Genomic DNA, 47,803 nt, shown 5'->3' with positions numbered 1-47,803 from the left:
GCGGGCGCGCATACGCCCCGACTGATCGATGACATGAGTCACGACGCCATGACTCTGGACGCCCTCGGCCACATCGTCGAACTTGAGGCCATAGGCTTCCGCGACCTGGCGTGTGGTGTCGGCAGGCTCGTTTTCGCCCCGATAAAGAAACCGCCAACTGGCGGGGTCGAAGTCGAAATTTGTGCCATAGGCCCGCATGTTGTCGCGCGTGCCAGCGATGTCCTCGCTATCGGTAGCAATCGTGATAAATTCGACGTCTTCATGCAGGCCGGCGTCGTTGACTTGCTCCTGTACCTCGGCAATCAGGTTCATATGCACCGGGCAGGCTTCCCTGCAGCGCGTGTAGATGAAATTGAGCACCACGACGCTCTCTTCCAGGTCGGAGGAAGAGACGATATTGCCGTCAACATCGGTCAAGGAGAATGCCGGAGCCGGCTGGTCGACAAACTGGACATAGCGCTCCCGTTCCTGCAATGTCTCCTCGGCCTCGTCGAGGGAGTGAGCGAAGGAAAGCGAGCCGGTCCCGAAGCCGCTGGCGACGACCACGGTGGCGGTCAAGATCGTGTTACGACGATTCCGCATGACACTCTCCTTTTCCCGTGAAGCACCTTGCCGCCAGCAAGGCAATCGACAAGGCATGGCTCGATTTCCACCCGGCAGCGAGGCTGCTTGCTGAAAAAGGTATCCTTGAAGCCCACTTCAAGGTCAAGCCCTCATTTTGGAACCTCGGGGCCGGGAGGGAGCTCCCGACATGGGCCGCCAGCCGGGGCCTTGCCCCTTGGGCTGCCCTGAGGTTGTAGAGTGCTCGTGGGCACGTGGATCAGTGATGCGACGGCGTCATGCTGGCCATATCGACCATTCCGGTCATGGATTGCAGATGCCAGAGTTGCCAGGCGGCAAATGAAATGATCAGCAATGCCGCCATCGTGCGGGTCGCCGGATGACGAATCCATAGCGAGACGCGACGGGCTGCCACGCCGGTCGCCAGGACGGCGGGCAGGGTGCCGAGCCCGAAGGCTCCCATCATCGTCGCGGCGCGCAACGGCTCGGCCACGGCCAGACTCCAGGCCAGCATCGAATAGATCAGCCCGCAGGGCATCCAGCCCCAGATCGAGCCCAGCGCGAAGGCCTGGGGCACCTTCACGACTGGCATCAAGCGTCGGCCAAAGGGCTCGACACGACGCCAGAGAGCGCGCCCCAGGGCCTCGACATGAACCAAACCCTTCCACCAGTTGGCGATATACAGCGCCATCAGAACCAGCATGACAGCCGCCAGGATACGCAGCGCCAGGGCGATACCATCCAGGACATGATTGAGCACGGAACCGAGCAACGCCACGAGGGCGCCGGCGATCATGTAGCTTGTGATACGACCCAAGTTGTAGCCGAGCAACAGGCCGGCCAGGCGTCCCGGCTGCCGCATGCTGGGGGGCACGGCAAAGGTCAGGGCACTCATGATCCCGCCACACATACCAATGCAGTGCGCCCCCCCCAGCAGGCCGAAAATGAAGGCCGCCGCCAACGGCGGCAGGCTCAGGTCGGTGGGATCCATTCAAAGCGCTCCTTTGGGGCTATCCGCCGTATCATGGGAGGGGCTGGTGGTGAAGGCTGCCGGAGGCGAACCGTACAGCGCTTCGAGCTCGATCTGTTCGGGCGGATAGCAAAGCCCCTGATCGGAACAGCCCTGAAAGGTCACCGTGATGGTCAGCGGCTCGGTAGCGGCGTCGCTCGCCTCGATGGGCGCACTGAATACCACCCGGTCATAGAACACATGGATCTCCCCCAGAGATGCATGCACCATGAGCTCGCCGGGAGGCAAGGCCAGTTCAGCGAAACTGACCCCCGGGTCGCGGCTGTCAAGGGCGAACTGATGCCGGTGGAGGTAATAGTCTTCGGCATTGATAAAGCCGACATATACGCGTTCATCGTCTCGCCAGGCGCTGGCCCGGAAGGCTTCTTTAGCCGGCAGGAATCTCCCCTGAACCGGGTCACTGAAGGGATTGCTCTTGTCACGGCCCACGGGAAACTCCCCGCGGGCCGATACCGGCGTGGCGACGAACAGCAGCACCAGCAGAAAAGCGAAGGCCGTTTTCATGAGGCCACCGCCGTTTTCGCCTCATTCACCGGCTGACGCCTCGCCCAGACGACCAGGGCAAGGCCCGCGATGAGCATCGGCAGGGTCAACAGCTGCCCCATGGTCAGCCAGCCGAAGGCGATGAACCCCAGATGGGGGTCGGGCAGGCGCACGAACTCCACGGTGAAGCGGAAGGCGCCATAGCACGTCAGGAACAGCCCGGAGATCATGCCCCGCTGGCGTGGTCGGCTCGACAGCCACCACAGCACGGCAAACAGCACCACCCCTTCCAGGGCGAACTCGTAGAGCGCCGAGGGATGACGCGGCTCCGGCCCCAGCCCCATCATGGGGGGGAATACCATGGCCCAGGGGACATCGCTGATACGCCCCGGCAGCTCGTGATTGATGAAATTGCCGAGGCGCCCCGCGCCCAGGCCGATCGGCACCAGCGGGGCGATGAAATCGGTCAGCTGAAAGAAGGCCAGGCGGTGCTTGCGGGCAAACAGCCATGCTGCCATCAACACACCGGCCAGCCCGCCATGGAAACTCATGCCTCCATCCCAAACCCGAAATAGCCACAAGGGGTTGGCCAGGAGTTGCTCGAGCCCATAGAACAGCACATAGCCAAGGCGGCCACCCAAGATGATCCCCACGGCAGCGTAAAAAATCAGATCGCCGATATCATCGTGATTCAGGCCCAGGCGGTGGGCACGACGACGCCCTAGCCACCAGGCGGCGGTCAGCCCGACTACGTACATCAGGCCATACCAGTGAATCTGTACTGGCCCCAGGGAGATGGCCACGGGATCGATCTGAGGATATTGCAGCATGAGTCTTCCTTATGTTCTAGCAACCAATGCATGTCGCCGAGCTAGCATTTGCGATAGACCTCGCTTACACAACGCCATGATCGATGGTGACGTCGACCGGCGAATCGGACTCACCGAGCGTCACCGGTCCTGCCCCGCCGACCAGGTCGCCTGGCTTCGTTCGACGAAGGAGACGCGACCTCGATGGCCGAGGTTGCCAGCGCCATCACCAGTCATGCATGCCGAGTCCAGACTAGCCTCGCCAGGATCGGCAGGAGCGTGACACCGCTGATCAGAATCAAGACGACTGTCAGACCTCTGGAATCGGCGGTAATCAGTACGTCGCCGAACATGACGATCAGGTACGCCGTCGGAACTACCCCGGCCAGCGTGGCAATCAAGAAGCGCCAGAAGGCGAGCGGTGTGAGGCCCGCCGCGTAACTGACGGCATCGAACGAAATAAATGGCACCAATCGCGATGCGAAAACGACGAGCATCAACCCCGTCTGAGAGCGCCCCTTTCCCAGCCAGTCCAACATGGGACGTATACGCGACCAGCGATGGATCACCTCAAAGCCGAGCAGGCGGGCAATGCCGAAGGCGAGCAGAGCGCCGGCCTCGGCACCGATGACCACATACGCCGTCCCCCAGACAGGGCCGTAGGTCGCACCGGCCACCATGGCGATCGGTCCACTGGGTATCGGGCTCATGACGATGGCCGCTATCATCATGGCAATAATGGCCAGCGGCCCCCAGAAACCCAGTTGACCAACCCACTCGCGCAAGGCCCTCTTATCAGAGAATATCGATAAGGCACCGGTCTCCATCAGGGCCCAGTAGAGAGCTGCCAAGCCAATCAGCACAGCAGTTCCCACTACGAGCCTGGGATTTACACCAAGCTTGCTTGCCATATTCGTCTCATGTGGTGTGCCGAATCCTTTCATTAGGCCAACGGGATTTAGCCTCATGCCTACACTTTTCTTTTATTTCTCGTGTCTCTTGTTAAAAAAGAGATATTTGACGAGCGCAGCAACGCCAAGTATCAGTGCAATAACCAGCAGGATGGCTGTCAGCCCCATCCCCGCCATAGGCCACATGCATGCTTCGCTTCCCATCATCTCGGTCTCCCGTTGACTTTCGCTGCTTAGGCTTGGTGGGCTCGACCCACCTGGGGTTCACCACGTGTCATGGATGCAGCGTCGTCGATATCCGGCGTAAAGCGGCGCAGCCGCAACGAGTTGGTCAGCACGAAGACGCTGGAGAAGCTCATGGCGGCAGCCGCCAGCATGGGGTTGAGCAATACGCCGACGAATGGATAGAGCGCGCCTGCCGCCACAGGGATCAGGGCCAGGTTGTAGCCATAGGCCCAGACGAAATTACCGATGATGGTCCGATGGGTACGCTTGGAAAGTGCCGTGGCATTGACGATGCCTCGCAGGTCGCCACGCATCAGCACCACATCGCCGGCCTCGATCGCGATATCGGTACCGGTGCCGATCGCAATGCCCACATCGGCCTGGGCCAGCGCCGGTGCATCGTTGATCCCGTCCCCCACGAAGGCGACACGTCTGCCCTCCGACTGGAGGCGCCGTATCTCCGCCGCCTTCTGGTCCGGCAGCACCTCGGCGAGCACCCGCTGAATACCGGCCTGCCGGGCAACGGCTTCAGCCGTGGCGCGATTGTCGCCGGTGAGCATGGCCACTTCCAGCCCCAGCGCCTTGAGTGCCGCGATGGCCTCGGCCGAGCCCTCCTTGAGCGGGTCGGCCACCGCGATGATCGCCGCGAGCCGACCGTCCACCGAGGCATAGAGGGGGCTCTTGGCGTCCTCGGCAAGCGCCTTGGCGCGCTCTTCCGCCTTGCCGAGCCCGATCCCGAGCCGGTTCATATAGCGATCGGCACCCACGTGAAGCCGATGACCGGCGACGTCGGCCTCGATACCATAGCCAGGCTCGGCGCCGAAATGGCTCACGGCTGGCAATTCAAGCCCGCGCGCCCTGGCACCGCGCACGATGGCCTCGGCAATGGGGTGTTCGCTCTGCGCTTCCACCGCCGCTACCAGTCGCAGCACCTCATTCTCGTGACCGTCGATCGCTTCGAAGTCGGTCAGCTCGGGGCGCCCCCGGGTCAGCGTGCCGGTCTTGTCCAGCACGACGGTATCCATCTTGGCTAGTGTCTCGAGCGCCGCGCCCTTGCGAAACAGCACCCCCATTTCCGCACCCTTGCCGGTGCCGACCATGATCGCGGTCGGCGTGGCCAAGCCCATGGCGCAGGGGCAGGCGATCAACAGCACGCTGACGGTCGTGACAAAGGCGAAGGACAGGGCCGGGGCCGGCCCGACGGCGAACCACACCCCGAAGGTGATCAGGGCAATGGCGATCACCACGGGCACGAAGACGCCGGCGATCTTGTCGGCCAACTGCTGGATCGGGGGCTTCTCGGCCTGGGCCGCTTCCACCATCCTGATGATTTGCGACAGCAGCGTGTCGGCGCCGACCCGCGTGGCACGGAAGGTGAGCGCACCGTTCTTGTTGATGGTACCGCCGACGACCTCGGCCTCCTTCTGCTTGGCGACCGGCACCGGCTCACCGCTGATCATCGACTCGTCGACATAGGAATGACCGTCTTCAACGACGCCGTCCACGGGGATTCGCTCGCCCGGGCGGGCCAGGAGGTGATCGCCGGGTACGACGGCTTCGATTGGCACCTCGACCGCTTCGCCGTCACGGATGACGCGGGCGGTTTTCGCCTGCAACTGCAGGAGCTTCTTGATCGCCTCGGAGGTACGGCCCTTGGCAAGGTGCTCGAAGTAGCGTCCCAACAGGATCAGCGTCACGATCACCGCCGCCGCCTCGAAATAGCTTTCGGCGGTCCCGGTGGGAAAAAATCCGGGCATCAGCAGGGCGGCGACCGAATAGAAATAGGCGGCGCTCGAACCGATCATGACCAGGCTGTTCATGCCCGGATTGGCATGTCGGAGTTCGGCATAGCCGGCGCGGTAGAAGCGCGCCCCGGCGTAGAACAGGACGGGAGTGGTGAGCAGCCACTCGATCCCCATCCAGCCACGGTGTGGCATCAGGCTCGAGAAGAGCGCCTCCAGCGCCGGAATCATCTTGCCCATGGCGATGATGACCACCGGGATCGTGAACACCGCGGCGAGCACGACCCGGTTGCGAAGCTGTGCTCCCTCCCGGTCCTCGCTGTCCGCCTGCTGTGGCGCATCGCCAGCCTGCGGCTCATAGCCCGCCTCCCGGATGGCATGATGGATACGCGACAACGACACGGCCCCCGGCAGGTAACGTACGAAGGCCTTCTGTGTGGCGAGATTGACACTCACCTCCACCATGCCGGGCAGCTTGCCGAGCGCTCGCTCGATCCGCGAGACGCAGGATCCGCAGCTCATGCCGGTAACGGGAATGTCGCTGCTTTCCACCACCGGCTGATAGCCCGCCGCTTCGATGGCGTCGAGCAGGCCGGCAGTAGGAGTGCCTCCCTCCACCTCGATGGCCGCCTTCTGCATGGCAAGATTTACCTGGGCGTGGATGACCCCCGGCAGCTTGCCGAGCGCACGCTCCACCCGTCCGACGCAGGACGCACAGGACATGCCACGAATCTCGATGTCGACGTTTTCCGCCATGATTGCCTTCCCCTCTCCCTTACCCACCCGACAAGACACGCGAGTTATGGGTATCAGTATTGCGTTGTCAGTGGTTTCGCTCCCGCTCATCGGCTTTATCGGCGATGGCCTCGACGATCGGGCAACCTTCCTGCATCGGCCCCTCTCCTGTGCACTCGATGAGAGTTCTCGACAGCACGGCCTCGACTCGGGAGAGATGCTTGATCTGCTCGCGGATCTTGTGCAGTTTCTCTTCGGCGATGCGCTTGGCCTGCGCTCGGTCGCCGTTGGCATCCTGGAGGATCAGCAGCTCGCGAATCTCGTCGAGCGTGAAGCCCCACTGCTTGGCATGAACGATGAATTGCAGCCTGGCCACCGCGTCGACGGGATAGCGCCGATAGTTGGCGTCCGTGCGCTGCGGGGCGGGCATGAGTTTCTCTTTCTCGTAGTACCGAATCGCCTGGCTGGCGACCCCGCTGAGTTCGGCAAGCTCGCCGATACTGATGGTTTGCATGGCTTCACCTCACGACACTGTGAATCGGACCTTCAGGCAGACCTATGGGGTCGGGCTGCCGGGTTCAGGAACAGTGGCCCTGGTCAGTCCCGCTGGCGCACGACGCAGGCAGGTCGTCTTGACAGCCCAATCCTTGGAGAAGCGCACTCTGGGGTCCCCAATGGCGACAGCGAAACGATGATGTACTGCGCACGATAACCTTTAAGCCAACTTTAAGGTCAAGTGCCTTCGGGATACCATTTATTCTAAAAAATTATACTTTTATTCAGCTATTCATGGTTGACCTTGAAGTGGACATAACCTCTAGAATCGTTCACTGAACCGAATGCGAAGCAGGCAGCCGGCCGCAGGCCGGTTCGCGCCTCGTGCGTTGACACCCCCCAGGAAGCGTAACGCCTTGGAATCTCTCTCTTCTATCGGCTTGATCGGTGCTTTCGCCGGCGGGTTGATCTCCTTCTTCTCTCCCTGCACGCTGCCGCTGCTGCCGGCCTACCTGTCGGTGGTCACGGGCGGTAGTGCCGGCAAGGCCGATAGGCGGCTTGAGGCGTTGATCCTCAGTGCCTTCTTCATCTTCGGCTTCAGCATCGTGTTCATCGTGCTGGGGCTCGGCGCCAGCGGTATCGGTCAACTGCTGCGCGGCTATCGCCAGGAGCTCAACTGGATCACCGGCTCCGTGGTGATCGTGCTGGGCCTGTTCATGACCGGCGTGTTCCGGTTGTCGCTTTTCCAGCGCACCCTTCAGTTCACACCGAACGTCCAGGGCGGCTCCCCGCTGTCGGCGACGGTGTTCGGGGTATCCTTCGCCATCGGCTGGACCCCCTGTATCGGCCCCATCCTGGGCGCCATCCTGATGGCCACCTCCAGTGCCGCCAGTGCCCAGGCCGGCATGATCTATCTCAGCGCCTATTCAGTGGGCCTGGCGCTGCCTTTTCTCGCCAGCACCCTGCTGATCAATCGATTCGCCCTGCATCGGCAAAGTCTGGGGAGGTGGAGCGCCTATGCTCGCCCGGTCGCCGGCACGATCGTGATCCTCATGGGCGTCGCTATCGTCTCGGGTACCATGACGCGCCTCTCCAGCATCATGGTCGATCTCTTCCCGTCCCTGGCGACGCTGGGATAGTCGATACTGAATCTCACCACGCCATCCAACGAACAGGTGACGATACCTGATGTCCTTTTACGAGAAGCATATCTTGCCCCATCTCCTCCACCTGGCGTGTGGCAACAAGGTGGTCGATCGTCAGCGGGCGGCAGTGGTGCCGGAAGCGCGAGGTCGTGTCCTGGAGGTGGGCATGGGGTCCGGTATCAACATTCCTCACTATGATCCAGACAAGGTCGAGCTGGTCTGGGGGCTCGAGCCTTCCGAAGGCATGCGACGCAAGGCCCGCCACAACGTCGCCGGCGCACCGTTCGAGGTGCGCTGGCTGGACTTTCCGGGCGAGGAAATTCCGCTCGAGGACAATAGTGCGGATACCGTGGTGCTCACCTATACCCTCTGTACGATTCCGGACTGGAACCGGGCGCTCGAGCAGATGCGCCGTGTCCTCAAGCCGGGAGGGCAGCTGTTGTTCTGTGAACATGGCACGGCGCCGGATGAGAGTGTGCGCAAGTGGCAAGACCGCGCTAACCCCCTGTGGCGCAAGATGGCAGGCGGGTGCAACCTCAACCGGCCGATACCCGAACTCATCGAGCATGGCGGCTTCGGTATTCACCGGATGGAGACAGGCTATCTGCCGAAGGTCCCAAGATGGGCCGGTTTCAACTACTGGGGGGCAGCCGTTTCCCGGTGACCCGGTATGCGGTCAAGGAGCCGGATGGACTTCGTGAACACGCCCTGATCCTCAGGGTCTCCACGCCAGAAGCAGGGGCATCGCCCATGGACGACGTCGCCAGCCAGTTCATCGCCGCCAACGAGACCGCCCTCCGACTGGCGGTGGCGCTGCTGCTGGGGGCGCTGATCGGCATCGAGCGGGGCTGGGTGGCACGGGAGCAGAAGTCCGGCGAACGCATCGCCGGCATCCGTACCCATGCCCTGGTGGGACTGCTCGGCGGCATCGCCGCGCTGCTCGCCGAACGGCTCATCGCCTGGGCCTTCCCGCTGCTGTTCCTGGCCGTGGCGGCCATCGGCCTGGTGGCCTGGCGGGCCCGGGTGAGCGAACATCGCGACTACAGCATCACCGGCCTGATCGGACTGCTGCTCACCTTCTGCTTCGGCGCCATCGCGGTGGCCATCGACCTGGCCCTGGCTACCGCCTGTGCCGTGATCACCGCGGTGATTCTCGACAACAAGCGCGAGATCCACGGCCTGCTGGGCAAGCTGCAGGCCCACGAGCTCGATGCCGGCCTCAAGCTGCTGCTGATCACCGTAGTGATGCTGCCGTTGCTGCCCAACCAGGGGATGGGGCCGGGCGAGGCCCTCAACCCCTACCAGATCTGGTGGATGGTGGTGCTGATCGCCGCGATCTCCTTCGTCGGTTACTTCGCCATCCGTGTCGGTGGCCCCGAGAAGGGCATCCTCTTCACCGGCCTGTTCGCCGGGCTCAGCTCCTCCACCGCCCTGACCCTGCACTTCGCCCGCCAGTCGCGCCACAGCCAGGAGGTCCAGGCGATGCTGGCCGCCGGCATCCTGCTCGCCTGCGGCACCATGTTCCCGCGCATCCTGATCTACGCCGCGGTGGTCAGCCCCGGCCTGCTGCCTCGACTACTCCTGCCGGTCACGGTGATGGGCGTGCTGCTCTATGCCCCGGCCCTCCACCTCTGGCGCACCCAGCATCGGGCGCTCAAGCTCGACCGACCGGCGCTGATCCAGAACCCGCTGGAACTGCGCACGGCGCTGCTGTTCGGTGCCCTGCTGGCGCTGATCATGCTGCTCGGTGAATGGCTCAGGGAGTGGCTGGGCGAGGCCGGCATCTACCTGCTGGCCGCCACCTCCGGGCTGGCCGATGTCGACGCCATCACCCTATCGCTGACCCGCATGTCACTGGGGCGCATCGACGCCTCCACCGCGGTGCTGGGGATCGTCATCGCCGCCGCGGTGAACAACCTGGTGAAGGCCGGCCTCGCGGCCGGCTTCGGCACTCGCCGGCTCGGCCAGCGGGTCGCCCTGCCGATGCTCGCCTCCTTGCTGGCAGGGCTGGCGCTGGCCTGGCTGGTCTGAGCCGGCGAGCGAGCTCAGTCCCGCCGGCGTTCGACCTCGGCCAGACGCCGCTCGAGGAAGCGCCGCTCCGCCGCCTGGGTCACCAGGCGCAGGGCCTCGCGGTACTGCGCGGCGGCCTCGCCGTATCGGCCCAGCCGACGCAGCAGGTCGGCCCGGGTGGCCGGCAGCAGGTGATAGCCGGGCAGGTGGATCTCCTCGAGCAGGTCCAGGCCCGTCTCCAGACCGTCCGCCATGGCGATGGCCACGGCACGGTTGAGCGCCACCACCGGAGTGGGCTGGAGGCCGTGGAGCAGGCTGTAGAGCGCCGCGATGCGCCGCCAGTCGGTCCGGGCCGCCGTGGGCGCCTGGGCATGCAGGGCGGCGATCGCCGCCTGGATCGTGTAAGGCCCGGCCAGCAGGGAGCGCGCCCCCGGCGACCGGCCGCGCAGGGCCAGCTCGACCTGGGCGACACCCTCGGCGATCGCCTCCCGGTCCCAGCGCGTACGGTCCTGCTCCTCGAGCAGCACGATGTCGCCGGCGGTATCGGTCCGCGTCTCGCGACGGGCGTCATGCAGCAGCATCAGCGCCAGCAGGCCCCGGGCCTCGCGCTCGGCGGGCAGCAGGCCGACCAGCAGGCGGCCGAGACGAATCGCCTCATGGCACAGCTCGACGCGTATCAGCCGATCGCCGTAGCTGGCGACATAGCCCTCGTTGAAGATCAGGTAGATCACCGCCAGCACCGCTTCCAGACGCTCGGCCAGGTCGTCGTCGTCCGGCACCTCGAAGGGAATGCCGGCATCGCGGATCTTGGCCTTGGCGCGCACCAGCCGCTGGGCCAGGGTGGGCACCGGCACCATGAAGGCCCGGGCGATCTCCTCGGTGGTGAGCCCGCCCAGGGTGCGCAGCGTCAGTGCCACCTGGGCGGACCGGGACAGGGCCGGATGGCAGCAGGTGAAGATCAGCCGTAGGCTGTCCAGCGGCTCGGGCTCGTCGGCACCCGACGCGGACTCGAGCAGCAGCGCCAGATGGGTCGCGAGCTCGCCCTGCTTGCGCTCGCGCATCTGCCGGTGGCGCAGCTGGTCGACGGCCTTGTGCCGGGCGGTGGCCGCCAGCCAGGAGACCGGGGTCGGTGGCACGCCCTCGGCCGGCCACTGCGCCATGGCGGCCTCGAAGGCCGCCTGCAGGGCATCCTCGGCCAGCGCGAAATCGCCGAAGCGGCGAATCAGGCCGGCGAGCAGGCGACCATACTCACGCCGATAGAGGGCGGCCAGGTCGAGCTGCGTCCCCATCACATGCGATAGGCCGGGTCCACCGGCCGCACCTCGACCGCGCCCCCCACCCGCAGCGGCGGGATGCGCCGGGCCAGGGCCAGGGCCTCGTCCAGGTCGCGGCACTCCACCACATGGAAGCCCCCCAACTGCTCGCGGGCCTCGGCGAAGGGGCCGTCGAGGGTCACCACCTTGCCGTCCTGCTCGCGCAGGGTGGTGGAGGTGGCCACCGACTGCAGCCGTGCTCCGCCCCGGTAGTGGCCGCTGGTGACCATCTCCTGGATCAGCCCATGGTAGTCATCCATCACCTCGTCGCGCGACGCCTCGGGCAACGCCTCCCACAGGGCCTCGTCGATACAGCACATCAGCATGTATTGCATGTCGAAATCTCCTCGGTTGCCAAGCAGCCTAGGCGCTGCCTGCACAAGGGTCGAGCGACGGTGGTGAGAATCGACAGCGCATCGAGGGCGCGGGTGATGTCGATGGCCGCCCCGCTCGCTCGACCCATGGGGGCACACCCCCTTTTTGCCAGCCACCCCTGAGGAGACACCGCATGCGCTTCATGATCATCGTCAAGGCCAGCCAGGACACGGAAGCCGGTGCCATGCCCGAGGAAAGCATGGTCGCCGCCATGGCCGACTACCACGAGGAGCTGGCCCGGGCCGGCGCCCTGCTCGACGCCTCCGGGCTCCACCCCAGCGCCAGGGGCTGGCGCATTCGCTACCGGGGCGACCAGCGGCTCGTCACCGACGGCCCCTTCGCCGAGGCGAAGGAGCTGATCGCCGGCTATACCCTGATCCAGGTCGCCTCGCGGGAAGAGGCCCTGGCATGGACGCAGCGCTTCCCCAACCCCGCCGGCCCCGGCGGCGATGCCGAGATCGAGGTGCGCCAGCTGTTCGAGCTGGAGGACTTCGCGCCCGGGGAGGCGATCCAGCGCTTCCGCCAGTTGGGCACGGTCTAGCCCGAACGGCCAACCACCGCATCACTCGCGGGTGGTCCCGAGCAGCCGCACGCCGAGCCACCGGGCGAGCCCGGTGGCACCGTCCTGCATCACGGCATGATGGTTCCAGGCGAACAGCGGCCCCGCGACGGGGGCCACCAGGGCCATCCAGCGCCGGACGGGACGCACCCGCCACTCGTATCGCACCCGGGTGACTCGCCCCTCCTCGGTCAACTGCCAGCGGCCGCTACCCTGCACGTCGCCACTGGCGATTCCCTCGATCGATCGGCCCGGCCGGACGCGGGTGACGCGGATCTCGAAGCGCAGGCGATAGCCCAGGCGGCTCTTCCAGGTGTAGCGATACCGCCGGCCGATGCCGTTGGCATCACCCGGCGCCAGTTCCTCCACCGAGCAGAGGCTCTCCCACCAGGCCGGCCAGCATAGCGACGAGCTGATGGCCCGATACACCTCGTCGATCGGCGCCTCGAACCGCCAGGTGGTGACGAACCGGAACTCCGCCATGTTCGGGGTCCTTGCCTGCGCTCAAGACAGGTGCTCAGGGCGAGAAGAAGCTCTCCGGCAAGTCGGGATCGATGACGATCTCCTCCAGCCACACCCTCTCGATCACGCTCCCCAGCCGGTCCGAACTGATGACCTTGAGCGGGAACAGGGTCTCCTCGTCGAGCCACAGCTCGTAGCGGGCCACCTCGCCCACCCGGTGCCCCTCCTCGCCCTGCACGACCAGATGATGGCTGCGGCGACCATCGACCACGGCGCCACCCAGATGATGCAGCTCCCCCTGCTGCTGCAGTCGCTGCACGTTGCGCAGCAGGGTGCCCACGTCCGACTCGTCCACCCGGTGTCCCCGGGCGCTGCGTACCAAGGGGTTGAGAGGGCTGAGGGACAGACCGACACGCCGCTCGGGGGAGCCGAAGGGCCAGAGCCGGACTCGCCGGGTCTCGGGGCTGTAGATCAGCACGGCCCCGCTGTAGGGCGTGACCATGTCCATGCGGATGAAGCCGGGGCGACGGTAGGCGTAGCGGATGATCTCCTCGCCACGCCGACCCTCGCTGCGCACGGTCAGTTGGTAGGCATTCACCCGCTCGAAGCGCGACAGGGCCGCCGACAAGGGATCGGGCTCCAGGCCGAGCGCGACCACCATCAACAGTTCCGGCAACATGCATCTCTCCCCCATGGCCAGGCGGCGACCTGCCTGCCCTCAGCTTAGCAGCGTGGAGCCCGTGAACAGGCACAGTGTGACCGACAAGCTCCTGGCCATAGTGCTGCCCATCAGCGCCTTCGTGACCCTCGGCTTCGAGCACTCCATCGCCAACTGGTTCTTTTGCCCCAGGAGCTGGTCCTGGATGGGCAAGGGGTGGTGTCACTTGCCGGCTCGCTCGGCAATCTGCTGGTGGTCAGCCTGTGCAATATCGTCGGCGGCAGGGTCACAGCAACCGTGCCGCCAGCTCGACCAGGCTGGCCTCGACCGACGCCCCGGGCGTGCGCGCCTCGTCGCCTTGACGATACTTGCCGGTCTGGACCAGTGCGCCGCGCATGCCGATGTCCATGGCCGCAGCCACATCGGCCTCGGCATCGTCGCCGACCATCAGCGCATCCGCGGCGCCCACGCCGATATCCTCGAGCACGGCCCGGAAGAAGCCCGCCGCCGGCTTGCCCAGCACCACGGCCTCGGTGTCGGCGGCGTACTCGAGCGCCTTGACGAAGGGGCCGACATCCAGGTGCAGGCCACCGCGCTGGCGGAAATAGCGGTTGGTGCCCACGGCCAGCAGTGGCGCGCCCTGCTGGAGCACCTGAAAGGCCTCATCGAGGTGCCGATAGTCCAGTCGATGCTCGGCATCGCACAGCACCACCGCATCGGGGTCGGCGAGGTTCAACCCCTCGAACTCCGGCTCGAGGGCCTCGTGAACCAGCAGGTAGGGGCGCAGCCGGTGGTGCTCGAGATAGCGCCGGACCGCGGCCGGGGCCGTGAAGACCTGCTGCCGCTCCAGCTCGAAGCCCATCTCCAGTAGCTCGGCATAGACGGTGGCGCTGGTCTTGCGGGAGGTATTGGTCACGAAACGCAGCGCCAGGCGGGAAGCCTGCAGCCGCGCCACCGCCTCCACGGCACCGGGCAGTGGCACGCCATCTTCGTACAGCACCCCACTGATATCGAGCAGCACCGCCTGCAGCATCGTCATCCCCTCGCTCCTTCCCCTCCACTCTCCAGACTAGCAGCTGATCGGTGCCGCGTTCGCGCAGGGCACGGCGGGCATCCCTCTGTCACGGTGGCTGGGCAGAAACAGGAATCGCTCCTGGCAGTAAAAGACAACGCCCCCGGCAAGGAAAGCCGGGCGATTCGATTCTATTCTGAGAGCTAGGAGCCCGAATGGCCGCCAGGAGACCGTCATGATAGACACGGATTTCCGCACGCTCGCTGTGGGGCTGCCCGGGGCGGTGGAGCACGCCCACATGAACCACCCCGATTTCCGGGTCAGCGGCAAGATCTTCGCCTCCCTGGGCTACCCAGACGAAGCCTGGGGCATGGTCATGCTGACGCCGGAGGAACAGCAGCACTTCATCGCGGAGAACCCCGAAGGGTTCCAGCCCGCGCCGGGCGAATGGGGCGAACAGGGCTGCACCAGCGTGCACCTGGCCTCGGTAGATCACCACCAGGTGCGCGCCGCCCTGATCGCCGCCTGGCGCAACCAGGCACCCAGGCGCATGACCGAGCACTTCCACGAATAAGGCCCGTATCACCAGGCCCACCCGCGAGCCTGAAGGCATGGCCGTGCCCTACCCGATCCCCCACCGCCAACCGTCGAATCATCGACACGGACCGCTCGACGTGGTCGGCGCGCTACTCCTCCTCGGTGGGCCGATAGGCCTGCATCAAGCGGCGCTGGACGGCGTCGGGAGCCGGCTCGTAGTGGCTGAACTGCAGGGTGTAGCTGCCGGCGCCGCCGGTCAGCGCATTGAGCCGGTTGGAGTAGTCGGCGATCTCCGCCAGCGGCACGATCGCCTGGATGCTGACCTGGTCGCCATGGTTGCGGGTGTCCTGGATGCGCCCGCGACTCGCGGCGAGATCCGCGGTGAGATCGCCCATGGCGCTGCTCGGCCCCTCGACCACCAGTTCCGCCACCGGCTCGAGGACCGCCGGGTTCGCCTTGCGCACCGCGTCGAGGAACGCCTTGCGACCGGCGATGACGAAGGCGATCTCCTTGGAGTCCACCGGATGGGTCTTGCCATCGTGCACGGTGACCCGGATGTCCTGCAGCGGGTAGCCGGCCACCGCCCCGCTGGCCATGGCCTGGCGTACGCCCTTCTCCACCGCCGGCAGCAGCGAACCGGGAATCACCCCGCCGCGGATGGTATCCACGAACTCGAAGCCGGCCCCACGCGGCAGCGGCTCGACGCGCAGGAACACCTCGCCGAACTGCCCGGCCCCGCCGGTCTGCTTCTTGTGCCGGCAGTGTCCCTCGGCGGAGGCACCGATGGTCTCCCGATAGGCGATGGAGGGCGTGCTGGTCTCGACCTCGAGCCGGAAGCGCTCGGCAAGCCGCTCCAGGGCCGTGCGCAGATGCAGCTCGCCCAGCCCGCGCAGCACGATCTCCTGGGTGGTCGCGTCCTGCGTCACTTCGAGGCCCCGGTCCTCCTCGACCATCCTGGCCAGTGCCTCCCACAGCTTCTGCTCGTCACCGTGCCGGGTCGCCTGGATCGCCAGGCCGAACACCGGGGCGGGCAGTGCCACCGGGCGCAGGTGGATATGGTCCTCGTCGTGGGAGTCGTGCAACACGCTGTCGAAGGTCACCTCGTCGACCTTGGTCAGGGCGCCGATCTCGCCGGGGCCCAGGCGCTCGACGTCGAGATGCTCGCGGCCCTGCAGTCGAAACAGGGTGCCGACCCGGAACGGCTTGCGGGCCTCGCCGGCAAACAGCCGGGTATCGCGGGTGACGGTGCCCTGGTGGACACGGAACACCGCCATCTTGCCGAGGAAGGGGTCGTGCTCGATCTTGACCACGTGGGCCAGGACGTGGGCGTCCGGGTCGGGGCGGGCATGGTATTCCCGCCTGCCCTTCTCGTCGTCGCGCAGGAAGGGCGGCGGATTGCCCTCCAGGGGACTGGGCATCAGCCGCGTGAAGATCTCCAGCAGTTCGCGCACCCCGGCGCCACTGGCCGCCGACACGAAGCAGACGGGCACCAGGTGCCCGTCACGCAGCGCGGCCTCGAAGGGGTCGTGGAGCTGAGCGGGATCGAGCTCCTCCCCCTGCTCCAGATAGAGCGCCATCAGCTCCTCGTCGAGCTCCACCACCTGGTCGACCAGCATCTCGTGGGTCTCGGCCACGGAGGAGAAGTCCGCCTCGCCGGCGGGAGTGAAGAAGCAGTCCGCCACCCCCCGGGCACCCTGCGACGGCAGGTTGAGCGGCAGGCACTCGGGGCCGAAGGTGGCACGGATCTCCTCGAGCAGGGCGGGCAGCGCGGCGGGCTCGGCATCGATCTGGTTGACGATGATCAGCCGGCACAGTCCCCGCTCGCCGGCCCACTGCATCATCCGCCGGGCGCCGGCCTCGATGCCGCGGCCAGCGCTCACCACCACCGCCACCGTCTCGACGGCCGGCAGGATGGAGAGCGCCGCCCCCTGGAAGTCGGCCAGGCCGGGGGTATCGATCAGGTTGATCCAGGTCTCTCGCCACTCGATGCCCAGCACCGAGGCGCCGATCGAGTGCTGCAGCGCCTTCTCCTGAGCGGTGGTATCGCTGACCGTGGAGCCCTTCTCCACGCTGCCGGCACCGTCGACCGCACCGGCCGCCGCCAGCAGCGCCTCGGCCAGGGTGGTCTTGCCGGCACCGGCCGGGCCGGCCAGGGCGATATTGCGGATACGTTCGGGGGATAGCTCGGGCATCTCCTGGCAACTCCGCTGCGGTTCCATGCCGCGGATACGCGACTGTCTCTAGACAGGGTAGCAGGCGGTAGGGAAAACAGAGGAACGAACCACCGCTACTGCCTGCCCCGTCCGCGGAAGTGATGGCGGTCGATGCCCCGGCGAATGGGTGCTCGCCGCTGAAAGTGATGGGGCGCGAGGCCGCGGCGAATGTCCTTCCGCCGCTGGAAGCGTTGGCGCTCGATGCCCCTGCGTATGGGCTCTCGCCGCTGGAAGTGATGGGGCGCGAGGCCGCGGCGAATGTCCTTCCGCCGCTGGAAGTGATGGGGCGCAACGCCGCGGTGGGGAGGGGCAAACCGCTCGCGTTCGAACCGACGTGGGCCGATGTCGAACGCCGGCGAGTGAATCCGGCCGTGTGTCCCGAACCTCACGCCATCATGCCGCCGTGTCCGATGCCGAATGCCTCGGCCGGAATGCCGCGGCACGTGACGCCCGCGGTGGATGTCGTGTTGCTGTGCCCGATGTCGCGGGGCGATCACGACCGCCCCCGGCGAATGCCGATGCACCACCCCGTGGCGGTGGTGCCGGTCGAAGGTGCCGAAGGAGAACTGCGTGGACACGCGCCCCCCGGAACGCCACAGGATGCCGACATGCGCCCGAGAGCTCGCCACCATCAGGGGCCGGGACGGCAACGCATCGGGATGGATCGGCGCCAGCCCCTGGTCGGTCTCGGCCGAATGAAACGCCGGTGACACTACCTCGATAGACAGGTCCTGGGCTGGCAGGGGGGATACCGCCATGAACAGGAGCAGCAAGGGGGCGAGCACCAGCCTGGCAAAGACGCGCATGGCCACTCCTCCTCGGCGGGCAGGCCTGATCAGGGAGGTCCACTCCCGCGTCAAGCGCGCACACCGCCTCTCGGCGCCTGGACGTGGAGCACACGCACCGTGCCTCCGTGTCGGGCGCCTGGTATCAGCCAGTATAGGCCCTCTACCGTCCTCTCACCCCCACATTCCATCCTCATGCGACTTCATGTATTACATCAAAGCATCCAGATTGACTCATGCAGAAATTCAAGATATTCACGGCATGATTTTGACAACACCCCCCGGATAGAAATGAAGAAGGGGGAAATCCAGTAGCAGACTACTGGAACAGTGGTTGCCGAGACCATGAAGAACTTCTATGCTTTTTCTACCCGTTGTGACATGAAGCGACTTCATCGCGTAATGGGCGAAACGCCATAATACCAAACGCCTTGCCTGACACCCCCTGACCGACAGAATTCTCAAGAAAACCACTCATTAGGAAAGGTAATCACAAGACGTTTAAAACCGAGGATAAAATATCCCCACCCACTCATTAACACTACAACAACGGGGGGTGAATAATGAAAACACCCTGCCTCAAGAAAGTGGCCGCACTCTCCTTCATCATACCCATGACGACAATGGGGCTCGCTTTCGACGTCGAGGCTAAGAACCGTGATGTCGACCTAGTGCTTCTCGTCACCATCGACATGCTCAAGGGGGAGATGCCGTTTGCTCATTACGACCGACTATCGGAAAATGGCATACGGCATGTGATGGATAACGGACTCTCCTACACCAATGCACATTATCAACACTCGACCACATTCACGGCGGTAGGACACGCCGTTATCGGCACCGGAGCACCTGCAGCGGAACATGGCCTGGCGGGAAACGACTGGGCCGACAGAGAGACAGGAGAGCGCATCTATTGCGTTGCCGATCCCGACATCGCTCCCCTCATCGACACGGATGTGCGAGGCACCTCGCCCCGCAACCTGACCGCCACCACCTTTGCAGACGAAATCGTCCTGTCATCCGGAGGAAAGTCCCGAACCTTTGGCGTGAGCGTCAAGGATCGTGGCGCCATCATCACGGCGGGTCGCCTGGGCAAGGCATTCTGGTACAATCCACCGACAGGCGACTTCTATACCACTTCCTACTATTACGACGAGATGCCGGAATGGGTGGTTGATTTCAACGATGACGGGCACAAGGACAGGTATCGCGGCGAGCAGTGGACTCTCCTCCAGCCAGAGGAGAGCTATACTTTTGCGCACAATGACGACCGTGACCATGAGAAAGGCTACTATGCTCTCGGCCCCACGATGCCCAAGGACTACGATAATCCGGACGACAGCGAATATTATGCGGGGCTGCGCTTCTCGCCGGCAAGCGACGAGCTGACACTGGACTTTGCCAAGGCACTGATGGATCAGGAAGAGCTCGGACAGGGCGATGCCACGGACGTGCTGACCATCAGCCTGTCGGGCCTGGACTATGTGGGACATGCCTGGGGGACACACAGTCTCGAATACGAAGACATGTTCCTGCAAGTCGACGCCATGCTGGAGGACTTCTTCCGCTTCGTCGATGATCGGGTGGGGCTGGACAACACGCTGATCATGATCACCGGTGACCACGGCTCCGATGATATCCCCGAATACCAGCACCAGCATGGCCTGGATGCCGGCCGGCACTACCCGGAGGAATTCATCGATACGGCCAATGCCACCTTGCGCGAGCGCTTCGACATCTCCGAAGACCTGATCATGGCCTTCTGGAATCCCAGCCTGTTTCTGAACCCCCAGGTGATGGACGACAATGACTTGGCCTATCCGGAAGTCGAACAGGCTCTGGCCGACGCCATGCTGGCCCAGGAAGGCGTCAGCTACGCCATCACCCGCACGAGCCTCGAGAATGGGCAGATCCCGGACACGCCGATCACGCGTAAAATCATGCGAGCATTTCATCCAGAACGCTCGGGCAACGTGCTCTTCGTTCAAAACCAGTTCTGGTACCTGTACCACAACGCCGATCAGTTTTCGGCCATGCACGGAAGCCCCTACGCGTACGACACGCATGTTCCCATCCTGATCGCAGGACCGGATATTCCCCATCGTGTCGTGGGCCGAAGCGTGGCGGTAAGCGACCTCGCCATTACCACGACCAATTACATGAGGGTTCGGACGCCATCGGGAGCCGACGGCAATCTGCTCGAAGAGGTAGTGAGTGAGCGCGGATTATGAGGCGACTCGAACACCTGTCCATAGAGCTCGGGAGTGGCAACCCGCACTCGGTGAGAAGCACCGGGTGCGGGACCGGTTCCTCGTGTATAGGCGGTTGGCACCGACGAGTATGCATCGATTCTTTCATTGGCACTGGTGATGTCTACCAGTCTCTGGACACCCCATGGGCGATTCGTATCGAACAGGATGGCATGCGGTGCTTTTCTCGCTATTATTGGTTGCCACGCTGTCGAACGGAGACATGACGCGTGCTTCCGAAAGCGAAGGGAGCGAAGCGTTCGCGCAAGTGCTATTGCACAATGACTACGTAAAAGTCGTTGGCCTTCGCCTTTCGCCTGGCTCCATGAAAGCACAGAAGAACCCGCAGCACCGGGTCATCTATGCATTGTCCAGTCACTCGATTCGCCATGCATTCGATAATGGGGTCATCCGGGAGCACGAGTTTTCTGCAGGCGAGGTGCATTGGGTACGATCCGGAACCGTCAACATTCGCAACATCGGCGACTCCACGGCAAGGTTCATCGAGTTTCGCTCCCTGGTCACCCCCTTCGATCCAGATCCTCCGGGACCTTCGTCCCATGAGCTAGGCATCAGGACGAGTATCGCCGAAGTGGCTCCCGACCAGGCATCGATACTACTGGAGAATGACCATTTCCGTGTCATCGAATATATCATCGGACAAGGCGAAATGCTTCCCGAACACTTGACGACCAACCATGTCGTACTTTCCCTTGTCGATCTCGCCATCCGATATATAGAGCAGGAAAAAGAACCCTATACCAAGCGCATGGGCGAGATGGATATCGCCTGGCACCAGGCCGGGAACTATGCATTGCAGAACATGGCACCCCGAGAGGCAAACTTCATCACCGTGGAGGTCAAGCCACCACAGCGATATACCGACTATGAACCATGACTTCGCCAGCAGATTCCCATACATTCCATGGCGCGAGAGTTCAGCGTGGCGGCTCCCCCTGCGCCGCGCCCCGACGCACGCCTCATCGCGGTTCAAGGAGATAGCATGTCGATATCCCGTCTGATGGCAAGGCTCTGTCTCCTCCTCTTGGTTCTTCCCTTCACCGCCCCGTTGGTGGCGGAAGAGCTCGAGCATGACACGTTACAGATTGTCAGGGAGGTTTCCTTGCAGGAGTATGAGCCCCCATCGGATGGAAAGGTCACTCAAGACCAGATCGATGAGTTCATCCGCATCGCGCAGCGGGCGGCAAGCCTCGAGACAAGGCATATGGCCTCCTCCCATGCCTCTCTTCTGGCCAGAATCGAAGCGGTTGCCCTGGAGAACGGCAACTGGGCCGAGCATCAATGGGTTCGCTCACAGCTCATGCAGACGGTCGTCACCCGGACGATGGCAAACCCATCCCTGGACGACGCCAGCCGCCACAACGACGCACTCTTCGAGGCCAACAAAGATCGCCTCCGGGCCATCATGGATGTGCCGTAGAGTCTTCGGGCGCCACTTTGCCTGATCTCATCCGTTCGGGGGGAGCGCCGGCACCGCGCCGCAGCTGCTGCGTCGCCTGCCACTGCTCGGCGGCGGTCAGCACCTCCATGAAGTGGACCTCGCCATTGTGCAGCACCGCCTCCGGCACGCCGTCGCGGTAGAGCAAGCGGTTGCCCGCCACCGCCGGCAGGCGGGAACCGGGGGTGAGAATCCCCAGCAGGTTGAGCGGGTCGGCGGCCGACACCACCACCCGGGTGTCGTCCGGTTCGCGCTTGCGCATCGCCTTGAGCGCGCCCACCGCCTCCGGCAGCGCGAACTGCTCGCCGGCGAACTGCTGCACGAAGCGCCCGCCGCGAATCTCGCCGCGCGCCTCCAGGCGACGGTAGACGTAGAGCAGCTCGCGCCACGGCGGCAACGCCGACTCGCGCTCCATCACTCGCCGGAACACCACGCCGTAGCGGCCGAGCAGCACCCAGGCGATATGCTCCAGGCTCTCCAGGTCGGTGGTGATCCGCCGTCGCTCCGTGGTTGCCTCGCGCTCCGGCGCCGGCAGCCAGGACCAGCGACCGGCGGCATCCACGCCCGGGGCCTGGCGGCGGCGACGCCGTCGTCCCGCATCGATCGGCGGACGCTTGTGGGCCGGGGCGATCAGCGCTCGCAGCCCGGTGAAGCTGTCCGAGGTCACCAGCCCCCAGGCCGCCAGCTCGCCCAGCGCCTCCTCCACCTGGGTGCGCAGCATCCGCGTTGGGCCGAGCAGGTCGGCGAAGAACATCGCCCCGCCGGCCTGCAGCGCCTCGAGTACCCGGCGCGCGCCCCCGGACAGCGGCAGCGCCTCGGGATCCGGGGCCGGTGTCGCCGCCCGCCAGTCGTTCAGGGCCTGACGCTCCACCAGGGCGATGGGTGTGTTGCGCAGCGGCCCCGGCCGCTGGCGGCCGTCGTCCGCCGCCACGCGCGGCGACACCAGGCGCAGCCAGACGAAACGCCCGCTGGCGAGCAACTGGTCGAGCAGGTGGGACGCATAGTCCGCGACCCGGGCCGGCAGCACATCCGGCTCCCAGGCCCCCGCCGCCACCGGGAAGCCCTCCAGCCGCTCCACCGCTCCCGCCAAGGCCTCGGCCCCCTGCGGGCGATCGGTCAGGCCGTGCCAGTCGAGCAGGAAGCGTAGATAGGTCTGGACGCTGACCGGCTCGATCTCGGCCCGCCGGCGATCGACGGCATAGCGATGCACTCGGGCCAGCAACCGCCGCTCGCACCACTCGACCTCACGCGTGGTGCCGGTATAGCGGCCCTGGAGCACGAAGCCTTCGGCCTCCAGTCGCGCCAGCGCCGCCGTGCCCCGTGCCGGCGACATGCCCAGTGGCGTGGCCAGGGTCGCGGCGGTCACCGGGCCAAGTGCCTCCAGTCGCGAGCGCAGCAGCTCGATCAAGGCCGTGTCGGCGCTCCCGGGAACCGGCCCCACTGCCTCGATCGCAGGCGTCGGCGCGGCCCGAGGCTGGACCCCGCGCACTTCGGCCAGCCGCTCCGCGGCCACCCACAGCACCTCGCCCTCGGGCATGGAGACCGCCGTGGCGCGCCGCGCCTCGGCCAGCTCGGTGAACCAGGCGCGCCACTCGTGCCCTTCCCGCTCGGCTTCCGTCGTGGTCAGGAAGCCGCACAGCACCAGGGCATCGTGCAGCTCGTCCATGTCGCGTGGTGCCGGCCAGGCCTCGTCGCGCACGCGGCGAATGACCTCGGCATCGTAGCGGGCCGAGGCGGCGACATCCGCCACGTCCAGGGCGTTGCCGGTACGCACGCTGAGGGTACGACGCTCCTCCTGGGCACCGTCGTCGAGGAAGGCGTAAGGCCGGGCGTTAACCACCTCTTCCGCCAACGGCGAGGGCACGGCGAGATCCCGGCCACTCACGGCGATCTCACCCGCCTCCAGCCGTTCGAGCAAGTGCTCCAGGCCGGCCACGTCCATGGCCTGTGTCAGGCAATCATGCAGTGTCTGGGAAACCAGCGGATGATCGGGAATCTCGCGCATACCGGCCAGGTTCTCGGCACAGGCCAACTGGTCCGGAAAGACCACCGACAGCAAGTCCTCGGCATCCTGGCGCTGCAGTTGGGGCGGGCGCCGCCGGCCGTTGCGGGTGCGCGGCACCGCCAGGCCGATGGAGGCGTTCCAGCGCCAGCGCAGGCCGAACATCGGCGCGTCGAGCAGCGCCTGGGTCAGCACCTCGCGCACCGTCCTGGCCTTCAGGTAGTGCCACACCTCGTCGAGCGGGAAGCTGTGGGTGGGGCCCAGCGACAGCACGATGGTGTCCTCCAGCGCCGCCGCCTGCAGCTCGAAGTTGAACTTGCGGCAGAAGCGCTTGCGCAGCGCCAGCCCCCAGGCGCGATTGAGCCGCGAGCCGAAGGGAGCATGCAGGACCAGGTGCATGTCGCCGGCTTCGTCGAAGAAGCGCTCGAGCACCAGGTGCGCCTGGCTGGGCACCACGCCAAGCGCCGCCCGCGCCCGGGCGAGGTAGGCGGCAAGCTGCTCGGCCGCCTCGCCAGCGAGGCCATGGGTCGACTCCAGCCACTCGCGCGCGGCGTCCTCGCCCTCTTCCGCCAGGCGCTCATCCACGCCGGCCCGCAGCCGCGACACCGCCTGGGACAACTCCTCGCTGCGCGCCGGCGCCTCGCCGAACCAGAAGGGAATGCTCGGCGGCGCGCCCCTGGCGTCCTCGACGAACACCCGCCCGGTCGCCACCTTGAGAATGCGATAGCCCTGGTTGCCGAGCTGGAAGACATCGCCCGGCATGCTCTCGAAGGCGAAGTCCTCGTTGACCGTGCCGACCCGGAGTTCCTCCGGCTGCAGCATCACGTCGTAGTCGAACTGGTCGGGTATCGCGCCACCGTTGGTCAGCGCCACCAGCCGCGCGGCTCGCCGCGGGCGCAGGCGGCCGTTGACCCGGTCGCGGTGCAGATAGGCGCCTCGCCTCCCGCGGCGGGTGGTGTAGCCATCGGCGAGCATCTGCAGCACGTCGTCGAAGCGCTCCCGGGGCAGCGCCCGATAGGGCCAGGCCGCGGTCAGCCGCCGGAACAACGCTTCCTCGTCATATTCGCCGGCACCGGCGACCTCGGCCACGATCTGCTGGGCGAGCACGTCCAGTGGCCCCTCGGGGATGTGCAGGCGGTCCAGCTCGCCCGCATGCACGGCCCCCATCAGCGCCGTGCACTCCAGCAGGTCGTCGCGGGTCAGCGGGAACAGCCGTCCTTTCGGCAAACGACCGACGCCATGGCCGGAACGCCCCACCCGTTGGAGCAAGGCGGCGATGGAGCGTGGCGAACCGAGCTGGCAGACCAGGTCGACCTCGCCGATGTCGATCCCCAGCTCCAGCGAGGCGGTGGCCACCAGGGCGCGCAGCTCCCCGCTCTTGAGGCGCTGCTCCGCGTCCAGGCGATGCTCGCGGGCCAGGCTGCCGTGATGCGAGGTCACCGCCGCCTCGCCCAGGCGATCGGCCAGGTGACGCGCCACCCGCTCACAGACGCGCCGCGTGTTGGCGAAGATCAGGGTGGTACGGTGTTTCTCCACCAATGCCGCCAGGCGGTCGTAGACCTCCTCCCACACCTCGTTGGCCATCACCGCGGCCAGCGGCGAGCCGGTCACCGCGATGGCCAGATCGCGCTCGCGCACATGGCCGGTGTCGATCACCGTGCACTCGGCGCCGCCAGTGAGAAAGGCGGCGACCTCCTCCACCGGCTTCTGAGTGGCCGAGAGGCCGATGCGCTGGGGCGGCTCATCGGTCAGGGCGGCCAGCCGCTCCAGCGACAGCGCCAGATGCGAACCGCGCTTGGTGCCGGCCACGGCATGGATCTCGTCGACGATCACCGAGCGCACGCTGGAGAGCATGCGCCGGCCCGACGCCGAGGTCAGCAGTATGTAGAGCGATTCCGGCGTGGTGACCACGATATGGGGCGGCCGCTTGCGCATGCGCTCGCGGTCCCCGGCCGGCGTATCGCCGGTGCGTACCCAGGCACGGATTTCCGGCGTTGGCAGGCCCTCTGCCGCCAGTTCCTCGCTAATCCCCGCCAGCGGCGCCTGCAGGTTGCGCTGGATGTCGTTGGAGAGCGCCCGCAGCGGCGACACATAGAGCACCGTCGTTTCGTCGAGCAGCTCCTCCCCCAGACCGTGACGCACCAGACCATCGATGGCGGCGAGGAAGGCCGCCAGGGTCTTGCCGGAACCGGTGGGCGCGGCGATCAGCACATGGCCGCCGGCGCCGATCGCCGGCCAGGCGCGGGCCTGGACCTCGGTGGGCACGCCGAGGTCGCGCTCGAACCAGGCCTGGACAGCTGAATGGAAGGCGTTGAGTGACATGACAATACACCTCACCGGTAACCGCGGCGCCATGATCCAGGACCGGAAAATGCCTTGTAAATCCTCGCTGACGGCACCATGGTTCAAGTAAAGCCTGATTGCCTATGGGGTGTCCATGACACAGCGGGACGATCGGCGGAACGGGAAGCGGCAAGGCCACATGCAGCAAGACAATGGCCAGCCCGACCCGAACGAGGAGCTTCGGAACAAGATCCGTCAACAGTGGATGATGTTCGTCTGGTTGTTGGTGGGGCTCCTGCTTTTCTTCTACTACATCGACGTTCAGCAGCAGCCGACACGGGCCGAACTCGGCTACTCCGAATTCGTGGAAGCCGTGGAGGATGGCTATGTCAGCGAGGTTACCCTGCGGGGCCAGCAAGTCGAAGGCACCTTGACCGAAGAAGGCCGCAGGAACCTGGAAGTCGGTGACGCCCAGGCATTCGAAACCGTGCTACCGGAGATGGACCACCAGCGGTTGCTCGACCGACTCGAGCAGCATGGGGTGAATATCAAGGCCTTGTCGACCGAATCGCCTTGGTGGCAGCAGCTGCTGATGGGAATGCTGCCGCTGATCCTGATCCTCGGCCTGCTGTTCTGGTTCTGGTATCGCATGCAGCAGAGAGCGATGTCGGGAGGCGGGCTTTTCGGCATAGGCCAGTCCAAGGCCAAAAGAATCCGGCGCGAAGACAGCCACGTGCGCATGAGTGACGTGGCGGGCTCGGACAACGCCAAGCGGGAAATCGCCGAAGTGGTGGAGTTTCTCAAGAACCCGGCTCGCTTCCGTCAGCTCGGTGCCAAGATTCCGCGCGGCATCCTGATGATGGGGCCGCCCGGCATCGGCAAGACCCTGATGGCACGTGCCGTGGCCGGCGAGGCCAACGTGCCGTTCTTCAGTGTCAGCGGTTCCGAGTTCATCGAAATGTTCGTCGGTGTCGGTGCCTCGCGGGTACGCGATCTCTTCAAGCAGGCCAAGGAGGAGGCACCCTCGGTAATCTTCATCGACGAGCTCGACTCCGTGGGCCGCACTCGTGGTGCCGGCATGGGGGGCGGTCACGACGAGCGCGAACAGACCCTCAACCAGATCCTCGCCGAAATGGATGGCTTCGAGGTAGAGGAATCGGTGGTGGTGCTGGCCGCCACCAACCGCCCCGACGTGCTCGACCCGGCCCTACTGCGCCCCGGCCGCTTCGACCGCAAGATCACCATGGAACGCCCCCACCGGCAGGCGCGTCATGCGATACTCCAGGTGCATACGGCGAACATCCCCCTGGCCGAAGGCGTTTCCCTGGAGCGCCTGGCGCAGATCACCACCGGCTTCTCCGGCGCCGACCTCGCCAACCTGGCGAACGAAGCGGCCCTGCTTGCCGGGCGTCGTGAGAAACACGAGGTGGACTGGGCGTGTTTCGCCGATGCACGCGACCGCATTCTGCTCGGCGAAGTCCGGGAAGCCGCCCTTTCCGAGCGAGAGCGGCATATCGTGGCCTATCACGAGGCCGGCCACACGTTGTTGGCCTACCTGCTGCCCCACGCCGACCCACTGGAGAAGGTCACCGTCATCCCGCGCGGCCAGGCGCTAGGGGTGACCGCGCAGGTTCCCGAGGAAGAGCGCTACAACTACAACGAGTCCTACCTGCGAGACCGCATCACCGTGATGTTCGGCGGGCGCCTGGCCGAGTCCATCGTCTTCGGCGAAGTCAGCAGTGGCGCGGAGAACGACCTCCAGCAAGCGACACAACTCGCCAGACGCATGGTGGCCCACTGGGGCATGAACGAGCGCATCGGCCCCACCGCCTTCCCGCAGAGCCATGAGCATGTGTTCCTGGGCAAGGAACTCGGCCAGGGACGCGAGCACAGCGAAGCCACGGCCGCCGTGATCGACGACGAGATCCGTCGGCTCCTGGTGGACATCGAGTCCCGCGGCCGTGAGCTGCTCGAACGCAACCGTGATCATCTCGATACGCTCGCCGACGCCCTGGAACGGCATGAAACCCTGGAAGCCGACGAGATTCGCCGCCTGCTCGAACCGTCACGGCCACACATCGCCACGCCCCCTCAAGGGTGAGGACCGCGTGGTACCAGGCTGGGCCGTCGCATGCCCAGCGCCGGCAGGATGAGGATGGACGACACCACGGCACAGGCCGCGAGGAAGGCGATCACTCGATGGCCGCACCCGGCGACGCCACCTCGCCGTGGCCCGCCTCCCGTTCGAGCAAGGCGCGTTTTCTCTCCACCCCCCAGCGATACCCGGACAGCGTCCCGTCGGTGCGCACTACCCGGTGGCAGGGAATCGCGATGGCGAGCGTATTGGCGGCACAAGCCCGGGCGACGGCTCGCACCGCCTGGGGTGCTCCGATCCTCTCGGCCACCTCCGCATAGCTGGCGGTCGAGCCCACCGGTATCTCGGTCAGGGCATGCCAGACACGCCGCTGGAAGGCGGTCCCGCGGATATCCAGGGGGAGCGACAACCCGAGCCGCGGAGCCTCGACGAACCCCACGACACGGGCCACCCACTCGTCGAAGCCCGCATCGCCGGGAATCAGCCTGGCCGCCGAGAAACGCTCCTGGAGCTCATGCAGCAGCTGGTCCGGGTCGTCGCCCAGGGAGATGGCACAGATCCCCTCGTCGCTGGCGGCCACCAGGATCGATCCCAGCGCACACTCGCCCAGGGCAAAGCGGATCTCCATGCCCTCACCTCCTGAACGGTATCTCTCCGGCGTCATGCCGAGGATCCCGGACGAGGCGGCATAGAAACGGCCGCTGGAGCTGAAGCCCGCATCGAAGATCGCGTCGGTCACCGTCTCGCTGCTCAACAGCTCCTCCCGCACCCGCTCGGCGCGACACGCGGCGCCGTATGCCTTCGGGGTCAAGCCGGTGGTCGCCTTGAACACCCGGTGGAAGTGAAAGCGACTCAATCCCGCGGCGTCAGCCAGGTCGTCGAGGGAGGGAAGGGCCTCGGATGCCTCGATCAGGCGACATGCGCGGGCAACCGCCCGGGCGTGTCGCTGCGCCAGCGATGTTGCCTGTGGTCGACATCGCTTGCACGCCCGATAGCCGGCTCGTTCGGCCGCGTCCCCGTCGGTGTAGAACTCGGTGTTCTCACGGCGCGGCCGCCGCGCCGAGCAGGTCGGCCGGCAGTAGATCCCGGTGGAGCGCACCGCATAGACGAAGGCACCGTCCGCCGTAGTGTCCCGGTTCAGGACCGCCTGCCACCTCGCCTCATCGGTGGTGAAGGTACAGGGCGGATCAACACGATCATGGGTCATGACGGGCCTCCTTCCATTACCCGATTCTCTGTTCATCGAGGATGGGCCAGCCGGCCTCCATTCGCACTCCGTCTCTTGCTTTCAAACCAGCCAGCCGTCTCCGACGTCGACACGCTGTCAAAGCGGCCCGTTTGACGGCAAGAAGCGGAGTGAACCCGATCACACAAGGCGAGGGGGGCGCCTAGTCGGAGTCTGTCGCCCCGGGCTGCCGAAACACCAGCACCAACCCCAGCAGGATGGCCAGCATGCCCGCCAGGCTGAACGCGGACAGCGCGTTGCCCAGGAACAGGTAGTCCATCGCCGCGGTGACCGCCGGCACCAGGTAGAACAGGCTGGTGACATTGACCAGGTTGCCGGCCTGGATCAACCGGTACAGCAGCAGTTGCGCCACCACCGAGATCACCAGCGCCAGCCATAGCAGCGGAATCAGGAACCCCACCGAGAGTTCGAACGACAGCGGCTGGAACGCCGCGAAGGGCAGGCACAGCAGCAGGCTGGCGGCATACTGCAGCGGCAGGACCTCGATGGGCGACTGCTGCATACGTTTCTGCAGGATGGCGCCGCCGGTCATGCAGGCCAGGGCCCCCAGCGCGAACCCCATGCCTCCCGGCGAGAAGCGGGCCTGGCCGATGCTCTGGTAGACCACCATGACCAGCCCGGTCAGCGCCAGGCCGAGCCCCACTAACCGCGCCAGCGGGAAGCGCCGCTCCAGCAGCGCCAGCGTCAGTATCGGCTGCACCCCCAGCACGGTGGCCAGCACGCCCGGCGTTATGCCCTGGGCCAGTGCCAGGAAGTAGCAGATCGCATAGGCCCCGATCAGCAGCAGCCCGGTGCAGGCGACGCGCAGGCGCGTGCCGGGCGCGGGCAACCAGCGTCGTCGGTAGAGGCCGATGGCCATCAGCACGGTCAGCGCCAGGGCGAAGCGCAGCACCAGGAAGGCGGAAGCGGAGGCGTGATCGAGCCCCCACTTGGTGAAGATGGCACCGCTGCCCCACAGCAGCACGAAGAGTGCCGTGGAGCCGTAGACGGCCCAGGCGGTGTTGTGGAATGTCATGAGGAAAGTCACCTGTCGAGAGACGCACAGGCTCCAGCGGCCCTATCGGGCCAGCGTTGCAGAGAGGCAATCGACTGCTGGAGCCGCCTGGCGGGCTGGCGATCAGCCCAGGGCAGACGCGGGCGGCGGGGAAACGCCGGCCACGGCGATCCCCACCGGCGGAGAGACACCGACCGGCGGGGCGACAGATGACAGGGGGGGAGCAGTCACGGCACGCACCACGGCGGCGACTGGAGTGGCCACCAGCGTGGAAAGAGGAGAGCGTGCAGAGGTGGTCATGAACAGTTCCGCCTGGATGCGACTACGCATTAGAAAATAGCATGCCCGGCCGCGGCGTCAATCCACATCGCGTCGTGATGCATGACCAGACCATTGCATACCCGGCAACGGGGCTTGTTCCTCGGTTGCCAACACGAATCGCCGCCTCGGGCCTGGCGCTCGGCGCGCCCCCTGGCGCTAGCGGCCTTCCAGTTCGGCCTGCCGCTGCCTGACCACCTCGACCGCGAAGGCCATGAAGGCGCGGACACGGGCGCTGCGACGCAGGTCCGGATGGACCAGCAGCCACAGGTCGGTCGCCACCTCCGGGCCGATCGCCAGCACGCACTCCAGTTCGCTTTCCCGGCGAGCCATGTAATGCGGCACCACGGCGAGCCCCGCGCCGGCCCGGGCGGCCCCCAGCGCCGCGACGACGCTGTTCGTGCGTAGCGCGAAGGCCTCCGGCGGCACCCGTTCGTCCAGCCATCGGCTGCTGGCGAGATGGCGGATCATCTCATTGCCGCCGACGAAGCGGTGCCCCGCCGGGCGCGCTGGATCCTCGAGCGCCGGACGCTCCCGCAAGTAGTCGCGCGCACCGTACACCCCCCAGCGGATGGTGCCCAGCCGGCGGCCGATCAGGTTCTCCGGCGGCGCCTGCGTCGGGCGAATGGCGACATCCGCCTCACGCCGGGCCAGGTCGAGAAAGGCACTGACGATCAGCAGCTCCAGCTCGATGCCCGGGTAGCGCTCGACGAAGCCCTGGAACACGGGCGCGAGAAACGCATTGGCCAGGGTATCGGTGGTGGTGACGACGACCCGCCCGGAAAGCCTCACGTCGCGCCCCCCGAGCTCGCGCTCGATGGCCTGCGCCTCCTCCTCTACCCGTTCCGCGTGCTTGCGCAGTATCTCGCCCGCCGCCGTGGGCACATAGCCCTGCGGCAAGCGATCGAACAAGCGCACCTCCAGGTCGGCCTCCAGCGCCTTGAGCCGCCGGAACACCGTCGAGTGGTTGACGCCGAGCGTACGCGACGCCCCGGCCAGGCTACCGGCGCGAGCGATCGCCAGGAAAAGCCGCAGATCGTCCCAGTCGAAGTTCATGCCTTGCAACTCTGCAATGATCCTATGCAAGTTTTGTCGATTTCATTGCCGATGCGCAAATCCTACGCTGGTCGTCACGTTGCCGAGGCAACGGATTCACATCGCCGACACCTGGAGTCCCACCATGAAGACGATCCACCGTGAAGAGCTTGCCGCCCGCCTCGAAAGCCGGGAGCACCCAACCCTAGTAGAGGCGCTGCCGGAGAAGTATTTCCGGGAGTGGCACCTGCCGAATGCCGTCAATATCAACCACGACCAGGTCAAGCAGCGCGCGCCCGAGTTGCTGCCAAACAAGCATGCCGAGATCGTGGTGTACTGCGCCAGCGCGACCTGCCAGAACTCGGACATGGTGGCCAACCAGCTCGAGGCCATGGGCTATACCGACGTTGCCGTCTTCAAGGGCGGCAAGGCGGAGTGGGAGGAGGCCCAATTGCCCGTCGCCACGGCCTGACGAGCCAGGGCCCTTCGCAGGGGCCTGCCGTGCTTCGATCCGGAGGGCCCCTTTCGTGGCGGCGTGGGCCCCATCCCAGCGACGTGTCGAACGCCACTCGGGGCGCCGTCGATCGCTGGACAGGCCTGCGCCTCCCCCTCTATACCACAAAGGGCATGCCGCCCTTGCCGGTCTCGCCTGGCGGCACGATATCGACAGGATGCGCCATCTTCGGTGTCGCCATTACCTGCCCAGGCAGCAGGCGCAAGGACGTCGCGGGTCCGGGGACGCGACATGACGTCGGCGGGCACCGATCCATGCCGAAGGAGGGGAAGATGGCGAACGAGCCCGTCGCCTCACGAGAGCCATCGGGGCAGCGGCGCGACCGCCTCAACCCGGTGGTCTTCTACGGTTCGGCCATCGGCATCGTGGCCTTTGCGCTATGGGCCATGATCTTCACGGAACCGGCCGGCGCAGTAATCAACGCCGTGCTGGCCTGGGTTTCGGACAGCTTCGGCTGGTTCTACTTCGTTGCCGTGGTGCTCTACCTGGTATTCGTCATCTGTATTGGCCTGTCGCGCTACGGCAAGCTCAGGCTGGGCCCGGCCCACTCCACACCCGACTTCAATATGGTCACCTGGGCCGCCATGCTGTTCTCGGCCGGCATCGGCATCGACCTGCTGTTCTTCTGCATCGCCGAACCAGTCACCCAGTTCCTCGCACCGCCGGAAGGCGACCCCGGCACCGCCGCGGCCGCCCGCCATGCCATGGAGCTGACCTTCCTGCACTGGGGCCTGTCGGGCTGGGGCATCTACACCCTGGTGGGCATGTCGTTGGCCTTCTTCAGCTACCGCCACGGCCTGCCGCTGACCATCCGCTCCGCGCTCTACCCGCTCTTCGGCCATCGCATCCGCGGCGCGATCGGCCACGGCGTGGATATCGCCGCGGTGCTGGGCACGGTGTTCGGCATCGCCACCAGCCTGGGCATCGGCATCATCCAGCTCAACTTCGGCCTCAACTACATGTTCGGCATCCCGGAGAGCACGGTCACCCAGGCGGCGCTGGCGATCCTGATCGTGGTCTTCTCCGCCATCTCGGCGGTGACCGGGGTCGACAAGGGCATCCGCCGGCTGTCCGAGTTCAACATGCTGCTGGCGCTGCTGCTGATGCTGTTCATCCTGTTCAGCGGCAAGACGCTGTTCCTGCTCAATGCGCTGGTGCTGAACGTCGGTGACTACCTGGGCCGCTTCGTCACCCTGTCGCTCAATACCTATGCCTTCGATCCACCCACCGACTGGCTGAATGCCTGGACGGTGTTCTTCTGGGCCTGGTGGATCGCCTGGGGGCCGTTCGTGGGACTGTTCCTGGCCCGCATCTCGCGCGGCCGCACCATCCGCCAGTTCGTGGCCGGCACCCTGATCCTGCCCCTGTCCTTCATGATGGCGTGGATGTCGATCATGGGGAACAGCGCCATCGACCTGGTGATGAACGACACCGGCGTCGTCGATTTCGGCGAGCAGGCCATGAACAATCCGGGCTCGGCCATCTACCTGTTCCTGCAGAGCTATCCCTGGATCGGGCTGACCACGGTAGTGACGACCCTCCTGGCCATCGTGTTCTTCGTGACCTCGGGCGATTCCGGCTCCCTGGTGCTCTCCAACCTGACCTCGGTGCTCACCGACCCCAACCACGACGCGCCGGCCTGGATGCGCATCCTGTGGGCCGCCGTCATCGGGGTACTGACCCTGGCCCTGCTGATGGCCGGTGGCCTCGGCGCCCTGCAAAGCACCGTGGTGATCATGGGCCTGCCCTTTGCCTTCGTGCTGTTCCTGATGATGCTGGGCCTGTTCAAGGCCCTGAAGGTGGAAGGCCTCAAGGAGGACAGCCACCGCGGCAGCATGGCCGGCCACCTGTCGGGCCGTACCGCGCCAGGTGAGGGTGCCGCTCGCAACTGGCGCCAGCGCCTGGCCCGCGCCGTCAGCTTCCCCAATCATGGGCAGGCCAGCCGTTTCCTCGCCGACGTGGGCAAGCCGGCCATGGAGGAGATCTGCGAGGTGCTGAGCGAGAAGGGCTTCCCGGTGGAGATCGTCGAGGGCAGCGGCGAGCACGAGCACCTGGCCCTGAACGTGAGCCTCGGCGATGAGCCGGACTTCACCTACCAGATCTGGCCCCACCAGTGCGCCATGCCCGCCTTCTCCATTCGCGACACGCGCGCCGGCACCCATTACTACCGGCTGCAGGTGCACATCGGCGAGGGCGGCCAGGGCTACGACGTCTATGGCTACACCCAGGAACAGCTGATCGCCGATATCCTCGACCAGTACGAACGGCACCTGTTCTTCCTGCACTCCCAACGGGAGCTGCCCGGCGCCGAAGCCAACATGCCGGACGATCCCACCACGCCGGGACGCTGACACCAGGGAGCGATGCCATGAGCGACCAAGCCTTCGACCAGGCCGTCGATTACGTCATCGTCGGTGCCAGTTGGCCGGCTCGCTGTAATCCGGGACCTTGCGGCCGCTGGCAGGTGTCGATTCCGCCTCGCCCCGAGCGACTCTCTCCTGCAAGCCACAGGAGGACATGTCATGTCACCGCACGATCTCACCCCCTCAGGCATCGTCTCCCGCGACGAATGGCTCGTCGCCCGCAAGGCACTGCTGGCCAGGGAGAAGGAGCTCACCCGCCTGCGCGACGAGTTGAACGCCAAGCGCCGCGCCCTGCCATGGGTGAAAGTCGAGAAGGAGTATGCCTTCGATACGCTCGAGGGCCGCAGGACCCTCGCCGAGCTGTTCGACGGGCGCAGCCAGCTGATCGTCCATCATTTCATGTTCGGCCCCGGCTGGGGGGCGGGGTGCATCGGCTGCTCCTTCGCGGCCGACCACATCGAAGGCACGCGGGTGCATCTCGAGCACCATGACGTCAGCCTGGTCCGGGTCTCGCGGGCGCCGCTCGCCGAGATCGAGGCTTACCGCAAGCGCATGGGCTGGCAGGTGAAGTGGGTTTCCTCGCACGGCAGCGCCTTCAACTACGACTACCAGGTCTCGTTCACCCCCGAGGAGATCGCCCGGGGAGCGGTCACTTACAACTACACCACGGCCAACGTCTCGATCGAGGACCTGTCCGGCCTCAGCGTGTTCTACCGGGACGCCAACGGCGAGGTGTTCCACACTTACTCGACCTACGGGCGCGGTGACGAACTCGTCGACAGCACCTACATGCTGCTCGACATGACGCCCCGGGGCCGCAACGAGACGGGCCCCCACCACAACCTGATGGACTGGGTGAAACGCCACGACGAATACGCAGCGGCGAAATAACGCGCGCCCTGTCGAACCGACGGGCCCTCGCTCGACCAGGGAGTGGACATCGATACGGAGGAATCCCTCATGCTGCTGAACACCTACCTCATCTTCAACGGCGACTGCCGCGCCGCCTTCGAGTTCTACCAGCGCTGCCTCGGCGGCGAGATCGTCGCGCTGCACCCCTACTCGGAGGCGCCAGAGGAGTGCGCCCAGGACGTGCCGCCGGAGCATCTCGACAAGATCATGCACGCCCGGCTGGTGGTCGACGGGCAGGTCCTGATGGGCTCCGACACCACCCCGGCATGCCCCGCCCCCTATGAAGGCATCAAGGGTGCCCATGTCTCGATCAGCGTCGACACCCCCGAAGAGGCCGAGCGGATCTTTCCCGCCCTGGCCGACAACGGCAGCGTCGTGATGCCTCTGGAGGAGACCTTCTGGGCCCTGCGTTTCGGCATGCTGGTCGACCGCTTCGGCGTGTCCTGGATGATCAACTGCGAACGGGAGGAGGCGCCGTGATGACCCCTTCGGGAGACACCGCCATGCACGAACACGACCCGCCCCATCCCCCCATCGTCACCCGCGACGCCTGGCTGACCGCCCGCAAGGCCCTGCTCGCCGAGGAGAAGGCCCTGACGCACCAGAGGGACGCGGTGAATGCCGCACGCCGGCGGCTACCGATGGTGAAGCTCGACAAGGCCTACGTCTTCGACGGCCCGGCCGGCAAGACCCGCCTGCTCGACCTGTTCGAGGGGCGGCGTCAGCTCATCGTCTACCACTTCATGTTCGCTCCGGAGTGGGAGAAGGGCTGCAGCGGCTGCACGGGGTTCGTCAACGCCCTGGGGGACCTATCGCTGCTCCATGAGCGCGATACCAGCTTCGCACTGGTCTCCCGGGCACCGCTGGCCAAGCTCGAGGCCTACCAGGCCGAGCAGAGTTGGCACTGGCCCTGGGTGTCGTCGCTCGACAGCGACTTCAACTACGACTTCCACGTCACCCTCGACGCGTCCGTCGCGCCGCCCGAGTACAACTACCGCAGCCGGGAGGAACTCGAGGCGCGCACCGGCGAGCCCCACTTCATGAGCGGCGAGTGCCACGGGCTGAGCGTCTTCTTCCGTCTGGGCGAGGAGCTCTTCCACAGCTATTCGACCTACGCCCGGGGCTGCGAGAGCCTCACCGACGCCTACGCCCTGCTCGACACCACGCCCTACGGCCGGCAGGAGGACTTCGAGGACTCGCCGCCGGGCTGGCCGCAGCGGCCGACCTATGGCTGAGCACCGCGCTGGGGGCCGCCGCTACCCGTAGCGGCGCCCCACATGCCTGAGATAATCGTCCGGGGTGATGCCGGTCACCGCCTTGAAGTCGTGGATGAAGTGCGCCTGGTCGAAATAACCCGCCTCGTGGGCGGCATCGGTATGCAGCAGCACGCCGCTGCCGCTCAGTTGCGTGGCGATCTCGGCAATGGGCTGGAGCGTGCCCACCTCGTTGTTGGCCAGCATGACCGAGACCAATGCACGGCCTCGGCCGACACGCGCCCCATGCCATCAACGGACACGATGGTCAGTCCCCGCACTTGGGCCGCCAGGTGGCGAGCCGGCTCCATGGAATCTTGTCTCCTGCGGCGAGTGGGTCGGTTCAGATCGGTTCAGAACACCAGGACCCGACCGTCACCTCGCCATCCCGCTTCAGCAGGGCGTGAGCGAGACGCAAGCCGTTGTAGAGCCTTTCGGTGCCGTAGAGGGGATCGTTGATGATGAGGAGGGTCTGCATGGCGTGGATTCTTGCCATCATTCAATAAAATGATAGAATGATGGTATTGGCCGCAACCTCCTGTCAAGCGGCAAAATACACCGCTTCATCCCGCTTCCGACCCTCAGAGATGAACCCGATGACGTCGCAACATCAACTTCTCGATACCCTGGCCCAGGTCGCCCGCGCCCTGGGTAACGGCCATCGCCTGGCACTGCTGGAGCGTCTGGCCCAGGGCGGTGCCGCGGTGGAGACGCTGGCCAGCACCGCCGGCCTCACGGTAGGCAATGCTTCCCAGCATCTCCAGCAGCTGCGGCGTGCGGGGCTCGTGACCGCCAATCGTTCCGGCAAGCAGATGATCTACCACCTGACCGATGAGCGCATCGTCACCCTGACGGGACTGCTCAGGCAAGTCGCCGAGACCAACCTGGCCGAGATGGAGCGTCTGGTGAGTCGGCTATTCGCCGACGACGATGCTGAGGGGGCCCTGGAGGCAGTATCCCGGGACGAGCTACTGGTCGGGCTGGAAAGCGGCAAGGTCGCGCTGCTGGACGTGCGTCCCGAGGAGGAGTTTGAGGCCGGCCACCTGCCCGAGGCGATCAACATCCCTCTGGCACAGCTGGAAGACATGCTGGACAAGCTGCCCCAGGACAGGGAAATCGTCGCCTACTGCCGTGGGCCCTACTGCGCCCTGTCGCACGAGGCCGTCCAACGCCTGCGGCAACTCGGCTATCGCGTCAGGCGCTTCGAGGAAGGCTATCCGGAGTGGAAAGCGGCCGGCCTGCCCGTGACGTGACCTGAGGCACCGCCATGAGTGACACGCTCTTGACCCATGAGCCGCTGCTTCGGGGCGCCGTGTTCGCCTTCGTCCTGCTGGCCATGGCCCTCTGGGAGGTCGCTGCCTCGCGCCGACCCCAACACGTGCCTCGCCGAAAACGCTGGCCAGGCAACCTGTTGATCGTCGCGCTGGATACCTTGGCGGTCCGTCTGGTGTTTCCCCTTGCCGCCGTCGGCGCCGCCTGGATCGCCGCCGAACAAGGCTGGGGTCTTTTCAACCTGGTCGCGGCTCCTGTATGGCTGGCGGTGTTGGCCTCGGTTGTCGTGCTGGATCTAGCCATCTATTTCCAGCACCGGCTGTTCCATGCCGTTCCCTGGCTATGGCGCCTGCATCGCATGCACCATGCAGACTTGGAATTCGATGTCACCACGGGCCTGCGCTTCCACCCCCTGGAGATAATGATCTCAATGGGCATCAAGCTCGCCGTGGTGGCCCTGCTGGGAGCACCGGCGTTGGCGGTGCTGCTCTTCGAGGTCGTGCTCAACGCTACCTCCATGTTCAACCATGGCAATGTCCGTCTGCCTGCCAGGTTAGACCGCCTGCTGCGCCTTCTCGTGGTGACACCGGACATGCACCGTGTCCACCACTCCATCGTCCGCCGGGAAACCGACAGCAACTTCGGCTTCAACTTGCCTTGGTGGGATCGGTTATTCGGCACCTACCGAGACCAGCCTGCCGCTGGCCATCTCGGCATGACGATTGGCATCGAGGACTTCAGGGAAGTGCGAGACCTCAGGCTGGACCGCATGCTGGTCCAGCCCTTCTTGAGCCCTCACCGGCAAGTGAAGCGTAATCGCCTTTAAGGGTGTAGGCATGGGCGTGAGTGGCATCGAGGCGAAAAGCCTCGATGCCAACGAGGCGCTTTCGGCGATCAACCACGGACCGATGAAGCATGGAGATCGTGCGGGGACTTACTCGGTGAGCAAGCTCGGCGCCGCCGCCTCCGGGAAGGTCCTCATCGTCTGCTGATTCCAGGTCTCGAAGTGATCCTGCATCGCCTGACGCGCCAACTCCCGATCGCGCGTCTTGACGGCGGCCACGATCGCGATATGCGTTTCGTTGGTTTTCTTTTGCGCCTCTCGGGACTGCCTTGCCAGGATCCTGCGCTGGTGAAGGACCTTCTTCAGCACCGATGACAGCCCCTGGAAGATGATCAGGATGGCAGGATTCTTGGCCATAATGGCCAGCTGTTCATGGAAGTCGTAATCGGCCTGTATGCCTTCGAGAACATCGGTGGACTTCACGATCTTTTCGCAGAGCCGCTCAAGCCTTTCCAGCTCATGGGGCTGATGATTCACCGCAGCGGCCTGGACGACCTCTCTTTCGAGCATTTCCCTTGCCGTCTCGAGATGATCGACGGAAATGTAATTGAGCTTGAGCGCAAGTTCGAAATAGAGCTGAAGGAAGACCGGCTCAGGCATCTTGAGAAAGGTACCACTGCCCTGCTTACGCTCGATGAACCCGAGACTGTGCAGTACCGAAAGCACATTCCTGACCGAGGAGCGGTGCATGGCAAAGTGCTCACACAGCGCTCTCTCCGGCGGAAGCTTCAAGCGGCCGTCCCTGGACAGCTCGGAGACGGAAACGAACTCCTTCAGCCTGTCAAGAAGGCTCGGATCAATCTGGCTCATATCGTCATCCAAGGGCTGCCCCCATACCCTAAGCACAAGGGCAGCTTAGCATAGTCAGTGAATGTGCATACCACCGTTGACATCCAGGGTAGCCCCCGTGATGTAGCCCGAGAGCTCGCTGGCCAGGAACAGGAAGGCATTGGCGACATCGTCAGGCGCGCCCAGGCGGCCCAGCGGAATACCCTCCAGAATCTTGGCCTTCATCTGGTCGTCGAGCTTGCCGGCGGTGATATCGGTAGCGATCAGGCCCGGGGTGACAGCGTTGATGCGGATGCCGTCCGCCCCTAGCTCGCGCGCCATGGCCTTGCCGAGCCCCAGCATGCCGGCCTTGGCGGCGCTGTAGTGCGGCCCACCGAAGATACCGCCACCACGCTGTGCGGAGACCGAGGAAGTGTTGATAATGGAGCCTGACCCGGCCTGCTTCATATACGGAACGACGGCCTGCGACATGTAGAGCATGCCGCGGAGGTTGACGTCAAGGACCCGGTCATAGTCTTCCGGCGAAATCTCCTCGAACTTCACCGGCTGGGTGATACCGGCGTTGTTGACGAGCACATCGATGCGACCGAACTTGTCGATCACGGCCTTCGCCAGATTCAGGCAGTCATCACGATTCGCCACGTTTCCGGTCACCACCAGAGAACGCTCGGGATCGAACTCTCCGCGAACCTTCTCGCAGGCCTGCTCGTTGATATCGGAAATCACCACCGAGGCCCCATGTTCATAGAAGAGCCTGGCGGTTCTCAGGCCGATCCCCTTTTCACCTGCGGCGCCGGTGACGATACACACTTTGTCTTTAAGCAGCATGATGTTGTCCTCTTATGCATTCTCGGTAAGTAAAGCCAGCTCCTCAAGGGAGCGGGAAACGCGTGACTCGATCAACTCGAGCGGCAGTGGTTGCTCATCGCGCCATGGCTGAGCATTGGCATCGCGATGGAGGCGGAACGGAAGCTCCAGGGAAAAAGGCTTGCCCTGTCTTAGAAGCTCAGTCGCCACCTCGGAGTCATCCACATCCCCCTCGCCAAGGGCAACGAAGTCGATGCCGTCCGCGGTCCGGGCGCAGGGCTTGAGGTGGAAATGGTCGGCAATGCTCATGGCCTCGCGGGCATCGCTGAGGGGTTCCCGCCCGGGGCAGTGCGACAGCAGATTGCCGACGTCATAGTTGAGACCGAAGGCATCGCGATCCAGCCGCCCCAGCAGGCCGGCCACGTCACCGGCATGGTCGAGCACGTTGGGCACTCCGTTGCCAGGGTTCTCGAGCAGGACGCGCACACCATATTGCCGGGCAATCGCCGCCAGGGTGTCGGCCTGCCGGAAGAAGGCGTCGCCACGATCGCGCGTGGCGGCATTGGTGATCACGAAGGAGGCCCCAAGGGTGGCGGCGAAGCGGCAGCGCGCCTCGAGCCTGGCAGCGGCATCCTCGCCACCCAGGTCGATATGACCGGAAAAGTAGCGACACTCCTGTCCATGTCGCTGCATCTCGCTCTTCAGTTCTTTGGCGAAGTCGTTGGTAAAGTCACTATCGGTAAAGGCCTCCACATAGCCATCGATGAAGGCAAACTCGACATGGCGTACGCCGCAGCGCGCCAGCGATGGCAGGATCGTATCGAACCCATAGCCATCATAGGCCGCGGTGCTGACAGATACATAGCAGGTCATTGATGTCTCCTCAGGCCGTTCCATTGAGCAGCCGATAGGTGCGAATCAGCTGGCTGTCATCGAGCTGGCCCTCACCGCGCTGGGAGCTGGACACAAACAGCTGACGAGCAGTTTCCGCCAGGGGAGTAAAGGCCCTGGAGGCTTTCGCGGAGTCGCAGACGATGCCCATGTCCTTGCAAAAGATATCGATGACGCTGGTGACATCGCCCGGCTCGGCGATCATCCGCGGCCCGCGATCCTTGAGCATCCAGCTGGACGCTGCAGACCCCGTCACCATGGATAACATCAGCGACGCATCGATACCGTTCTTCTCGGCCAGCGACAGCGCCTCGGCGGCGGCGGCGATGTGCACACCGCACAGCAGCTGGTTGACCGCCTTCATCGCAGAGCCCTGTCCAGGCTGCTGCCCCGCCTCGTACACGGCCTTGCCCAACGCCTCGAATACCGGACGACACCCCGCCAGGGCGTCTTCCGCCCCCGAGGCCATGATGGTGAGCTCACCGGCGCGAGCGCCGACCACGCCTCCGGAGACCGGGGCATCCACGTAGCGCAGGTCGGGCCTCACCGCTGCGACGTCTCTCGACATTGCCGCAGCGTCATCCGGCGATATGGTGGACATCTGGACGATGCAGGCACCCTGCCCCAGCGACTCGACGACTCCCTTCTCGAACAGCAGTGAGCGGACCTGGTCAGCGTTGACCACCATAAGGAAGAGCGCCTCGCAGCTGGCGAGATAGCGACTCTCTTCCTCGGTTGAGATCGCTTGGCCGTTGAATTCTTGCGCTCTCTGTTCGAGCGCATCGATGCCGAGCACCTGGATGCCGCCTTCTTTCAGTCGGGATGCCATAGGCCACCCCATGGCACCTAGCCCAGCGAAAGCAATTTTTTGCATAATTACACCTCAGTAAATGATCAGATACGGCACATAGGACACCAGCAGCAACACGGTGATGGCCACCAAATAGAAAGGAGCCAGCTCCTTTACCACGGCCCCGATACGTTCACGGGCAATGGCAGAGGAAACGAACAACGTGGTGCCGATGGGTGGCGTGAACAGGCCGATACTGAGGTTCACGCACATCATGATGCCGAGTTGCACCAGGTCCAGACCGATCGCATTGCCAATAGAGACCAGTGTCGGTCCCAGCAGCAGGATGGCGGCCGGCAGGTCGAGGAACATGCCGATGAAGAGCAGCAGCAGATTGATCGCCAGGATGATCAGGATCGGATGCTTGAGATACTCTACGGACCACTGGGCGACTGCCTGAGGCACGCCACCGGAGGTCAGGATGTAGGCAATGATGTTGGCTGCGGTGATGATCAGCAAGACGATGCCGCTGGTGATCACCGTGTTCACCAGCGCCCTCATGACGCGATCGGCAGAGAGATCGCGATAGATCACGGCACTGACGACCAGGGCATAGGCAACGGCGATGATGCTCACCTCGGTGGGTGTAGCGATACCGGCTCTCAGCAGCACAACAATGAACACCGGCATCAGCAGCGCCGGCAGCGCGGTGACCAGCGTGTTAATCACCTCGGCCCGAGTGTACTTGAGCGTCAGCCTAGGGAATCCACGACGTCTGCCAACGATATAGCAGGCCAGCATCATGCCACCGGCGAGCATGAGAGCCGGTATCACTGCCGCAATAAACAGTGACGCAATGGACGTATTCGAGACAGTGGCAAACAGAATCAGTGGAATCGAAGGGGGCATCAGTCCAGCGATCACCGACGACGCCGAAGTAACGGCCGCGCCGAAAGCGCCTGGATAGCCTTCCCTCTTCTGCCAGGGAATCAGCATGGAGCCGAGAGCCGAAGCTTCGGCCACCGAGGAGCCGGAAACGCCACCAAACACAGTCGATCCCACCACAGTGACCTGTCCGAGACCACCGTGATACTTACCCACCAACATGGAAGCCAAGTTCACCAACTTTTTACCCAGTTTGCCTGACATCATCAGGCTCCCCGAGAGAATGAAGAAGGGTATCGCCAGCAGAGGAAAACTTTGTGTCGGCTGAAAGATCTTCATGACAGCCATGCTAGATGGCATAGGTCCGAAGACAGACAGTGCTGCCCAACCACTAATCACCAGCGAGTAGCCGACCGGCATCGCCATCAATAGAAACAGGACAAACGCAATAAGCATCTGGGCCGTCATATCCCATCCTCCCCATGCGAGACTTGAGGCTCGGAGAATTGATCCCCACCGGTCAGCACCAACGCGATGTTAATGAGCGAATCGACTGCCAGGCCAAGGAATCCTATTACCACTGCCCAGTAGGCCCAGGACATGGCGACCTGGGTTATCGGGAGTCGCTGGCTTCCTGCGATCTCGACGACATCGAGTGCGTGGACGGCCATGGTACCAAAGGCGATCATCGCGATGACGTCGACAGCCAGCACAACACCTTTCCTCGGCAAGCTGGGCAGTTTCTCCACCACCAGATCGATGCCGATATGTTCGTTCTTGGCAGCGGCGGCCACGATGGCGCACATCGTCAACCAGGGGAAAAGCAGATTGGGCACTTCCGTCACCCAGCCCAGGTTGGTGGAGAGCACATATCGGACCACCACACCCAGCAACAGCGACAGGAAGATGGCCACAATGGATACGATGGATACCCATTTGAAGGCGTGATAGATGACATTCTTTGAGCGCACTAGCAGTGAAGTGGGCGCACCCACTTCACCGCTGCGGCTCTCTTCCGAGAGCTTCATGGAAAGCCCCTCCCGTTACTGCGACTCGCTCTGAGCCGCATTGACGACCATCTCGACCAGCTCCGGGTATTTTTCACGCCACAGATCGTAAACGGATGAAGTGGCTTCGATGAAAGGCTGTTTTTCCACTTCATTGAATGCCACGCCAGCTTCTTCCATTTCACTGCGCAGATCTTCATCTGCCTGGAGCGACGCTTGGCGATTGAATTCACCCGCCTCGACTGCCGCTTCTTCAATCACTTCCTTCTGCTCAGGCGTCAGGGTGTCCCATACGGCCTTGCTCATCAGCAGCGGGGTGGACTCATATTTATGGCCGGTCAGCGAGATGTAGTCCTGCACCTCGTAGAGCTTGGATGAATGGATATTCATCAGCGGGTTCTCCTGGCCATCCACGACCCCCTGCTCGAGGGCGATGTACAGCTCGGAGAAGTTCATCGGGGTCGGGTTGGCACCCAGCGCCTCGAAGATATCGACGGTCATCTCATCGGGTGGGGTGCGAATCTTGAGGCCATTCAGATCCTCAGGCGTCTCGATGGGATGCACATTGTTGCTGACGTGGCGAATGCCGTTATCCCACAGCGCGAGAAGCACTAGGTTATGCTCTTCCGCCAGTTTCTTCAGCTCGTCGCCAACCTCGCCGTCCATCACTTTCCAGGCGGTGGGAAGCGAGTCGAAGAGGAACGGAAGACCAAGCACGGAGAACTGTGGCACAACACTCGAGGTTGCTCCCTGACTATTGGTACTTAAAGCCAGTGTCCCCATTCTCATTTGGGTCAGCGCTTCCATATCGTCGCCATACTGGGCGTTGCCACCCACGTCCACAATGAGCTGACCATTAGTACCCTCTTCCACCAGCTCTGCGAAGCGTTCGGAGGCATCCCACTTCGGATTTCCCTCCGCCGCGTTGTGGGCAAGCTGAAGCGTCTGTTGTGCGATGGCGGCACCAGAAACAAAAATGGCACCGGCGAACACAGATCCAATTACTGTTGTTTTCATGGCGTGTCTCTCTTTTCACATGGTTGTTAATAATGAAGTTATCAATTTAGATAGTTGGCATGATTTCTTCATCGCTGGAGACATATTGCTCCAGAGTTTTCACTACCTCATTAGTTGAAATACCATAGAGATCGTGAAGGGTCGGCAGGGCACCAGCGCCCAGGAACTCGTCGGGAAGACCAATTTGGCGGAACGTGACCGCGACACCTTCCTTCATCAGCAGTGAGGCGATGCTTTCCCCCAGCCCGCCAACGACCGAGTGGTTCTCGGCCACGAACACGGGGCGGTCGGGATGACGACGCACTTCTTCCAGAATGGCCTCATTGTCCAACGGCTTGATCGTGGCGCAGTGCATGACACCCACCTCGACACCTTTCTCCTTCATCTGATCGGAGGCCTCGATCGCCCGAGTCGTCATCAGACCGGAAGAAATGATCAGGGCATCTTTACCGTCAATCAGCCGCTTGGCCTTGCCGATCTCGAAGCGGTAGCCTTCGAACCGGTCCAGGACGCGCGGTACCTTGCCGCGAAGAAGGCGCAAGTAAACGGGCCCGTCGAAATCCACCATCGCCTGCACCGACTGCTCGATATCCACCGCATCGCAGGGGTCGATGATGGTCAGGTTCGGCATGCCACGGAAGATGGCGACATCTTCGGTGGCCTGGTGGCTCGGCCCGTAGCCGGTCGTCAGCCCCGGAAGCGCACTGATGATCTTGACGTTCAACTTCTCCTCGGCGATAGCCAGACAGATGAAGTCGTAGGCGCGGCGTGAGGCGAAGACACTATAGGTCGTGACGAAGGGGATGAAACCCTCACGAGCCATGCCCGCCCCTGCCATCATGAGCAGCTGCTCGGCCATGCCCATTTGGTAATACCGATCAGGGAAGGCCCGCTCGAAGATATGCAGGTCGGTATACTTGCCGAGGTCCGCCGTCATGCCCACGATCTTCGGGTTCTTTTCGGCGGCTTCTACCAGCGCGTGCCCAAACGGGGCCGACGTCGTTGGCGTGCCTTCATCGGCGATGGACGCAATCATTGCCGAGGTCTTCAACTTCTTCTTGGCGCTCATTTCATATCCTCCTTACTGGACACCGTAGACTTCATCGAGCTGCTTGAGCGCCACACTCCATTCATCCTCATCAACGCGAATGAAGTGGGTCTTGTCCCGAGTTTCCAGGAACGGCACACCACGGCCCATCAGGGTGTCGCAGATAATGACGCGGGGCTTGTCGGAGCTGCTTTCCATGGCACTGTCGAAGGCGTCGATCAGCGCCTCAAGATCATTGCCGTTGACGCGATACGTCTCCCAGCCGAAGGCGGTCCACTTGTCAGCAATCGGCTCATAATTGAGAACGGTGGACGACTTGTCGTCGGCCTGCTGATCGTTGACGTCCACAATGGCAATCAGGTTATCCAGCTTCCAGTGAGCGGCGGAGGCGACGGCCTCCCAGGTCGAGCCTTCATTCAGCTCGCCGTCCGACAGCAGGTTGAATATGCGCGAAGCACTCTCCTTGCGCTTGAGACCCAGCGCCATGCCTACACCAATGCCCAGGCCGTGGCCCAGAGAGCCGCCGGTGATCTCCATACCCGGCGTGTAGCCGGCCATGCCTGACATGGGCAGGATACTGTCGTCGCTGCCGTAGTCTTCGATCTCCTCCTCGGCGATGACGCCAGCCTCGATCAGGGCGGCATAGAGGGCGATGGCGTAGTGACCGATGGACAGCAGGAAACGATCCCGCTCCTCCCACTCCGGGTTCTTGGGATCCAGCCTCAGCGCGCGGAAATAGGAGACTGCCAGGACATCGGCAACCCCCAAGGCCTGGCCAACGTAGCCCTGCCCTTGCACCTCGCCCATCCGCAAGGCGTGGCGACGAATCTTGTAGGCCCGCTGCCGAAGCGCCTCGACAGCGCCGGATTTGGATGCTGTAGCTGTTTCGCTCATTCCAGTCACCTCCAATTGGTTGACCATTTGAAGGTAAAGACAATGGATTGGTTGCGAAATAAGACCTTAGTATATTGCGTATTGCACTAATATTGGATGGAAGACAATCCAGCATCTAGCACCACAGCTGTTAGCCTGTTAATAGATTCAAGATTTTTAGATAATCGAAAGATTAAATCTTATAAAACAATAAGATACACTAATCATACAAAGCGGCGCCTTGGCCTCGCCTTGCGCATATCGAGAAAAACTAAACTTCACTCGCAGTATTCAGAGCGCTCGCCGGAAGCTAACAAAGCCGTTCAATTTCGACAAATGGTTAACCATTTTAGGTGGATTGGTCGGCATCGGAGGATAGCGAGCTAGATCCCCTCCACTTCGATGCCATGCCGGGCGAGCCGCACCTTGCGCTGCTCGTAATCCGGCATGGCGCGCTCCAGGCGGCGCCAGAAGGGGGTGATGTGGTGGGATTCGTGCAGATAGACCAGTTCATTGACGACCACGTGCTCGGCGATATGGCGTGGCTGCAGGATGGTCTTCCAGTGGAAGTAGACGCGATTGCCCTTGCCGCAGGAGCCCCAGCGGTAACCGAGGTCCTGGACCTTCACACCGGGGGCTCGACCAGAAAGCGCTGAAAGGGCATGGTAGTGGCTCTGGATGAACGACGTGGCCACCGTCAGCTCAGGGCCAGGGTGAAGGAATGAAGCTGATCCTCAGCCGCAAGGGCTTCGACTCCGCCGCCGGGGGCGTGCCGAGCCCCATCTTGCCGGATGGCC

At 64.4% G+C, this 47,803-nt stretch carries 48 protein-coding genes and 1 pseudogene (1 of these 49 cut by a window edge); 19 read left to right on the top strand and 30 right to left on the bottom strand.

Features of this window, described 5'->3' with window-relative positions; genetic code table 11:
* The 7 genes from CR157_RS08930 to CR157_RS08900 all read right to left on the bottom strand — a co-directional run.
* The coding region (locus CR157_RS08930) for an SCO family protein (RefSeq protein ID WP_110283474.1) at positions 1-582 on the bottom strand (582 nt) is incomplete at its 3' end.
* Positions 583-820: 238 nt separating this feature from the next.
* The gene (locus CR157_RS08925) at positions 821-1,552 is read right to left on the bottom strand and encodes a sulfite exporter TauE/SafE family protein (protein ID WP_110283186.1); all 732 of its coding nucleotides are present in this window, start codon (positions 1,550-1,552) and stop codon (positions 821-823) included.
* The gene (locus CR157_RS08920) at positions 1,553-2,095 is read right to left on the bottom strand and encodes a protein-disulfide reductase DsbD domain-containing protein (protein WP_110283185.1); all 543 of its coding nucleotides are present in this window, start codon (positions 2,093-2,095) and stop codon (positions 1,553-1,555) included.
* Positions 2,092-2,904: a prolipoprotein diacylglyceryl transferase gene (gene lgt / locus CR157_RS08915; RefSeq protein ID WP_110283184.1), complete on the bottom strand. Its 813-nt coding sequence runs from the start codon at positions 2,902-2,904 to the stop codon at positions 2,092-2,094. Before lgt ends, CR157_RS08920 begins: the two co-directional genes overlap by 4 nt.
* A gap of 212 nt (positions 2,905-3,116) precedes the next feature.
* Positions 3,117-3,794 (bottom strand): TVP38/TMEM64 family protein, encoded by a 678-nt coding sequence (locus tag CR157_RS08910; RefSeq protein WP_110283183.1) that lies wholly within the window; start codon positions 3,792-3,794, stop codon positions 3,117-3,119.
* A gap of 233 nt (positions 3,795-4,027) precedes the next feature.
* Entirely contained in the window at positions 4,028-6,517 is a 2,490-nt protein-coding gene (locus CR157_RS08905; RefSeq protein WP_110283182.1) for a heavy metal translocating P-type ATPase, read from the bottom strand.
* Positions 6,518-6,584: 67 nt separating this feature from the next.
* The gene (locus CR157_RS08900) at positions 6,585-7,010 is read right to left on the bottom strand and encodes a heavy metal-responsive transcriptional regulator (RefSeq protein WP_110283181.1); all 426 of its coding nucleotides are present in this window, start codon (positions 7,008-7,010) and stop codon (positions 6,585-6,587) included.
* Positions 7,011-7,407: 397 nt separating this feature from the next.
* Between CR157_RS08900 and CR157_RS08895 the strand changes: the two genes are divergently transcribed.
* From CR157_RS08895 to CR157_RS08885, 3 genes are all read left to right on the top strand, one after another.
* Complete coding sequence (locus CR157_RS08895) at positions 7,408-8,130, top strand: cytochrome c biogenesis CcdA family protein (protein ID WP_110283180.1); 723 nt, start codon at positions 7,408-7,410, stop codon at positions 8,128-8,130.
* A gap of 73 nt (positions 8,131-8,203) precedes the next feature.
* Positions 8,204-8,800, top strand: a complete 597-nt coding sequence (locus CR157_RS08890; RefSeq protein ID WP_258364116.1) for a class I SAM-dependent methyltransferase — start codon at positions 8,204-8,206, stop codon at positions 8,798-8,800.
* Between the two features lie 86 nt (positions 8,801-8,886).
* Positions 8,887-10,167, top strand: a complete 1,281-nt coding sequence (locus tag CR157_RS08885; RefSeq protein WP_110283178.1) for an MgtC/SapB family protein — start codon at positions 8,887-8,889, stop codon at positions 10,165-10,167.
* A 14-nt stretch (positions 10,168-10,181) separates the two neighbouring features.
* Here the strand turns inward: CR157_RS08885 and CR157_RS08880 are convergent, their stop codons facing one another.
* Together CR157_RS08880 and CR157_RS08875 are read right to left on the bottom strand one after the other, a co-directional pair.
* Positions 10,182-11,435 carry an RNA polymerase sigma factor gene (locus CR157_RS08880; protein WP_110283177.1) on the bottom strand — a complete coding sequence of 418 codons (1,254 nt, stop codon included), beginning with the start codon at positions 11,433-11,435 and terminating at the stop codon, positions 10,182-10,184.
* The gene (locus tag CR157_RS08875) at positions 11,435-11,794 is read right to left on the bottom strand and encodes a YciI family protein (RefSeq protein ID WP_110283176.1); all 360 of its coding nucleotides are present in this window, start codon (positions 11,792-11,794) and stop codon (positions 11,435-11,437) included. The genes CR157_RS08880 and CR157_RS08875 overlap by 1 nt, the downstream gene beginning before the upstream one ends.
* Positions 11,795-11,967: 173 nt before the next feature.
* Here CR157_RS08875 and CR157_RS08870 point away from each other — a divergent pair, with 173 nt between their 5' ends.
* Positions 11,968-12,375, top strand: coding sequence for a YciI family protein (locus CR157_RS08870; protein WP_110283175.1), 408 nt, complete (start codon positions 11,968-11,970; stop codon positions 12,373-12,375).
* Between the two features lie 21 nt (positions 12,376-12,396).
* On the opposite strand, the gene CR157_RS08865 is transcribed toward CR157_RS08870, so the two are convergent.
* Together CR157_RS08865 and CR157_RS08860 are read right to left on the bottom strand one after the other, a co-directional pair.
* Complete coding sequence (locus tag CR157_RS08865) at positions 12,397-12,876, bottom strand: SRPBCC family protein (protein WP_110283174.1); 480 nt, start codon at positions 12,874-12,876, stop codon at positions 12,397-12,399.
* Positions 12,877-12,910: 34 nt separating this feature from the next.
* Positions 12,911-13,534, bottom strand: a complete 624-nt coding sequence (locus CR157_RS08860) for a LolA family protein (RefSeq protein ID WP_110283173.1) — start codon at positions 13,532-13,534, stop codon at positions 12,911-12,913.
* Here CR157_RS08860 and CR157_RS23315 point away from each other — a divergent pair.
* Positions 13,533-13,700 (top strand): annotated as a pseudogene (locus tag CR157_RS23315) (formate/nitrite transporter family protein); the annotation flags it as partial. The gene CR157_RS08860 and the pseudogene CR157_RS23315 sit on opposite strands and share 2 nt — an antisense overlap.
* Positions 13,701-13,799: 99 nt before the next feature.
* Here CR157_RS23315 and CR157_RS08850 read toward each other — a convergent pair.
* Positions 13,800-14,552 carry a TIGR01458 family HAD-type hydrolase gene (locus tag CR157_RS08850; RefSeq protein ID WP_110283172.1) on the bottom strand — a complete coding sequence of 251 codons (753 nt, stop codon included), beginning with the start codon at positions 14,550-14,552 and terminating at the stop codon, positions 13,800-13,802.
* A gap of 208 nt (positions 14,553-14,760) precedes the next feature.
* On the opposite strand from CR157_RS08850, the gene CR157_RS08845 reads away from it, so the two are divergent.
* Complete coding sequence (locus CR157_RS08845; protein ID WP_110283171.1) at positions 14,761-15,099, top strand: MmcQ/YjbR family DNA-binding protein; 339 nt, start codon at positions 14,761-14,763, stop codon at positions 15,097-15,099.
* Between the two features lie 112 nt (positions 15,100-15,211).
* On the opposite strand, the gene fusA is transcribed toward CR157_RS08845, so the two are convergent.
* Complete coding sequence (gene fusA / locus CR157_RS08840; RefSeq protein ID WP_110283170.1) at positions 15,212-17,254, bottom strand: elongation factor G; 2,043 nt, start codon at positions 17,252-17,254, stop codon at positions 15,212-15,214.
* Between the two features lie 122 nt (positions 17,255-17,376).
* Between fusA and CR157_RS22215 the strand changes: the two genes are divergently transcribed.
* The 4 genes from CR157_RS22215 (at position 17,377) to CR157_RS08820 (ending at position 21,750) form a co-directional block, all read left to right on the top strand.
* A complete protein-coding gene (locus CR157_RS22215) occupies positions 17,377-17,985 on the top strand; it encodes a hypothetical protein (RefSeq protein ID WP_146218664.1) in 609 nt (202 codons plus the stop codon).
* 638 nt (positions 17,986-18,623) lie between these two features.
* Positions 18,624-20,291: an alkaline phosphatase family protein gene (locus tag CR157_RS08830; RefSeq protein ID WP_110283168.1), complete on the top strand. Its 1,668-nt coding sequence runs from the start codon at positions 18,624-18,626 to the stop codon at positions 20,289-20,291.
* A 163-nt stretch (positions 20,292-20,454) separates the two neighbouring features.
* Entirely contained in the window at positions 20,455-21,207 is a 753-nt protein-coding gene (locus CR157_RS08825; RefSeq protein ID WP_146218663.1) for a hypothetical protein, read from the top strand.
* Between the two features lie 105 nt (positions 21,208-21,312).
* Positions 21,313-21,750 (top strand): hypothetical protein, encoded by a 438-nt coding sequence (locus tag CR157_RS08820; RefSeq protein WP_110283166.1) that lies wholly within the window; start codon positions 21,313-21,315, stop codon positions 21,748-21,750.
* On the opposite strand, the gene CR157_RS08815 is transcribed toward CR157_RS08820, so the two are convergent.
* A complete protein-coding gene (locus tag CR157_RS08815; protein WP_110283165.1) occupies positions 21,734-26,092 on the bottom strand; it encodes a DEAD/DEAH box helicase in 4,359 nt (1,452 codons plus the stop codon). The two genes, CR157_RS08820 and CR157_RS08815, sit on opposite strands and share 17 nt — an antisense overlap.
* 160 nt (positions 26,093-26,252) lie before the next feature.
* Between CR157_RS08815 and ftsH the strand changes: the two genes are divergently transcribed.
* Positions 26,253-28,154, top strand: coding sequence for an ATP-dependent zinc metalloprotease FtsH (gene ftsH, locus CR157_RS08810; RefSeq protein WP_219999916.1), 1,902 nt, complete (start codon positions 26,253-26,255; stop codon positions 28,152-28,154).
* Between the two features lie 91 nt (positions 28,155-28,245).
* Here ftsH and ada read toward each other — a convergent pair whose 3' ends face one another.
* The 4 genes from ada to CR157_RS08795 all read right to left on the bottom strand — a co-directional run bounded on the left by ada (position 28,246) and on the right by CR157_RS08795 (position 31,762).
* Positions 28,246-29,355: a bifunctional DNA-binding transcriptional regulator/O6-methylguanine-DNA methyltransferase Ada gene (gene ada / locus CR157_RS08805; protein WP_110283163.1), complete on the bottom strand. Its 1,110-nt coding sequence runs from the start codon at positions 29,353-29,355 to the stop codon at positions 28,246-28,248.
* Positions 29,356-29,536: 181 nt separating this feature from the next.
* Positions 29,537-30,409 (bottom strand): DMT family transporter, encoded by an 873-nt coding sequence (locus CR157_RS08800; RefSeq protein WP_110283162.1) that lies wholly within the window; start codon positions 30,407-30,409, stop codon positions 29,537-29,539.
* 102 nt (positions 30,410-30,511) lie between these two features.
* Positions 30,512-30,688, bottom strand: a complete 177-nt coding sequence (locus CR157_RS22580; protein ID WP_181422015.1) for a hypothetical protein — start codon at positions 30,686-30,688, stop codon at positions 30,512-30,514.
* Between the two features lie 177 nt (positions 30,689-30,865).
* On the bottom strand, positions 30,866-31,762 hold the full coding sequence (locus tag CR157_RS08795) for a LysR family transcriptional regulator (RefSeq protein ID WP_110283161.1): 897 nt from the start codon (positions 31,760-31,762) through the stop codon (positions 30,866-30,868).
* Between the two features lie 124 nt (positions 31,763-31,886).
* Between CR157_RS08795 and CR157_RS08790 the strand changes: the two genes are divergently transcribed.
* The 5 genes from CR157_RS08790 (at position 31,887) to CR157_RS08770 (ending at position 36,765) form a co-directional block, all read left to right on the top strand.
* The gene (locus CR157_RS08790) at positions 31,887-32,213 is read left to right on the top strand and encodes a rhodanese-like domain-containing protein (RefSeq protein ID WP_110283160.1); all 327 of its coding nucleotides are present in this window, start codon (positions 31,887-31,889) and stop codon (positions 32,211-32,213) included.
* Positions 32,214-32,527: 314 nt separating this feature from the next.
* Positions 32,528-34,606, top strand: coding sequence for a choline BCCT transporter BetT (gene betT / locus CR157_RS08785; protein WP_219999915.1), 2,079 nt, complete (start codon positions 32,528-32,530; stop codon positions 34,604-34,606).
* 171 nt (positions 34,607-34,777) lie between these two features.
* Positions 34,778-35,509 carry a DUF899 domain-containing protein gene (locus tag CR157_RS08780; RefSeq protein ID WP_110283158.1) on the top strand — a complete coding sequence of 244 codons (732 nt, stop codon included), beginning with the start codon at positions 34,778-34,780 and terminating at the stop codon, positions 35,507-35,509.
* Between the two features lie 69 nt (positions 35,510-35,578).
* On the top strand, positions 35,579-36,010 hold the full coding sequence (locus tag CR157_RS08775) for a VOC family protein (protein ID WP_110283157.1): 432 nt from the start codon (positions 35,579-35,581) through the stop codon (positions 36,008-36,010).
* Entirely contained in the window at positions 36,010-36,765 is a 756-nt protein-coding gene (locus tag CR157_RS08770; RefSeq protein ID WP_258364115.1) for a DUF899 domain-containing protein, read from the top strand. Before CR157_RS08775 ends, CR157_RS08770 begins: the two co-directional genes overlap by 1 nt.
* 21 nt (positions 36,766-36,786) lie before the next feature.
* Here CR157_RS08770 and CR157_RS08765 read toward each other — a convergent pair whose 3' ends face one another.
* The gene (locus CR157_RS08765) at positions 36,787-37,002 is read right to left on the bottom strand and encodes a helix-turn-helix domain-containing protein (RefSeq protein ID WP_258364114.1); all 216 of its coding nucleotides are present in this window, start codon (positions 37,000-37,002) and stop codon (positions 36,787-36,789) included.
* 124 nt (positions 37,003-37,126) lie between these two features.
* Positions 37,127-37,261 (bottom strand): hypothetical protein, encoded by a 135-nt coding sequence (locus CR157_RS23005; protein ID WP_258364113.1) that lies wholly within the window; start codon positions 37,259-37,261, stop codon positions 37,127-37,129.
* A gap of 118 nt (positions 37,262-37,379) precedes the next feature.
* Between CR157_RS23005 and CR157_RS08760 the strand changes: the two genes are divergently transcribed.
* Together CR157_RS08760 and CR157_RS08755 are read left to right on the top strand one after the other, a co-directional pair.
* Positions 37,380-38,036, top strand: coding sequence for an ArsR/SmtB family transcription factor (locus tag CR157_RS08760; RefSeq protein ID WP_219999914.1), 657 nt, complete (start codon positions 37,380-37,382; stop codon positions 38,034-38,036).
* Between the two features lie 14 nt (positions 38,037-38,050).
* Positions 38,051-38,881 carry a sterol desaturase family protein gene (locus tag CR157_RS08755; protein WP_110283155.1) on the top strand — a complete coding sequence of 277 codons (831 nt, stop codon included), beginning with the start codon at positions 38,051-38,053 and terminating at the stop codon, positions 38,879-38,881.
* A 108-nt stretch (positions 38,882-38,989) separates the two neighbouring features.
* Here the strand turns inward: CR157_RS08755 and CR157_RS08750 are convergent, their stop codons facing one another.
* The 10 genes from CR157_RS08750 to CR157_RS08705 form a co-directional block, all read right to left on the bottom strand.
* Entirely contained in the window at positions 38,990-39,709 is a 720-nt protein-coding gene (locus tag CR157_RS08750; protein WP_110283154.1) for a FadR/GntR family transcriptional regulator, read from the bottom strand.
* Positions 39,710-39,763: 54 nt separating this feature from the next.
* Entirely contained in the window at positions 39,764-40,516 is a 753-nt protein-coding gene (locus CR157_RS08745; protein WP_110283153.1) for an SDR family NAD(P)-dependent oxidoreductase, read from the bottom strand.
* Between the two features lie 12 nt (positions 40,517-40,528).
* Entirely contained in the window at positions 40,529-41,368 is an 840-nt protein-coding gene (locus tag CR157_RS08740) for a sugar phosphate isomerase/epimerase family protein (RefSeq protein ID WP_181422014.1), read from the bottom strand.
* 10 nt (positions 41,369-41,378) lie between these two features.
* A complete protein-coding gene (locus CR157_RS08735) occupies positions 41,379-42,260 on the bottom strand; it encodes an NAD(P)-dependent oxidoreductase (protein ID WP_110283151.1) in 882 nt (293 codons plus the stop codon).
* A gap of 9 nt (positions 42,261-42,269) precedes the next feature.
* Entirely contained in the window at positions 42,270-43,529 is a 1,260-nt protein-coding gene (locus tag CR157_RS08730; protein WP_110283150.1) for a TRAP transporter large permease, read from the bottom strand.
* Positions 43,526-44,089: a TRAP transporter small permease gene (locus tag CR157_RS08725; protein WP_110283149.1), complete on the bottom strand. Its 564-nt coding sequence runs from the start codon at positions 44,087-44,089 to the stop codon at positions 43,526-43,528. Before CR157_RS08725 ends, CR157_RS08730 begins: the two co-directional genes overlap by 4 nt.
* A gap of 15 nt (positions 44,090-44,104) precedes the next feature.
* Positions 44,105-45,085 (bottom strand): TRAP transporter substrate-binding protein, encoded by a 981-nt coding sequence (locus tag CR157_RS08720; RefSeq protein WP_110283148.1) that lies wholly within the window; start codon positions 45,083-45,085, stop codon positions 44,105-44,107.
* Positions 45,086-45,131: 46 nt separating this feature from the next.
* Positions 45,132-46,154, bottom strand: a complete 1,023-nt coding sequence (locus CR157_RS08715) for a transketolase family protein (RefSeq protein ID WP_110283147.1) — start codon at positions 46,152-46,154, stop codon at positions 45,132-45,134.
* A gap of 12 nt (positions 46,155-46,166) precedes the next feature.
* A complete protein-coding gene (locus CR157_RS08710; RefSeq protein ID WP_110283146.1) occupies positions 46,167-47,027 on the bottom strand; it encodes a transketolase in 861 nt (286 codons plus the stop codon).
* A gap of 362 nt (positions 47,028-47,389) precedes the next feature.
* A complete protein-coding gene (locus tag CR157_RS08705) occupies positions 47,390-47,701 on the bottom strand; it encodes a M48 metallopeptidase family protein (RefSeq protein ID WP_258364112.1) in 312 nt (103 codons plus the stop codon).
* 26 nt (positions 47,702-47,727) lie between these two features.
* On the opposite strand from CR157_RS08705, the gene CR157_RS08700 reads away from it, so the two are divergent.
* Positions 47,728-47,803, top strand: the 5' portion of a protein-coding gene (locus CR157_RS08700; protein WP_110283145.1) for a hypothetical protein. Its footprint extends 776 nt past the window's final position; the window shows 76 of its 852 coding nt (coding positions 1-76); the start codon lies at positions 47,728-47,730; the stop codon falls past the right edge of the window.

The organism is Halomonas sp. LBP4 (genome assembly GCF_003202205.1).
Taxonomy (GTDB): domain Bacteria; phylum Pseudomonadota; class Gammaproteobacteria; order Pseudomonadales; family Halomonadaceae; genus Halomonas; species Halomonas flagellata.
Note: the sequence above shows the minus strand (reverse complement) of the source record. Positions and strands in the feature narration are given on the sequence as shown.

Coding starts and splice junctions, on each gene's coding strand:
- ftsH (WP_219999916.1), top strand. CDS start 26,253: ATGCAGCAAGACAATGGCCAGCCCGACCCGAACGAGGAGCTTCGGAAC.
- CR157_RS08720 (WP_110283148.1), bottom strand. CDS start 45,085: ATGAAAACAACAGTAATTGGATCTGTGTTCGCCGGTGCCATTTTTGTT.
- CR157_RS08885 (WP_110283178.1), top strand. CDS start 8,887: ATGGACGACGTCGCCAGCCAGTTCATCGCCGCCAACGAGACCGCCCTC.
- CR157_RS08730 (WP_110283150.1), bottom strand. CDS start 43,529: ATGACGGCCCAGATGCTTATTGCGTTTGTCCTGTTTCTATTGATGGCG.
- CR157_RS08790 (WP_110283160.1), top strand. CDS start 31,887: ATGAAGACGATCCACCGTGAAGAGCTTGCCGCCCGCCTCGAAAGCCGG.
- CR157_RS08825 (WP_146218663.1), top strand. CDS start 20,455: ATGGGCGATTCGTATCGAACAGGATGGCATGCGGTGCTTTTCTCGCTA.
- CR157_RS08900 (WP_110283181.1), bottom strand. CDS start 7,010: ATGCAAACCATCAGTATCGGCGAGCTTGCCGAACTCAGCGGGGTCGCC.
- CR157_RS08850 (WP_110283172.1), bottom strand. CDS start 14,552: ATGACGATGCTGCAGGCGGTGCTGCTCGATATCAGTGGGGTGCTGTAC.
- CR157_RS08800 (WP_110283162.1), bottom strand. CDS start 30,409: ATGACATTCCACAACACCGCCTGGGCCGTCTACGGCTCCACGGCACTC.
- CR157_RS08865 (WP_110283174.1), bottom strand. CDS start 12,876: ATGGCGGAGTTCCGGTTCGTCACCACCTGGCGGTTCGAGGCGCCGATC.
- CR157_RS08815 (WP_110283165.1), bottom strand. CDS start 26,092: ATGTCACTCAACGCCTTCCATTCAGCTGTCCAGGCCTGGTTCGAGCGC.
- CR157_RS08770 (WP_258364115.1), top strand. CDS start 36,010: ATGACCCCTTCGGGAGACACCGCCATGCACGAACACGACCCGCCCCAT.
- CR157_RS08905 (WP_110283182.1), bottom strand. CDS start 6,517: ATGGCGGAAAACGTCGACATCGAGATTCGTGGCATGTCCTGTGCGTCC.
- betT (WP_219999915.1), top strand. CDS start 32,528: ATGGCGAACGAGCCCGTCGCCTCACGAGAGCCATCGGGGCAGCGGCGC.
- CR157_RS08880 (WP_110283177.1), bottom strand. CDS start 11,435: ATGGGGACGCAGCTCGACCTGGCCGCCCTCTATCGGCGTGAGTATGGT.
- CR157_RS08780 (WP_110283158.1), top strand. CDS start 34,778: ATGTCACCGCACGATCTCACCCCCTCAGGCATCGTCTCCCGCGACGAA.
- CR157_RS08870 (WP_110283175.1), top strand. CDS start 11,968: ATGCGCTTCATGATCATCGTCAAGGCCAGCCAGGACACGGAAGCCGGT.
- CR157_RS08710 (WP_110283146.1), bottom strand. CDS start 47,027: ATGAGCGAAACAGCTACAGCATCCAAATCCGGCGCTGTCGAGGCGCTT.
- CR157_RS08860 (WP_110283173.1), bottom strand. CDS start 13,534: ATGTTGCCGGAACTGTTGATGGTGGTCGCGCTCGGCCTGGAGCCCGAT.
- CR157_RS08745 (WP_110283153.1), bottom strand. CDS start 40,516: ATGCTGCTTAAAGACAAAGTGTGTATCGTCACCGGCGCCGCAGGTGAA.
- CR157_RS08715 (WP_110283147.1), bottom strand. CDS start 46,154: ATGAGCGCCAAGAAGAAGTTGAAGACCTCGGCAATGATTGCGTCCATC.
- CR157_RS08750 (WP_110283154.1), bottom strand. CDS start 39,709: ATGAGCCAGATTGATCCGAGCCTTCTTGACAGGCTGAAGGAGTTCGTT.
- CR157_RS08740 (WP_181422014.1), bottom strand. CDS start 41,368: ATGACCTGCTATGTATCTGTCAGCACCGCGGCCTATGATGGCTATGGG.
- fusA (WP_110283170.1), bottom strand. CDS start 17,254: ATGCCCGAGCTATCCCCCGAACGTATCCGCAATATCGCCCTGGCCGGC.
- ada (WP_110283163.1), bottom strand. CDS start 29,355: ATGACCCATGATCGTGTTGATCCGCCCTGTACCTTCACCACCGATGAG.
- CR157_RS08795 (WP_110283161.1), bottom strand. CDS start 31,762: ATGAACTTCGACTGGGACGATCTGCGGCTTTTCCTGGCGATCGCTCGC.
- CR157_RS08875 (WP_110283176.1), bottom strand. CDS start 11,794: ATGCAATACATGCTGATGTGCTGTATCGACGAGGCCCTGTGGGAGGCG.
- CR157_RS08845 (WP_110283171.1), top strand. CDS start 14,761: ATGATAGACACGGATTTCCGCACGCTCGCTGTGGGGCTGCCCGGGGCG.
- CR157_RS08910 (WP_110283183.1), bottom strand. CDS start 3,794: ATGGCAAGCAAGCTTGGTGTAAATCCCAGGCTCGTAGTGGGAACTGCT.
- CR157_RS08830 (WP_110283168.1), top strand. CDS start 18,624: ATGAAAACACCCTGCCTCAAGAAAGTGGCCGCACTCTCCTTCATCATA.
- CR157_RS22215 (WP_146218664.1), top strand. CDS start 17,377: ATGGCGGTCGATGCCCCGGCGAATGGGTGCTCGCCGCTGAAAGTGATG.
- CR157_RS08925 (WP_110283186.1), bottom strand. CDS start 1,552: ATGGATCCCACCGACCTGAGCCTGCCGCCGTTGGCGGCGGCCTTCATT.
- CR157_RS22580 (WP_181422015.1), bottom strand. CDS start 30,688: ATGACCACCTCTGCACGCTCTCCTCTTTCCACGCTGGTGGCCACTCCA.
- CR157_RS08760 (WP_219999914.1), top strand. CDS start 37,380: ATGACGTCGCAACATCAACTTCTCGATACCCTGGCCCAGGTCGCCCGC.
- CR157_RS08755 (WP_110283155.1), top strand. CDS start 38,051: ATGAGTGACACGCTCTTGACCCATGAGCCGCTGCTTCGGGGCGCCGTG.
- lgt (WP_110283184.1), bottom strand. CDS start 2,904: ATGCTGCAATATCCTCAGATCGATCCCGTGGCCATCTCCCTGGGGCCA.
- CR157_RS23005 (WP_258364113.1), bottom strand. CDS start 37,261: ATGCAGACCCTCCTCATCATCAACGATCCCCTCTACGGCACCGAAAGG.
- CR157_RS08725 (WP_110283149.1), bottom strand. CDS start 44,089: ATGAAGCTCTCGGAAGAGAGCCGCAGCGGTGAAGTGGGTGCGCCCACT.
- CR157_RS08920 (WP_110283185.1), bottom strand. CDS start 2,095: ATGAAAACGGCCTTCGCTTTTCTGCTGGTGCTGCTGTTCGTCGCCACG.
- CR157_RS08735 (WP_110283151.1), bottom strand. CDS start 42,260: ATGCAAAAAATTGCTTTCGCTGGGCTAGGTGCCATGGGGTGGCCTATG.
- CR157_RS08820 (WP_110283166.1), top strand. CDS start 21,313: ATGTCGATATCCCGTCTGATGGCAAGGCTCTGTCTCCTCCTCTTGGTT.
- CR157_RS08775 (WP_110283157.1), top strand. CDS start 35,579: ATGCTGCTGAACACCTACCTCATCTTCAACGGCGACTGCCGCGCCGCC.